The sequence below is a fragment of the Nocardioides jejuensis genome (genome assembly GCF_004337475.1).
Taxonomy (GTDB): Bacteria; Actinomycetota; Actinomycetes; order Propionibacteriales; family Nocardioidaceae; genus Nocardioides; species Nocardioides jejuensis.
In genome coordinates this window covers 1-56086 of the sequence record NZ_SJZJ01000021.1, presented here as the reverse complement: position 1 = coordinate 56086, position 56086 = coordinate 1, and the positions used below count along the sequence as shown (strand labels likewise).

At 69.7% G+C, this 56086-nt stretch carries 57 protein-coding genes (1 of these 57 cut by a window edge); 37 read left to right on the top strand and 20 right to left on the bottom strand.

The features are described from left to right. Positions 1-490, bottom strand: partial view of an aquaporin Z gene (aqpZ, locus tag EPD65_RS12405; protein ID WP_131584584.1) — the 5' portion only. The gene continues 248 nt to the left of window position 1, outside the view; the window shows 490 of its 738 coding nt (coding positions 1-490); its start codon is at positions 488-490; its stop codon lies off the left edge, out of view. 182 nt (positions 491-672) lie between these two features. On the opposite strand from aqpZ, the gene EPD65_RS12400 reads away from it, so the two are divergent. After that, on the top strand, positions 673-1446 hold the full coding sequence (locus tag EPD65_RS12400; protein WP_131584582.1) for a hypothetical protein: 774 nt from the start codon (positions 673-675) through the stop codon (positions 1444-1446). A 96-nt stretch (positions 1447-1542) separates the two neighbouring features. Then, entirely contained in the window at positions 1543-3747 is a 2205-nt protein-coding gene (locus EPD65_RS12395) for an NADP-dependent isocitrate dehydrogenase (RefSeq protein ID WP_243640571.1), read from the top strand. A gap of 59 nt (positions 3748-3806) precedes the next feature. Here the strand turns inward: EPD65_RS12395 and EPD65_RS12390 are convergent, their stop codons facing one another. Beyond that, positions 3807-4469 carry a DUF5995 family protein gene (locus tag EPD65_RS12390; RefSeq protein WP_131584578.1) on the bottom strand — a complete coding sequence of 221 codons (663 nt, stop codon included), beginning with the start codon at positions 4467-4469 and terminating at the stop codon, positions 3807-3809. A 57-nt stretch (positions 4470-4526) separates the two neighbouring features. On the opposite strand from EPD65_RS12390, the gene EPD65_RS12385 reads away from it, so the two are divergent. The 3 genes from EPD65_RS12385 to EPD65_RS12375 all read left to right on the top strand — a co-directional run bounded on the left by EPD65_RS12385 (position 4527) and on the right by EPD65_RS12375 (position 7686). Then, on the top strand, positions 4527-5192 hold the full coding sequence (locus EPD65_RS12385) for a DNA alkylation repair protein (RefSeq protein ID WP_243640570.1): 666 nt from the start codon (positions 4527-4529) through the stop codon (positions 5190-5192). Between the two features lie 80 nt (positions 5193-5272). Continuing rightward, positions 5273-6373 (top strand): calcium/proton exchanger, encoded by a 1101-nt coding sequence (gene cax, locus EPD65_RS12380; RefSeq protein ID WP_131584574.1) that lies wholly within the window; start codon positions 5273-5275, stop codon positions 6371-6373. A gap of 71 nt (positions 6374-6444) precedes the next feature. Further along, complete coding sequence (locus EPD65_RS12375) at positions 6445-7686, top strand: MFS transporter (RefSeq protein ID WP_243640569.1); 1242 nt, start codon at positions 6445-6447, stop codon at positions 7684-7686. A gap of 21 nt (positions 7687-7707) precedes the next feature. Here the strand turns inward: EPD65_RS12375 and EPD65_RS12370 are convergent, their stop codons facing one another. Beyond that, positions 7708-8796 carry a hypothetical protein gene (locus EPD65_RS12370; RefSeq protein WP_131584572.1) on the bottom strand — a complete coding sequence of 363 codons (1089 nt, stop codon included), beginning with the start codon at positions 8794-8796 and terminating at the stop codon, positions 7708-7710. Positions 8797-8875: 79 nt separating this feature from the next. Between EPD65_RS12370 and trpS the strand changes: the two genes are divergently transcribed. Genes trpS through EPD65_RS12350 form a run of 4 tightly spaced genes read left to right on the top strand, consistent with a single transcriptional unit; the run spans position 8876 to position 11630 of the window. After that, positions 8876-9922: a tryptophan--tRNA ligase gene (gene trpS, locus EPD65_RS12365; protein WP_207891535.1), complete on the top strand. Its 1047-nt coding sequence runs from the start codon at positions 8876-8878 to the stop codon at positions 9920-9922. A 9-nt stretch (positions 9923-9931) separates the two neighbouring features. Further along, complete coding sequence (locus EPD65_RS12360; RefSeq protein WP_131584568.1) at positions 9932-10474, top strand: 2'-5' RNA ligase family protein; 543 nt, start codon at positions 9932-9934, stop codon at positions 10472-10474. Position 10475: 1 nt separating this feature from the next. Next, complete coding sequence (locus EPD65_RS12355) at positions 10476-11378, top strand: YihY/virulence factor BrkB family protein (protein ID WP_165872997.1); 903 nt, start codon at positions 10476-10478, stop codon at positions 11376-11378. Between the two features lie 21 nt (positions 11379-11399). Next, positions 11400-11630, top strand: coding sequence for an SCO4848 family membrane protein (locus EPD65_RS12350; protein ID WP_131584564.1), 231 nt, complete (start codon positions 11400-11402; stop codon positions 11628-11630). Between the two features lie 177 nt (positions 11631-11807). Here EPD65_RS12350 and EPD65_RS12345 read toward each other — a convergent pair whose 3' ends face one another. The 5 genes from EPD65_RS12345 to EPD65_RS12325 form a co-directional block, all read right to left on the bottom strand. Next, positions 11808-12551 (bottom strand): succinate dehydrogenase/fumarate reductase iron-sulfur subunit, encoded by a 744-nt coding sequence (locus tag EPD65_RS12345; protein WP_131584604.1) that lies wholly within the window; start codon positions 12549-12551, stop codon positions 11808-11810. Between the two features lie 8 nt (positions 12552-12559). Next, entirely contained in the window at positions 12560-14584 is a 2025-nt protein-coding gene (locus tag EPD65_RS12340) for a fumarate reductase/succinate dehydrogenase flavoprotein subunit (RefSeq protein WP_131584602.1), read from the bottom strand. Positions 14585-14623: 39 nt separating this feature from the next. Beyond that, complete coding sequence (locus tag EPD65_RS12335; RefSeq protein ID WP_207891534.1) at positions 14624-15331, bottom strand: succinate dehydrogenase cytochrome b subunit; 708 nt, start codon at positions 15329-15331, stop codon at positions 14624-14626. Between the two features lie 158 nt (positions 15332-15489). Further along, positions 15490-16557 (bottom strand): glycosyltransferase, encoded by a 1068-nt coding sequence (locus EPD65_RS12330; protein ID WP_131584560.1) that lies wholly within the window; start codon positions 16555-16557, stop codon positions 15490-15492. A gap of 77 nt (positions 16558-16634) precedes the next feature. After that, positions 16635-17096, bottom strand: a complete 462-nt coding sequence (locus tag EPD65_RS12325) for a hypothetical protein (protein WP_131584558.1) — start codon at positions 17094-17096, stop codon at positions 16635-16637. Positions 17097-17178: 82 nt separating this feature from the next. Between EPD65_RS12325 and EPD65_RS12320 the strand changes: the two genes are divergently transcribed. The 7 genes from EPD65_RS12320 to EPD65_RS12290 all read left to right on the top strand — a co-directional run bounded on the left by EPD65_RS12320 (position 17179) and on the right by EPD65_RS12290 (position 24607). Then, positions 17179-18912: a methylmalonyl-CoA mutase family protein gene (locus EPD65_RS12320; RefSeq protein WP_131584556.1), complete on the top strand. Its 1734-nt coding sequence runs from the start codon at positions 17179-17181 to the stop codon at positions 18910-18912. Beyond that, entirely contained in the window at positions 18909-21065 is a 2157-nt protein-coding gene (scpA, locus tag EPD65_RS12315) for a methylmalonyl-CoA mutase (RefSeq protein ID WP_131584554.1), read from the top strand. Before EPD65_RS12320 ends, scpA begins: the two co-directional genes overlap by 4 nt. A 218-nt stretch (positions 21066-21283) precedes the next feature. Further along, positions 21284-21976: a hypothetical protein gene (locus tag EPD65_RS12310; protein ID WP_131584552.1), complete on the top strand. Its 693-nt coding sequence runs from the start codon at positions 21284-21286 to the stop codon at positions 21974-21976. Further along, positions 21973-22821: an alpha/beta fold hydrolase gene (locus EPD65_RS12305; protein ID WP_131584550.1), complete on the top strand. Its 849-nt coding sequence runs from the start codon at positions 21973-21975 to the stop codon at positions 22819-22821. Before EPD65_RS12310 ends, EPD65_RS12305 begins: the two co-directional genes overlap by 4 nt. Before the next feature lie 68 nt (positions 22822-22889). Continuing rightward, positions 22890-23192: a hypothetical protein gene (locus tag EPD65_RS12300; protein WP_131584548.1), complete on the top strand. Its 303-nt coding sequence runs from the start codon at positions 22890-22892 to the stop codon at positions 23190-23192. Positions 23193-23765: 573 nt separating this feature from the next. Further along, positions 23766-24335, top strand: coding sequence for a T6SS immunity protein Tdi1 domain-containing protein (locus tag EPD65_RS12295; RefSeq protein WP_131584546.1), 570 nt, complete (start codon positions 23766-23768; stop codon positions 24333-24335). A 5-nt stretch (positions 24336-24340) separates the two neighbouring features. Continuing rightward, the gene (locus tag EPD65_RS12290; protein WP_131584544.1) at positions 24341-24607 is read left to right on the top strand and encodes a DUF7660 family protein; all 267 of its coding nucleotides are present in this window, start codon (positions 24341-24343) and stop codon (positions 24605-24607) included. 8 nt (positions 24608-24615) lie between these two features. On the opposite strand, the gene EPD65_RS16325 is transcribed toward EPD65_RS12290, so the two are convergent. Next, on the bottom strand, positions 24616-24903 hold the full coding sequence (locus EPD65_RS16325; RefSeq protein ID WP_165872996.1) for a hypothetical protein: 288 nt from the start codon (positions 24901-24903) through the stop codon (positions 24616-24618). A gap of 130 nt (positions 24904-25033) precedes the next feature. Here EPD65_RS16325 and EPD65_RS12285 point away from each other — a divergent pair, with 130 nt between their 5' ends. Together EPD65_RS12285 and EPD65_RS12280 are read left to right on the top strand one after the other, a co-directional pair. Continuing rightward, positions 25034-25801 carry a class I SAM-dependent methyltransferase gene (locus EPD65_RS12285; RefSeq protein ID WP_165872995.1) on the top strand — a complete coding sequence of 256 codons (768 nt, stop codon included), beginning with the start codon at positions 25034-25036 and terminating at the stop codon, positions 25799-25801. A 27-nt stretch (positions 25802-25828) separates the two neighbouring features. Then, on the top strand, positions 25829-26209 hold the full coding sequence (locus tag EPD65_RS12280) for a limonene-1,2-epoxide hydrolase family protein (protein WP_131584540.1): 381 nt from the start codon (positions 25829-25831) through the stop codon (positions 26207-26209). A gap of 19 nt (positions 26210-26228) precedes the next feature. Here EPD65_RS12280 and infA read toward each other — a convergent pair whose 3' ends face one another. After that, on the bottom strand, positions 26229-26459 hold the full coding sequence (gene infA, locus EPD65_RS12275; RefSeq protein WP_131584538.1) for a translation initiation factor IF-1: 231 nt from the start codon (positions 26457-26459) through the stop codon (positions 26229-26231). A gap of 234 nt (positions 26460-26693) precedes the next feature. On the opposite strand from infA, the gene EPD65_RS12270 reads away from it, so the two are divergent. Beyond that, a complete protein-coding gene (locus tag EPD65_RS12270) occupies positions 26694-27176 on the top strand; it encodes a phage tail protein (protein ID WP_131584536.1) in 483 nt (160 codons plus the stop codon). Here EPD65_RS12270 and EPD65_RS12265 read toward each other — a convergent pair. Then, positions 27160-27408, bottom strand: a complete 249-nt coding sequence (locus tag EPD65_RS12265; protein WP_131584534.1) for a hypothetical protein — start codon at positions 27406-27408, stop codon at positions 27160-27162. The two genes, EPD65_RS12270 and EPD65_RS12265, sit on opposite strands and share 17 nt — an antisense overlap. A 56-nt stretch (positions 27409-27464) precedes the next feature. Between EPD65_RS12265 and meaB the strand changes: the two genes are divergently transcribed. From meaB to EPD65_RS12225, 8 genes are all read left to right on the top strand, one after another. Then, on the top strand, positions 27465-28460 hold the full coding sequence (meaB, locus tag EPD65_RS12260) for a methylmalonyl Co-A mutase-associated GTPase MeaB (protein WP_131584532.1): 996 nt from the start codon (positions 27465-27467) through the stop codon (positions 28458-28460). A gap of 119 nt (positions 28461-28579) precedes the next feature. Beyond that, the gene (locus EPD65_RS12255) at positions 28580-29662 is read left to right on the top strand and encodes a BMP family lipoprotein (RefSeq protein ID WP_131584530.1); all 1083 of its coding nucleotides are present in this window, start codon (positions 28580-28582) and stop codon (positions 29660-29662) included. Positions 29663-29775: 113 nt separating this feature from the next. Next, positions 29776-31293: an ABC transporter ATP-binding protein gene (locus EPD65_RS12250; protein WP_243640567.1), complete on the top strand. Its 1518-nt coding sequence runs from the start codon at positions 29776-29778 to the stop codon at positions 31291-31293. A gap of 133 nt (positions 31294-31426) precedes the next feature. Further along, entirely contained in the window at positions 31427-32392 is a 966-nt protein-coding gene (locus EPD65_RS12245) for an ABC transporter permease (protein WP_341539061.1), read from the top strand. Continuing rightward, positions 32389-33651: an ABC transporter permease gene (locus EPD65_RS12240; protein WP_131584528.1), complete on the top strand. Its 1263-nt coding sequence runs from the start codon at positions 32389-32391 to the stop codon at positions 33649-33651. Before EPD65_RS12245 ends, EPD65_RS12240 begins: the two co-directional genes overlap by 4 nt. Continuing rightward, positions 33651-34040, top strand: a complete 390-nt coding sequence (locus EPD65_RS12235; protein WP_131584526.1) for a cytidine deaminase — start codon at positions 33651-33653, stop codon at positions 34038-34040. The genes EPD65_RS12240 and EPD65_RS12235 overlap by 1 nt, the downstream gene beginning before the upstream one ends. Beyond that, positions 34037-35323, top strand: coding sequence for a thymidine phosphorylase (locus EPD65_RS12230; protein ID WP_131584524.1), 1287 nt, complete (start codon positions 34037-34039; stop codon positions 35321-35323). Before EPD65_RS12235 ends, EPD65_RS12230 begins: the two co-directional genes overlap by 4 nt. After that, positions 35323-36405 carry an adenosine deaminase gene (locus EPD65_RS12225; RefSeq protein WP_131584522.1) on the top strand — a complete coding sequence of 361 codons (1083 nt, stop codon included), beginning with the start codon at positions 35323-35325 and terminating at the stop codon, positions 36403-36405. The genes EPD65_RS12230 and EPD65_RS12225 overlap by 1 nt, the downstream gene beginning before the upstream one ends. Positions 36406-36505: 100 nt before the next feature. Here the strand turns inward: EPD65_RS12225 and EPD65_RS12220 are convergent, their stop codons facing one another. The 3 genes from EPD65_RS12220 to deoC form a co-directional block, all read right to left on the bottom strand. After that, entirely contained in the window at positions 36506-37456 is a 951-nt protein-coding gene (locus tag EPD65_RS12220) for an endonuclease domain-containing protein (RefSeq protein WP_131584520.1), read from the bottom strand. Positions 37457-37617: 161 nt separating this feature from the next. After that, positions 37618-38070, bottom strand: a complete 453-nt coding sequence (locus tag EPD65_RS12215) for a MaoC family dehydratase (RefSeq protein ID WP_131584518.1) — start codon at positions 38068-38070, stop codon at positions 37618-37620. A 77-nt stretch (positions 38071-38147) separates the two neighbouring features. Then, a complete protein-coding gene (deoC, locus tag EPD65_RS12210; protein ID WP_131584598.1) occupies positions 38148-38795 on the bottom strand; it encodes a deoxyribose-phosphate aldolase in 648 nt (215 codons plus the stop codon). Between the two features lie 99 nt (positions 38796-38894). Here deoC and EPD65_RS12205 point away from each other — a divergent pair, with 99 nt between their 5' ends. After that, the gene (locus tag EPD65_RS12205) at positions 38895-40574 is read left to right on the top strand and encodes a phosphatidylglycerol lysyltransferase domain-containing protein (protein WP_131584516.1); all 1680 of its coding nucleotides are present in this window, start codon (positions 38895-38897) and stop codon (positions 40572-40574) included. Between the two features lie 6 nt (positions 40575-40580). Here the strand turns inward: EPD65_RS12205 and EPD65_RS12200 are convergent, their stop codons facing one another. The 4 genes from EPD65_RS12200 to EPD65_RS12185 form a co-directional block, all read right to left on the bottom strand. Beyond that, a complete protein-coding gene (locus tag EPD65_RS12200; RefSeq protein ID WP_131584514.1) occupies positions 40581-42272 on the bottom strand; it encodes a phospho-sugar mutase in 1692 nt (563 codons plus the stop codon). Between the two features lie 65 nt (positions 42273-42337). Continuing rightward, positions 42338-42772, bottom strand: coding sequence for an SRPBCC family protein (locus EPD65_RS12195; RefSeq protein WP_131584512.1), 435 nt, complete (start codon positions 42770-42772; stop codon positions 42338-42340). Between the two features lie 92 nt (positions 42773-42864). Continuing rightward, on the bottom strand, positions 42865-43659 hold the full coding sequence (locus tag EPD65_RS12190) for a purine-nucleoside phosphorylase (protein ID WP_131584510.1): 795 nt from the start codon (positions 43657-43659) through the stop codon (positions 42865-42867). Positions 43660-43723: 64 nt separating this feature from the next. Then, positions 43724-44176 (bottom strand): gamma-glutamylcyclotransferase family protein, encoded by a 453-nt coding sequence (locus tag EPD65_RS12185; RefSeq protein ID WP_131584508.1) that lies wholly within the window; start codon positions 44174-44176, stop codon positions 43724-43726. A gap of 59 nt (positions 44177-44235) precedes the next feature. Between EPD65_RS12185 and lpdA the strand changes: the two genes are divergently transcribed. Beyond that, complete coding sequence (gene lpdA, locus EPD65_RS12180) at positions 44236-45636, top strand: dihydrolipoyl dehydrogenase (RefSeq protein ID WP_131584506.1); 1401 nt, start codon at positions 44236-44238, stop codon at positions 45634-45636. Positions 45637-45693: 57 nt separating this feature from the next. Here lpdA and EPD65_RS12175 read toward each other — a convergent pair whose 3' ends face one another. Further along, on the bottom strand, positions 45694-45942 hold the full coding sequence (locus EPD65_RS12175; RefSeq protein ID WP_131584504.1) for a hypothetical protein: 249 nt from the start codon (positions 45940-45942) through the stop codon (positions 45694-45696). Positions 45943-46220: 278 nt separating this feature from the next. Between EPD65_RS12175 and EPD65_RS12170 the strand changes: the two genes are divergently transcribed. Beyond that, positions 46221-47231 carry an AurF N-oxygenase family protein gene (locus EPD65_RS12170; protein WP_243640566.1) on the top strand — a complete coding sequence of 337 codons (1011 nt, stop codon included), beginning with the start codon at positions 46221-46223 and terminating at the stop codon, positions 47229-47231. 49 nt (positions 47232-47280) lie between these two features. Here EPD65_RS12170 and EPD65_RS12165 read toward each other — a convergent pair whose 3' ends face one another. Beyond that, positions 47281-48273 (bottom strand): DMT family transporter, encoded by a 993-nt coding sequence (locus EPD65_RS12165; RefSeq protein ID WP_207891532.1) that lies wholly within the window; start codon positions 48271-48273, stop codon positions 47281-47283. A gap of 142 nt (positions 48274-48415) precedes the next feature. On the opposite strand from EPD65_RS12165, the gene EPD65_RS12160 reads away from it, so the two are divergent. The 7 genes from EPD65_RS12160 (at position 48416) to EPD65_RS12130 (ending at position 56040) form a co-directional block, all read left to right on the top strand. After that, the gene (locus EPD65_RS12160) at positions 48416-49762 is read left to right on the top strand and encodes an LLM class flavin-dependent oxidoreductase (protein ID WP_207891531.1); all 1347 of its coding nucleotides are present in this window, start codon (positions 48416-48418) and stop codon (positions 49760-49762) included. Between the two features lie 61 nt (positions 49763-49823). Next, on the top strand, positions 49824-50858 hold the full coding sequence (locus EPD65_RS12155; RefSeq protein ID WP_131584498.1) for an ABC transporter substrate-binding protein: 1035 nt from the start codon (positions 49824-49826) through the stop codon (positions 50856-50858). A gap of 10 nt (positions 50859-50868) precedes the next feature. After that, positions 50869-51708: an ABC transporter ATP-binding protein gene (locus EPD65_RS12150; RefSeq protein WP_131584496.1), complete on the top strand. Its 840-nt coding sequence runs from the start codon at positions 50869-50871 to the stop codon at positions 51706-51708. Next, the gene (locus EPD65_RS12145; RefSeq protein WP_131584494.1) at positions 51698-52555 is read left to right on the top strand and encodes an ABC transporter permease; all 858 of its coding nucleotides are present in this window, start codon (positions 51698-51700) and stop codon (positions 52553-52555) included. Before EPD65_RS12150 ends, EPD65_RS12145 begins: the two co-directional genes overlap by 11 nt. 212 nt (positions 52556-52767) lie before the next feature. After that, positions 52768-53286 (top strand): hypothetical protein, encoded by a 519-nt coding sequence (locus EPD65_RS12140; protein ID WP_131584492.1) that lies wholly within the window; start codon positions 52768-52770, stop codon positions 53284-53286. Beyond that, the gene (locus tag EPD65_RS12135; RefSeq protein ID WP_131584491.1) at positions 53283-54674 is read left to right on the top strand and encodes an NAD(P)H-quinone dehydrogenase; all 1392 of its coding nucleotides are present in this window, start codon (positions 53283-53285) and stop codon (positions 54672-54674) included. Before EPD65_RS12140 ends, EPD65_RS12135 begins: the two co-directional genes overlap by 4 nt. A 118-nt stretch (positions 54675-54792) precedes the next feature. Continuing rightward, the gene (locus EPD65_RS12130; RefSeq protein ID WP_165872993.1) at positions 54793-56040 is read left to right on the top strand and encodes a SpoIID/LytB domain-containing protein; all 1248 of its coding nucleotides are present in this window, start codon (positions 54793-54795) and stop codon (positions 56038-56040) included. The last annotated feature ends 46 nt before the right edge of the window (positions 56041-56086 follow it).

Here is a 56086-nt window from a genome sequence, read left to right as displayed (position 1 = left end):
CGAAGCCCGGCGTCGCGGCCTTGGCGGACGCGCCGAGGATGACCCGGATGAACACGGCGGTGAGCACGACCTCGCAGATCGCGACGGCCAGCAGGCTGTAGCCGCCGGGGGAGTGGTCGCCGTAGCCGTTGGTGGCGAAGCCGTCCGCCGCGCTGAAGGCGGGGTTGCCGTTGGCGATCAGCCACAGGATGCCCGCGCCGGCAGAGCCGCCGAGCACCTGCGAGAGGACGTACGCCGGGACGTCGGCCCAGCTGAACCGGCCCGCCGTCGCGAGACCCACGGTGACGGCGGGGTTGAAGTGGCCGCCCGAGACGTGGCCGAACGCGTAGGCGCCGGCGACGACCGTGAGGCCGAAGGCCAGGGCGACACCGAGGTAGCCGACCTTGTCGCCGGCGAGGACGGCCGTGCCGCAGCCGCCGAGGACCAGGACGAGGGTGCCGAGGAACTCGGCGGTCCAGCGCGAGGCCGGACTGAAGGTGGGAGCAGGCATGGGGTACCTCCGGGATGTAGGAGTGAGACGGCTCAACGCTAGGGATGACACCGCGGCTCGCCGGTCGACCAGCCGGAGGGCCTGTCCGTGTCGTCCGGGTTGTCCCTCAGCGTCCTGCGGCGTCCAGCGACCTCCTGCCGCGGCCCGTGGCTGTGGTCGGGGGCGCGTGCCATGCTGCTGGTATGCGCTCCTCGCTTGCCGGTCTGGCAGCCGCGGCTGCACTCGTGCTTGTGTCGTGCGGCGGACAGCCGTCGAAGGCTCCGCACGCCGACGCGACGAAGACCGACGCGCCTTCACTCGACCCGGGTGACTTCGTCGCGCAGATCGACAACCCGTGGCTTCCCCTCCGGCCGGGCAACACGTGGGTCTACCGGAGCACCTCCGAGGACGGCGTCCAGCGCAACGTCGTGACGGTGCTCGCCGCCACGCGCGTGGTGGACGGTGTCACGGCGACCGGCGTGCACGACGTCGTCATGGACAGCCGTGGCCGGATCGTCGAGGACACCCACGACTGGTTCGCCCAGGACACCCACGGCAACGTCTGGTACCTCGGCGAGGACACCTCCGAGTACGACCCGCCTGGCGGGAAGACCTTCTCGAAGGAAGGCTCCTGGGAGGCGGGGGTCGACGGTGCGGTCGCCGGCATCGCCATGCTCGCCAACCCGCGGGTCGGCGACGGCTACCGGATGGAATACCTCGCCGGTCACGCCGAGGACCGCGCCACCGTCCGCGACCTCGACGCGTCCCTGCCAGCCGGCCTGCACCTGCCGATCTCGCTGCGTTCGGTCCTGCCGAACCTCGACAACGTCTCGCTGCTGCGGACCGAGGACACCACGCCGCTCGAGCCGGATCTCGTCGAGAACAAGTGGTACGCCGAGGGCGTCGGGGTCGTCGCGGAGAAGACGGTCGCCGGTGGCGACGAGGTGGTCCAGCTGATCCGCTTCACGCGCGGCTGACGCTCGGGCAGGATGGGCCACGGTGCGAGCCCGGTCCCGACCGGTAGCCCGCCTGAGATATCTTGACGTCAAGACTTATCCAGCACGCGAAAGAGGATGCCTCCGGTGACGGACCAGAAGATCATCTACACGCACACCGACGAGGCGCCGCTGCTCGCGACGTACTCGTTCCTCCCGATCGTCCAGGCGTACGCCGCCAAGGCAGGCGTGGAGATCGAGACTCGCGACATCTCGGTCGCCGCGCGCATCCTCGCGCAGTTCGGCCTGGCCGACGACGCGCTGACCGAGCTCGGCGAGCTGGCCAAGACGCCGGCCGCCAACATCGTGAAGCTCCCCAACATCTCGGCCTCCATCCCGCAGCTCAAGGCGGCCATCGCCGAGCTCCAGGCCAAGGGCTACGACATCCCGGACCTCCCCGAGGACGCGCAGTCCGACGAGGACAAGGCGATCGTCGCGAAGTACGACAAGGTCAAGGGCTCCGCGGTCAACCCGGTCCTGCGTGAGGGCAACTCCGACCGTCGCGCGCCGCTGTCGGTCAAGAACTACGCCAAGTCGCACCCGCACGTGAACAAGCCGTTCACCGAGGGCTCGAAGACCAACGTCGCCACCATGGGCGAGCACGACTTCAAGGCCAACGAGAAGTCCGTGACCCTGACCCAGGACGACACCCTGTCGATCGTCCTCGAGACGGCCTCCGGCCAGTCGAAGACGCTGCTCGAGGGCCTCAAGGTCCTCCAGGGCGAGATCGTCGACGCGACGAAGATGTCGGCCGCCAACCTCGACGCGTTCCTCGCCAACGCGATCGCCCGCGCCAAGGCCGAGGACGTCCTCTTCTCGGTGCACCTCAAGGCCACGATGATGAAGGTCTCGGACCCGATCATCTTCGGCCACGTCGTGAAGGCCTACTTCGCCGACGTCTTCGCCCAGTACGGCGACGACCTCGCCGCCGCGGGCCTCTCCGCCAACGACGGCCTGGGCTCGATCCTCGCCGGTCTCGGTGGCCTGTCCAACGGCGACGAGATCAAGGCGGCCTTCGAGGCCGGTCTGGCCAACGGCCCGCGCCTGTCCTACGTCAACTCCGACAAGGGCATCACCAACCTGCACGTCCCGTCCGACGTGATCGTCGACGCGTCGATGCCGGCCCTCTTCCGCAACGGCGGCCGCCTCTGGGGCGTCGACGGCGGCGAGGACGACACCCTCGCGGTCATCCCGGACTCCTCCTACGCCGGCGTCTACCAGGCCGTCATCGAGGACATCAAGGCCCACGGCCCGCTCGACCCGGCCACCATCGGCACCGTCCCGAACGTCGGCCTCATGGCGCAGGCGGCCGAGGAGTACGGCTCGCACAACAAGACCTTCGAGATCGCCGAGGCCGGCACGGTGCGCGTCCTCAACGCGGCCGGCGAGGCCCTGATCGAGCACGACGTCGAGGCCGGCGACATCTGGCGCGCCTGCCAGACCAAGGACATCCCGGTCCAGGACTGGGTCAAGCTGGCCGTCACGCGTGCGCGTGCGTCGCAGACCCCGGCGATCTTCTGGCTCGACGAGGCGCGTGCCCACGACGCCGAGCTGATCAAGAAGGTCAACGCCTACCTGCCCGAGCACGACACCACCGGCCTGGACATCAAGATCCTGTCGCCGGAGCTGGCCTGCTCCTTCTCGCTCGAGCGCATGCGCAAGGGCGAGGACACGATCTCCGTGACCGGCAACGTGCTCCGTGACTACAACACGGACCTCTTCCCGATCCTCGAGCTCGGCACCTCGGCGAAGATGCTCTCCGTCGTTCCGCTGATCCAGGGTGGTGGCCTCTTCGAGACCGGCGCCGGTGGCTCTGCCCCGAAGCACGTCGAGCAGCTCGTCTCGGAGAACTACCTCCGCTGGGACTCGCTCGGTGAGTTCTTCGCTCTGGTCCCGTCGTTCGAGAAGTACGCCGAGCAGGCCGGTGTCGCGGGTGCGCAGGTCCTCGCCGACACCCTCGACGCGGCCACCGGCACGTTCCTCAACGAGGACCGCTCGCCGGGCCGCAAGCTGGGCACCATCGACAACCGTGGTTCGCACTTCTACGTCGCGCTCTACTGGGCCGAGGCGCTCGCCGCGCAGACGGCGGACGCCGCCCTCGCCGCGGTCTTCGCCCCGCTCGCGAAGACGCTGCGTGAGAACGAGGCGACCATCGTCGAGGAGCTCCTCGCGGTCCAGGGCCAGCCGGTCGACATCGGTGGCTACTACTACCCGGACGCCGAGAAGACCGCTGCGGTCATGCGTCCGTCCGCGACGCTCAACGAGGCGCTCGCCGCTCTCTGAGGCTGAACGTCGAAACCCGGGTTTTGGTCCACCGAAACCCGGGTTTCGGCGTTCTCCCGTCAGGTCACCGGGGTGAGGAGGAGGCGCGACCCGAGGCCGACGGTGCGGTCGAGCGCGGTGCGCTGCAGCAGGTCCAGGAACGGATTGTCGCGGAGCTCCCAGAGCAGGCAGACGCTGACCCAGGCCGCCTCCCGCGCCTTGCCGATGTCCCAGGCGGCGATCAGGTGGGCGAGCGGCCCGACCTCGTCGTCCAGTGCCCGGCCGAGGTCGTCGAGGAACGAGCGGCGGATCCCGGACTCGACCTCGGCCAGCAGGTCGTTGACCTTCTCGTAGTCGGCGCGTACGTCGTCGGGTCGCCGCCCGTGGGACAGGCACGTCGCCACCACCGCCAGGGGCAGGTCGTGCTCGATGTGGGCGTTCATGCCGGCCAGCGCGAACTGGATCGGGGCCAGGTCCCGTCGCCGGGACTCGAACAGCGGTGACCAGGCCCGCGAACGCGAGGCCGGGGACGCGTCGTACGCCCGGAACCAGAGCTGCGCGAACCGCACGTCGAGGTCGGCCATGAACGCGTCGTCGGTGAATGCCGTGCCCGCCGCGAGCCGGTCCCGGACCATCGCGGTGACCTCGAGGTAGACCCGGTTGAAGACCGCCGCTCCATCGGTGGGTTCGAGCGCGGAGGCGATGGACTGCATGCGGGCGATGACGTCGTCGACGGAGGTCATCGCCTCAGCATGGACCTGCGCGCGGGAGGCTGTCCGGCGTTCGGGGAGACTGTCGGCGTGAGCCTCGCATCCGCCATCCGCTCCGCTCTCGGCGCCGCTGCCGACCCCACGATCGCGCCCGGCCAGCAGGCGTACATGAAGTCGGCGATGCCGTTCCTCGGCGTGCGCGGGCCGGAGGTCCGTCGGATCACTCGCGAGCTGGTCCGTGAGGTCGGGGTGAAGGACGCGGAGACGCTCGCCGCGACCTCACGCGAGCTGTGGGACGACGCCACCCACCGCGAGGAGCGGTACGCCGCCAGCGAGCTGCTCACCTTCACCGTGCTGCGGGGCGACTGGTCGCTGGTGCCCTACCTCGAACACATCGCGCGAACCGGTCAGTGGTGGGACCACGTCGACGGCATCGCCAAGCGCGTCGCTGCGCTGCACGACGCGCACCCCGGGACCACGGCGGATCTCGTGCGGCGGTGGAGCACCGACGACGACTTCTGGGTCCGCCGCCTGGCGATCATCAGCCAGCTCGGACGCCGCGACCGCACCGACCGCGAACTGCTCGCCGAGGTCATCGAGCCGAGCCGCGAGGACCGCGAGTTCTTCCTGCGCAAGGCGATCGGCTGGTCCTTGCGGGACCTGGCGAAGACCGACCCCGCGTGGGTCCGGGCGTACGTGGAGCGGACCGACCTCAGCCCGCTGAGCCGACGCGAGGCGCTCAAGCACCTCGCGTAACGCCGAAACCCGGGACTCGACCCGCTGAAACCCGGGTCTCGCCGCGCCAAAACCCGGGACTCGACGTTAGGTTGCCGTCCATGAGCACGCAGACGGCCCCGGCGCCGACGTTCGTCCGCAGCGACCTGGTGATGCTCGGCGGTGGTGCCGTCGCGACGGCGCTCGCCGGTGTCGCCCACTACGCCGGCTGGGTCGGCTGGCTGACCTTCGTCCTCGCCGCGGTCGCGGTCGGCCTGATGGCGAGCATCGTCGGCCTCGCGGTCGAGCAGCTCGGCGACCGGTTCGGTCCGGGCGCGACCGGTGTCCTGCAGAGCGCGCTGGGCAACCTGCCGGAGCTCTTCATCTGCCTCTTCGCCCTCAAGGCGGGTCTCGTCGAGGTCGTGCAGGCCGCGATCATCGGATCGATCCTCAGCAACCTGTTGCTGGTGCTGGGCCTGGCCTTCGTCGTGGGCGGTCTCAAGCACGGCTCGCAGAAGATCGACTCCGGTCGTGCCCGGACGATCTCGATCCTGCTCACCGTTGCAGTCGTCGCCCTCGTCCTGCCCTCGCTGACCGCCGTGATGCACACGCCCGCTGCGGGCCACGAGAAGGCGCTGTCGATGATCGCCTCGGTGGTGCTGCTCGCGCTCTTCGCGCTCACGCTCCCGGCGTCCCTCAAGCGGGACAACTCCACCGGCATGGACAAGATGGACGGCGACGAGTCCGCCCACGAGGCGGCGCGCTGGCCGGTGGGCCTGGCCGTCGGCATGCTCGCCGTGGCGGGCGTCGTGGCCGCCTTCGTCTCCGACTGGTTCGTCGGGGCGCTCGAGCCGGCCATGCAGTCGTGGGGTGTCAGCGAGGCGTTCGCCGGTCTGGTCATCGTCGCGATCGCCGGCAACGCGATCGAGAACGTCATCGGCATCCAGCTCGCCGCGCGCAACCAGTCCGAGTACGCCTTCCAGATCGTCATCAACTCGCCGCTGCAGATCGCCCTCGTGCTGGCACCCGTCCTGGTGATCCTGTCGTCGGTCCTCGGCTTCACCGCCCTGACGCTGGTCTTCAGCCCGGTGCTGATCGTGGCGGTCTTCCTCTCCGTGCTGATCGCAGCGCTGATCACGATCGACGGCGAGTCCAACTGGATCGAGGGTGCTGCCCTGATCGGCGTCTACGTCGTCATCGCCGCCTCCTTCTGGTGGGGCTGACGCCCGGCCCTGTGACCCGATCGTGATCCGGGTGCCGGAATGAAGCGGCGCCGTCACCCTGTTGGCCCTTCGTGACTGCCACGAGCGCGACCCCGTCGACCGCCCCGCACCCGGAGACCCCGGACAGCGGGGCGGTCGGCCGTCGCCACGTCGGCCTCGCGATCCTCGCGCTGGCCATGGGCGGCTTCACCATCGGCACCACCGAGTTCCTCACGATGGGTGTCCTGCCCGAGATCGCGCGCGGCGTGGACGTCAGCGTCCCGGCCGCCGGCCGCGTCATCTCGGCGTACGCGCTGGGGGTCGTGGTCGGTGTGCCGATCCTGGCGTTCTTCGGGGCGAAGCTCCCGCGTCGCGCGATGCTGGTCGGCCTGATGACCGCGTACGCCGCGGCGAACGTCGCCTCCGCACTCGCGCCCGGCTACCTCGTGCTCGGTGCAGCTCGTTTCGTCGGTGGCCTGCCGCACGGCGCCTACTTCGGCGTCGCATCGCTCGTCGCTGCAGGACTCGTGGCGCCGGAGCGCCGGGGTCGTGCCGTCGCAAGCGTGATGCTCGGGCTGAGCGTCGCCAACGTGGTCGGCGTACCCGCAGCGACGTGGCTGGGGCAGAACGCCGGCTGGCGCGCGTCGTACCTCCTGGCCGGGGTGCTGGCGCTGGTGACGGTCGGGCTGGTGCTCGCCTTCGTGCCGCACCTTCCCACCGACACGGCGGCCAGTGGCGGTCGTGAGGAGGCGCGGGCCTTCTTCGGCAACCTCCAGGTCTGGCTGACGATGGGCGTCGGTGCGGTGGGCTTCGGCGGCCTCTTCGCGGTCTACTCCTACATCGCCAAGACCGTCACCGAGGTCGGCGGGCTGGGCGAGTCGACCGTGCCGATCTTCGTGCTGGCCATGGGCCTCGGCATGGTCGTCGGCACCTGGCTGGCGGGCGAGCTCGCCGGCTGGTCGGTCTTCCGCTCACTGCTCGCGTCCTCTGCGGCTGGCGCGGTGGTGATGGGTATCTACTGGTTCGCAGCGCCGCACGGCTGGTGGCTGTGGCCGGTGGCGTTCCTGGTCACCGCCGTGGGCTCGGTGCTGGTCGTGAACCTGCAGCTCCGCCTCATGGACGTCGCCGGTGATGCCGTCACGCTGGGGGCCGCGATGAACCACGCCGCGCTCAACATCGCCAACGCGCTCGGTGCCTGGCTCGGCGGCATCGTGATCGCCGCCGGCTACGGCTACCGCTCGCCGGCGCTCGTGGGCGCCGCGCTGTCCGTCGTCGGCCTCGCGATCCTGCTGGTCTCGGCCCGCGTCCATGTGCGCGGCCGCGTCACGGCCTGACCCGAGTCAGTCAGCGCCGGCTCAGTCGGCCGTGCTGAAATCCAGCGGTACGTCGGTCCAGGTCTTCCCGTCGGAGGACTCCGAGACCTTCGGGGACAGGCTGTAGAGCCTGCCGCCACTGGCCCGCAGGGCGTGCCGGTCGACGGTGATCACGTCGGTCGGGTCCGCGAGCGACACGAGGACGCCGCCGTGGGCGTCGCTGCCGTTGCCGACGCGGCCGGTGATCAGCAGCCGGTCGCCGACCAGCCCGATGGCCAGGTCGTCCGACGGCGTCGGCAGCAGGGTGGTCGTCCACCCGGTGTCGCCCGTGCTGCGGCTCAGCCAGCCGGCGAGCCGGAACTTCCGGTCGTGGACCAGCATGATCGTGCGGTCCGCGTTCGCGTAGAGCTCGGCCTGGTCGGTCACGAGCGCGTGCGGCAGGACCACCGTGTCGTGGTCCCAGGTCCGGCCTCCGTTGCCGGACCACGAGAACACCAGCCTCCGCACAGTGCCTCCCAGGGTGGTGACGGCGCCGCTGGGGCTGAGGATCGTCGGAGGCAGGCCACCTCCGTGGTCGATCCCGTCGGGCGGGAGCGGGGCAAAGGAGTCATCCGAGGGCCGGAACGCCGGGTAGCCGTACGAGCCGAGCAGCAGGTCGCCCGCCTTCGCGGTACGCGGCTTGGCCGTGACCCGGGGTGACGTGGTCGCCACACCGGCTTCCGAGACCATCACCGACGTGCCGATGTGAGCCCCGTCCGGGCCCGACATCAGGAAGCCACCGTCGTACGCCAGGGGCAGATCGGTCATCAGGGAGCCGTCCGAGCTCGAGCCCGTCATGCGGCCGGTGGGGGAGAACGTCATCCACGCCGTCGCCTCGCGCTCGCCCTCCATGCCGGCCACGCCCCACGCGAGCATGGTCGCGCCGTCCGGCGTACGGGCGATGGAGCTGGGAGCGCCCGCGACCCTGGCGAGGGCCATCGCCTCGTCGTCGCCGATGCCGTCGACGACGTCGGTGACCTTCTCCTCCGAGGCCCGCATGGTCCACGGGACCGCAGCCTCGTCGTCCGAGCAGGCCGCGAGTGCCGGGGCGAGCAGGCTGAGCAGCAGGACGGGAGTGAGCCGGACACGCATCGGGCCTCCTGGCGACGGGATCCCGCCAGCATCTCAGTCGACCCGACCGCGGGCCAGCAGGCGCGCACCGCCTGACACAATGGCGGGCATGTCAACGCCTGCCGCCACGCCCACGGCCCGCCCGCGGGTCCTCTCCGGGATCCAGCCGACGTCGGACTCGTTCCACTTCGGCAACTACCTGGGTGCGACGCGGCAGTGGCTGGGCTTCCAGGACGAGTTCGAGCCGTTCTTCTTCCTGGCCGACCTGCACGCGATCACCGTCGAGCAGCCCGACCCGAAGGTGCTCCGCAAGCGGTCGCTCGTCTCCGCGGCGCAGCTCTTCGCGATGGGCATCGACCCCGAGCGCAGCGCGGTCTTCATCCAGAGCCAGGTCCCGGAGCACGCCCAGCTCGGCTGGGTGCTCCAGTGCCTGACCGGCTTCGGCGAGGCCCGCCGGATGACCCAGTTCAAGGACAAGTCGGCCAAGGGTGGCGAGGGCGCGTCCAGCGTCGGCCTCTTCACCTACCCGATCCTCCAGGCAGCGGACATCCTGCTCTACCGCCCGCAGTACGTCCCGGTCGGCGAGGACCAGCGCCAGCACCTCGAGCTGACCCGCGACCTCGCGCAGCGCTTCAACACGCGCTACAAGAAGGCGTTCCGCCTCCCGGAGCCGTACATCCTCAAGGAGACGGCGAAGATCAACGACCTGCAGGCGCCCGAGAAGAAGATGTCGAAGTCGTCCTCGACGCCGGGCGGCATCATCTTCCTGCTCGACGAGCCGTCGGTCTCCGCGAAGAAGATCAAGTCCGCGGTCACCGACTCCGAGGCCGAGGTCCGCTTCGACGAGGAGCACAAGCCGGGCGTCTCCAACCTGCTCAGCATCTACTCGGCCCTCACCGGCGACACGATCGAGGACCTCGAGAAGAAGTACGCCGGTCAGGGCTACGGCTCGTTCAAGGGCGACCTCGCCGATGTCGTGGTCGACTTCGTGACCCCGTTCCGGGCGCGGACGCTTGAGCTGCTCGAGGACGAGGCCCACCTGATGGCGCTGCTGGAGTCGGGCGCCGAGCGGGCTCGCGCGGTCGCGTCGAAGACGCTCGCAGATGTCTACGAGCGCGTGGGCTTCGCCGCCCCGTTCACTCGCTAAGGTCCTCCCATGCCCACCATCGGCGTCTCGATCGCACTCCCGGAGCCCTGGGCCACCCAGCTCCAGGAGTACCGGCAGTCGATCGGTGACCTGACCGCAGCGAAGATCCCTACGCACATCACGTTGGTGCCGCCGACGGAGATCGACGACCTCGAGGCGATCGAGCAGCACCTGGCCACCGTGACCGAGGGGTTCCCGGCGTTCCGCATCCACCTCCGTGGCACGGGCACGTTCCGGCCGGTCTCGCCGGTGGTCTTCGTCAACGTCGTGGAGGGCATCGCCGAGTGCGAGCTGCTCTACTCCGCGGTGCGGCGCGGCCCCCTCGCCGGTGACTCGGAGTTCCCGTACCACCCGCACGTGACGATCGGCCACCACCTCGACGACGCCGCGCTTGACCGCGCCTTCGATGAGCTGGCCAGCTTCGACGGCAGCTTCATCGTCAACGACGTCCACCTCTACGTGCACGACGACGAGCTGGGCTGGCGGATCGACCGCTCGTTCCCGCTGGAGCCCGTGCCGCTCCCGAGCCAGCCGGTCGGCGCCGGGGCCTGACGTGCCGTCGCTGAAGGACCGGGTCCTCGCGCCTGTCCGGGCGGCGCGCGAGCGGGTCCCCGTGCTCGACCACATCTTCCGCACGCTCGAGCACTACTCCGCGACCAACGGCAGCCTCTACGCCGCCGGCGTGACGTTCGCGGCGTTCCTCTCGGTCTTCCCGCTGCTGGGCCTGGCGTTCGCCGTCGTGGGGTTCATCGCGCGCATGCTGCCGCCGGGCGTCGACGCCGAGCAGACCCTCGTCGAGGCGATCAACAGCGTCCTCCCGGGCATTGTGCAGGTGCCGGGGGAGACCGCAGTCAAGGGCGCGCTGGAGCTGTCGACGTTCCAGGACGCCGCGCCGGCAATCCTGTCGATCGGCCTGCCCCTGGCGCTCTGGTCGGGGCTGGGCTGGCTCTCCAGCCTGCAGAGCGCCCTGCTGGTCGCCTTCGAGGAGACGGCGGGGGAGCGGCCCAACTGGTTCATCGGCAAGGCGCGTGACCTGGCCGCGCTGGCCGTGCTGGGCACGGTGCTCATGCTGTCCGTGGTCGTCTCGGGCGTCGCTGCCGGCCTTGCGCCGCATGTGATGGGCTGGATCGGTCTCGGGGCCGAGCACGGGTGGGTGCTGCGGGTGTTCGTCCCGGTCATCGGGATCGGCGCCAACGCCGTGCTGTTCGCCGCCATGTTCATCCTGCTCGCGCGGCCTCGGCTGCCGCGTCGGGCGATCTGGTCCGGTGCTGCACTCGGTGCGGTCGGCTTCGAGGTGCTCAAGCAGGCCTCGACGTACCTGCTGAAGGCGACGGCCGGGCAGCCGGCGTTCCAGGCGTTCGGCATCGCACTGATCCTGCTGGTCTGGATCAACTACTTCAGCCGGCTCGTTCTGTACTCCGCGGCGTGGGCGCAGACCTCCCGCGCGCGCGACTGAACCACTCACCCAAGGAGCACGATGAAGTTCGAGAAGAAGCACGCCGCCCTGCTGATGGGCGTCGCGCTGTGGAACGTCTGGACGTGGGGCACGTTCATCAAGAACCTGTCCGCGGCGTACGAGCGGGGCGAGCAGCACCCGACCGGCTACTGGGTGGCGCACACGATCCTGATCATCGTGAACTTCATCATCGCCGGTGTCCTCGGCGCGCTCGGCTGGAAGGCATGGCGTTCCGCCGACCGCGACGCCTGAACCACCCCGTCGCCGAGACGGGCCTCGTGCAATGGCGAGACGGGCCTCGTGCAGTGCCGAGACGGGCCTCGTGCCGGGCACAAGCCCCGTCTCGGCGTTGCACGGGCCCCGTGTCGGCGAAATGCGAAGCGCCCGGCCACCTGACGGTGACCGGGCGCTTCGGCGTTGCTGGTGGGCTCAGTAACCCTGGGCCATCGCGGTGCGAAGGTCCTTGTTGAGCCGGGAGATCACGTCGAGCGGGATCTCCTTCGGGCACGCCGAGGCGCACTCACCGATGTTGGTGCAGCCACCGAAGCCCTCGGCGTCGTGCTGGCCGACCATGGAGACGACACGGGTGTCGCGCTCCGGCTGGCCCTGCGGCAGCGAGCCGAGGTGGGTGATCTTGGCACCGAGGAAGAGCGACGCCGAGCCGTTGGGGCACGCCGCGACGCAGGCGCCACAGCCGATGCAGGTCGCGACGTCGAACGCCAGGTCGGCGAGCTTCTTCTCGACCGGGGCGGCGTGGGCGTCGGGCGCCGAGCCGGTGTTGGCCGAGATGAAGCCACCGTTCTGGATCATCCGGTCGAACGCCGAACGGTCGACCACGAGGTCCTTGACGACCGGGAACGGGTCCGCACGCCACGGCTCGACCGTGATCTCGTCGCCGTCCTTGAAGGAGCGCATGTGCAGCTGGCAGGTGGTGGTGACCTCCGGGCCGTGGGCCTGGCCGTTGATCATCAGGCCACACATGCCGCAGATGCCCTCACGACAGTCGCTGTCGAACGCGACCGGCTCCTCGCCCTTGGCGTTGAGCTGCTCGTTGAGCACGTCGAGCATCTCGAGGAACGACATGTCCTCGGAGACACCCTCGAGCGAGTAGCGGTGCATCGCGCCCTTGGCGTTCGCGTTGGCCTGCCGCCAGATGTTCAGGGTCAGGTTCATGGTGCCGCTCACTTGTAGCTCCGCTGCTTCATCTCGATGGCCGTGTAGATCAGGTCTTCCTTGTGGAGGACCGGGTTGGCGTTCTCGCCACCGAACTCCCACGCGGCGACGTACGCGAACTCGTCGTCGTGACGCAGAGCCTCGCCGTCCTCGGTCTGCGACTCGCCGCGGAAGTGACCACCGCAGGACTCACGACGGTTGAGGGCGTCGATGCACATGAGCTCACCGAGCTCGATGAAGTCGATCGTGCGACCGGCCTTCTCGAGGCTCTGGTTGAGGCTGTCCGCGGTGCCGAGGACCTTGAGGTTGGTCCAGAACTCCGCCTTCAGGTCACGGATCAGGCCGATGGCCTTCGTGAGGCCCTCCTCGGTCCGCTCCATGCCGCAGTACTCCCACATGATCTGGCCGAGCTGCTTGTGGAAGGAGTCCGCCGAGCGCTCGCCCTGGATCGAGAGGAACTTCGCGATGCGCTCCTCGACCTCGGCCTTGGCCTCGACGACCGCCGGGTGCGACTCGTCGATCTTCTCGAACGGGCCGTCGGCGAGGTACTCGCGGATGGTGTTCGGGAGGACGAAGTAGCCGTCCGCCAGACCCTGCATCAGCGCCGAGGCGCCGAGGCGGTTGGCGCCGTGGTCGGAGAAGTTGGCCTCGCCCGAGCAGAAGAGACCGGTGATGTTGGTCTGCAGGTGGTAGTCCACCCACAGGCCGCCCATCACGTAGTGAACCGCGGGGTAGATACGCATCGGCGTCTCGTACGGGTCCTCGCCGGTGATCCGGGCGTACATGTCGAAGAGGTTGCCGTACTTCGTCTCCACGGCGTCGCGGCCCATGCGGGCGATCGCGTCGGCGAAGTCGAGGTAGACACCGCGGCGCATGAGCACCTCGGTGCCGTCCGGCTGGACTTCCTTGACCTGGGGGCCGACACCGCGACCCTCGTCGCACATGTTCTTGGCCTGACGCGACGCGATGTCGCGGGGGACCAGGTTGCCGAACGACGGGTAGATCCGCTCCAGGTAGTAGTCGCGGTCCTCCTCGGCGATCTCGTTGGCCGGCTTGCCGCAGTCCTCGGCGCGCTTCGGGACCCAGATGCGACCGTCGTTGCGGAGGGACTCCGACATCAGGGTCAGCTTCGACTGGTGGTCACCGGTGACCGGGATGCAGGTCGGGTGGATCTGCGTGTAGCAGGGGTTCGCCATGTAGGCGCCCTTGCGGTGCGCACGCCACGCGGCGGTGACGTTGGAGCCCATCGCGTTGGTCGAGAGGAAGTAGACGTTGCCGTAGCCGCCGGAGGCGAGGACGACGACGTCGGCGAGGTGCGTCTCGACCGCGCCGGTGACCATGTCACGGGTGACGATGCCGCGGGCGCGGCCGTCGGCGATGATCACCTCGAGCATCTCGTGGCGGGTGTACTGCGTGACCGTGCCGGCCGCGACCTGGCGCTCCATCGCCTGGTAGGCGCCGATCAGCAGCTGCTGACCGGTCTGGCCACGGGCGTAGAACGTGCGGGAGACCTGCACACCACCGAAGGAGCGGTTGTCGAGGAGGCCGCCGTACTCGCGGGCGAAGGGGACACCCTGCGCGACGCACTGGTCGATGATGTTGGTCGAGACCTCGGCGAGGCGGTAGACGTTCGACTCGCGCGAGCGGTAGTCGCCGCCCTTGACGGTGTCGTAGAAGAGGCGCTCGACCGAGTCGCCGTCCTCCTTGTAGTTCTTGGCGGCGTTGATGCCACCCTGCGCGGCGATCGAGTGCGCACGACGCGGCGAGTCCTGGTAACAGAAGGACTTCACGTTGTAGCCGGCCTCGCCGAGCGTCGCGGCGGCAGCGCCACCCGCGAGGCCCGTGCCGACGATGATCACGTCGAGCTTGCGGCGGTTGGCCGGGTTGACCAGGCGGTTCTCGAACTTGCGGCGCTGCCAGCGGGTGTTGATCGGGCCGGTGGGGGCCGTCTCGTCGATGATCGGCGCGCCCAGCGTGTAGAAGCCGGCGGCGTCGTCGGACTTCTGGACCGACGGCTGGTTGGTCGGGATCATGCCCGACGGGTCAGGGGTACCCATGAGTCAGTGAATCCCTTACTTGGTGACGATGCCGGTGAGCACGGACAGCGGGATGAGCGCGAAGCCGCCCGCGATGACGATGGCGACCACGAGACCGGCGTCCTTGGCGCGGTTGCGCGAGCTCGCGGCGTTCGTGAAGCCGAGCGTCTGGCAGGCGCTCCACACACCGTGGTGCAGGTGGAAGCCGAGCGCGATGAGCGCGAGGAAGTAGACGACGCTGACGTACCAGGCCTCGGGGCTGAACGTGTCGACGAGCAGGTTGTACGGGTCGTTCGTGGCGCCGCCGGTCGGGTTGACCTTGCCGATCGTGAAGTTGAGCAGGTGCCAGATGAGGAACAGGAAGAGCGCGAGACCGCCCCAGCGCATCGTGCGCGAGGAGAGCGAGCTGCCCTTGTTCTTCTTCACGACGTACTTGACGGTGCGCGCCTTGTGCGCGCGACGCGTCAGCGCGATCGCGGAGAACACGTGGACGACCAGCGCGGCGATGAGGCCGACGCGGAGGATCCAGAGCAGTCCGGCGTGCGGAAGCATCGGCTCACCGATGGTCCGCAGGTGCTCGGCGTACGTATTGAACGCCTCGTGGCCTGCGAAGACCTTCAGGTTGCCGTACATGTGGGCGAGGAGGAAGCCGATGAAGATCAGGCCACTCACTGCCATGAGCATCTTGAGCGCAATGGTCGACCGGGTCGACTTGCTGCCACTTACGAGAGTCGGGGTTGCCACGGGGGTCAACCTACCGTCACCCGACGCCGCCGTGCGAAGTGACCGGTGTGACATTTTCGAGAGTGCGGGAACTCCCGGGGCGGCCCGTTCGTCGCAACTGGCCGCGTCTCACAACTTCACGGTCGTACGCCGCCGGGTTGCGCCGGCGGACTGGTCGATCAGGCAGCCGGTTCCGCGGCCTTCGCGGGCTGCGGCAGGTGGAGGTCGACGAGCTCGGTGAGCGCGGAGGTCCAGTCGCGGGCCAGCGCGTCCAGGCGCGCGGCCCGGCCGAGCCGCTCGCGCAGGTCGGCATCGGCGACGACGGCCGCGACTGCACGGCGCAGCGCCGCGGGGTCTGCCGGGTCGTAGAGCAGACCGGTGTCGCCGTCGCGGACGATCTCGGCGGCAGCGCCGGTCGCCGGGGCGATCACCGCGAGGCCGCTCGCCATGCCCGCGCGCAGGAGGTGGCCGCAGGTCTCGATCTCGCTCGGCTGGACGAGGACGTCGAGGCTGGCCAGGGCGGTGGCGAGCTCGGTGTCGGCGAGGTGGCCGGTGAGCTTGGCGTCCGCGACCTGCGTCGCGAGCCATGCCTTCTGCGTGCCTTCGCCGATCACCACGAGGCGGCCGCCGGGGACGCGGGCGGCGTCGACCAGTCGGCGTACTCCGTGCTTGCGCTTGAGCGCCCCGGCGTGGCCGACGACGACGCGGGCGCCGGTCTTGGACCGGGCGCGTGCATAGGAGCCGTGCAGGTAGTCGTCGCGGACCGCGGGTGTGAATCCGCGAGCGTCGACGCCCGGAACCCAGAGGGCGGCTTCGTTCGCGCCGAGCTCGGCGCAGCGGTCCACCATCCAGCTCGCGGTGGCGATCAGTCGGTCGGCGCGCGGCGCGACGGTGCGGCTCCACACCTCGGCGTCGACGGGGCCGACGGGGGAGGCCTGCACCACGAGCGTGCGTACGCCGAGCTTGCGCGCGTGCTTGAGCGCCTTGCGCCCCACCTTGGCCGGGGAGACGGCGATCAGCGCATCCGCCCCGAAGGCGAGGAGGGCCTCGCGCACCTGTGCGCCACGCCCCTCACGGAGGGTGACGCGGGCGACCTGACCGCCGCGGTAGTCGCCCAGACCAGGCGCCGGGGCCAGCACCAGGACGTCGTGGCCGGTGTCGATCAGGTGGTCCACCAGCGCCTTGACGGTGCGGGTGTCAGCATCGGTCGCGGGGTAGAAGGCCTCCGCGGAGACAGCGATCCTCATGCTTCGAGGGTGGCGGGGGAGTGTGTCCGGATTGCCGCGGTCGGGTGGACTCGTCGTGAACAGCGTTGTGGCGGTCCTCACCTGTGGTCGTCGACGAGTCGACCCCACCGGACTGCCGGGATGGTGCGCGGCGGAAGGTCGCCTTGTCGAATCGCGTCTGCTGCCCGGTGGATCGCCATGCGCGACTCCGCCCAGTCGCCGGTCTCCCGCTCGGCCCACGGCGTGAATCCGCGGCGTACCTCGATGGTCCAGCTCATCCCGAACATCACGCGCAGCAGGATGACAAGGGGGAGCAGGGCGAGCAGCAACAGCAGCTCGAAGGCTGCGAAGAAGACCACGAGCAGGATCGGGGCGAGGACCAGCAGCACCAGCACGACGATGAGTACGACGAGTCCGATGACCAGATCATCGACGTCCGCGGCCCTCGTCGGGTCAAGCCAGCCCAGCGGAATGTCGTCGTCCGAGCGGAACCGGCGCCGCCACGGAACCCACCGGCGACTCACCCGCCACGTCTGCCCCGAGGGGTCGGTCACCTTCACGCGCTGAGCGTACGGCGTACCGACTGACGGGAAATGTCACACGTTGTGGCAGGTGAGCGCGTTGCTGCCTATTGTTCGCAGCATGACTGGCCCCATTGAGGACCGTCTTGCGCTTGCGTCCGAGCAGGACCAGCACTCAGCAGCTGATTGGGAGAAGATCACTGCTGCTGTGCTGCGCAAGTCGGGTCGACTGACCGACGAAGACGCCGATGCCGCTGTCTGGACGAAGCTGGCACGCACCACCCTCGACGGCATCTCCGTCGCCCCGATCGGCACCCCTGCCGACCTCGAGGGCCTCGTGACCGCCGGACGCCCGACGCGTGAGGGCGCCTGGGACATCCGTTCCCTCGTCGCCGACCCTGACGCGAAGGCCGCCAACGAGGCGGTGCTCGCGGACCTCAACGGTGGCGTCACCTCCATCTGGCTCTCCGCAGGTGCGGACACCGACGTCGCGGCCACGCTGGCCGGCGTCGACCTGAGCATCGCGCCGGTCGTCCTGGACGCGCCGTCTGCTCCGCTCCAGGCCGCGCAGGCGTTCGCCGCGCTGGCCGAGGGCAAGGCCGTCCACGCCGACAGCAACCTCGGCGCCGACCCGCTGGGTGCGTTCGCCCGCGGTGCCGCGACCGAGGCCGACCCGGCCGCCGCCGTCGAGGCCGCGAAGATCGCGCAGGGCCTCGGCATCCGCGGCATCGTCGTCGACGCGACGGTCGCCCACGACCTCGGTGCCTCCGACGCACAGGAGCTCGGCTACGGCCTGGGCATCGGCGTCGCCTACCTCCGCGCGCTGACCGAGGCGGGCTTCTCCGTCGAGGACGCAGCCGCGCAGATCGAGTTCCGCTTCGCGGCCACCGACGAGCAGTTCCCGACGATCGCGAAGTTCCGCGCGGCACGCCGCCTCTGGGCTCGCGTACTGGAGCTCTCCGGTGCTGCCGAGGACGCCCGCACCATGCGGATCCACGGCGTGACCTCGCGTCCGATGTTCTCCAAGTACGACCCGTACGTGAACATGCTGCGCGGCACCGTCGCGGCGTTCGCGGCCGGTGTCGGTGGTGCCGAGTCCGTCACGGTCCTGCCGTTCGACTCGGCCAACGGCCGCCCGGACGCGTTCGGCCGCCGCATCGCGCGCAACACCTCGCACCTGCTCATCGACGAGTCGCACGTCGCGAAGGTCGCTGACCCGGCCGGCGGTTCGTACGCCGTCGAGAAGCTGACCGACGACCTGGCCATCAAGGCGTGGGACGAGCTGGGTCGCTTCGAGACCGACGGCCTCGCCGGTCTCAGCGAGCGCGTCGGCGCGGTCATCGCGAACCGCGAGTCGCTCATCGCCAAGCGCCGTCGCCCGCTGACCGGTGTCTCGGAGTTCCCGAACCTCGCCGAGGAGCTCCCGCAGCGCGCCGCCGACCCGCTCAACGACCGGGTCCGTCGCTACGCCGCGTCCTTCGAGGCGCTGCGCGACGAGCCGGCGACGTCGCCGGTCTTCCTGGCCACGCTCGGCCCGGTGGCCCAGCACACGGCGCGCGCCACCTTCATCTCGAACCTGTTCGCCGCCGGTGGCGTCGCGGTCGACGTGGCCGGCGCCACGGCGTCGGCTGACGACCTGGTCAAGGCCTACGCCGGCCAGAAGGTCGTCGCGCTCGCCGGCACCGACGCGACGTACGCCGAGTGGGGCGCTGCCGCGATCGAGGCGCTGCGTGGCGCCGGTGCGTCGTACGTGATCCTCGCCGGCAAGCCGGGCGACCTGGCTGTCGACGATTCCGCCGCGATGGGCCTCGACGCCCTCGCGTTCCTCAACCGCACGCGGGAGGCACTCGCATGAGCATCCCTTCGTCCTTCTCCGGTCTGCCGCTCGGCGGCGGTGCCCCGGCTCCTGGCCCCGTCGCGGGCGCCGAGGCCTGGCAGAGCCCCGAGGGCATCCCGGTGCTCCCGGTCTACGGCCCCGAGCACCTCGAGGGTCTCGACGCGCTCGACACCTGGCCCGGCCTCTCGCCGTTCCTGCGTGGTCCGTACCCGACGATGTACACGACCCAGCCGTGGACCATCCGTCAGTACGCCGGCTTCTCGACCGCCGAGGAGTCCAACGCCTTCTACCGCCGCAACCTGGCCGCCGGCCAGAAGGGTCTCTCGGTCGCCTTCGACCTCGCAACCCACCGTGGCTACGACTCCGACCACCCCCGCGTCCGCGGTGACGTCGGCATGGCCGGTGTTGCGATCGACTCGATCTACGACACCCGTGTGCTGTTCGAGGGCATCCCGCTCGACCAGATGTCCGTCTCCATGACGATGAACGGCGCCGTTCTCCCGGTGCTCGCGCTCTACATCGTGGCCGCGGAGGAGCAGGGCGTGAAGCCCGAGCAGCTCTCCGGCACGATCCAGAACGACATCCTCAAGGAGTTCATGGTCCGCAACACCTACATCTACCCGCCCGCCGGGTCGATGCGGATCATCTCCGACATCTTCGCGTTCACCTCGCAGAAGATGCCGCGCTTCAACTCGATCTCGATCTCCGGCTATCACATGCAGGAGGCCGGCGCGACGAACGACCTCGAGCTCGCCTACACGCTGGCCGACGGCGTCGAGTACATCCGCGCGGGCCTCGCGGCCGGCATGGACATCGACGCGTTCGCTCCCCGCCTGTCGTTCTTCTGGGCGATCGGCATGAACTTCTACATGGAGATCGCCAAGATGCGCGCCGCCCGCGCGCTCTGGTCGCGACTCGTGCGTGAGTTCAACCCGAAGAACCCGAAGTCGCTGTCGCTGCGTACCCACTCGCAGACCTCCGGCTGGTCGCTCACCGCGCAGGACGTCTTCAACAACGTCGGCCGTACGGCGATCGAGGCCATGGCGTCGACCCAGGGCCACACGCAGTCGCTGCACACCAACGCCCTCGACGAGGCGATCGCGCTGCCGACCGACTTCTCGGCCCGTATCGCCCGCAACACCCAGCTGCTGCTGCAGCAGGAGTCGGGCACGACGGAGATCATCGACCCGTGGGCCGGCTCGTACTACGTCGAGAAGCTCACGCACGACATCGCCGAGCGCGCCTGGAAGCACATCCAGGAGGCCGAGGCGGCCGGCGGCATGGCGAAGGCCATCGAGCAGGGCATCCCGAAGATGCGCATCGAGGAGGCGGCCGCCCGCACTCAGGCGCGCATCGACTCGGGCCAGCAGAAGGTCATCGGCGTCAACACGTTCCGCCTGCCGCAGGAGGACAAGCTCGACGTCCTCAAGGTCGACAACGCGGCGGTGTACGCCTCGCAGGTCGCCAAGCTCGAGCGTCTCCGCGCCGAGCGCGACCAGGCCGAGGTCGACCGCACCCTCGCCGCGCTCACCGCGGCCGCGGAGCGGGGCTCCTCGACCGACATCGAGAACAACCTGCTCAAGCTCGCCGTCGACGCGGCCCGCGCCAAGGCGACGGTCGGCGAGATCTCGGACGCGGTGGAGAAGGTCTACGGCCGCCACCAGGCCGTGATCCGTACGATCTCCGGCGTGTACAAGAACGAGGTCGGCAACGACTCCGCCGCTGCCGCCGTGCTCAAGGCGACCGAGAAGTTCGAGGAGGACGAGGGCCGTCGCCCCCGCATCCTCGTCGCCAAGATGGGCCAGGACGGCCACGACCGTGGCCAGAAGGTCGTCGTCTCGGCGTTCGCGGACCTTGGCTTCAACGTGGACGTGGGCCCGCTCTTCTCCACCCCGGAGGAGGTCGCCCAGCAGGCGGTCGACGCGGACGTCCACATCGTCGGTGTCTCGTCGCTGGCCGCAGGTCACCTGACCCTCCTGCCCGCCCTCAAGCAGGCGCTCGCGGACCAGGGTCGCGGCGACATCATGGTCGTCATCGGCGGCGTCATCCCGCCGGACGACGTCCCGACGCTGAAGGAGATGGGCGCTGCCGCGGTCTTCCTCCCCGGCACGGTCATCGCGGAGTCGGCCATCGACATCCTCGCGCAGCTCTCGGAGCAGCTCGGCCACTGAGCCTCGTGCTCGTACGACGGGCGGTCACCCTGGTGGGTGGCCGCCCGTCGCTGCATTTCGCGGTGGGTGATCCGTTCAGTTCTGCCGATGTCCGGTTGTTTGACGCACGCGCCGGTCGGCGCCGAGGCCCGAGCGCGATGTGGGAGACGAGTCCTTTGGACCATGGCGACATTTCGGTAGCCATGGCATGAAACGCGCGGACCGGTTAACTTCGCTGAATGACTGCTGAGCTGGCGTCCCACATGACGGTGCGACTGGCCCACTTTGGTCAGCCGCGAAGCATCGACGAGGTCGATGCAGCGCCCCCAGCCGCCGCGCACGTGTACGCCTCCGTCGGGGTGAATGACCCGATGGCGAGCATTGGAGCAGCGAAAGAGTTCACTCACGTAGCGCGGATATCGCTCCATGCAGATCTGGCATCCGCGGCTGCCGCCATGCATGACCCGTGGGGACCGGCATCGTGGGAGTCAGGGACCCAGTGGTCCGCCGTCCTGGAGCCATTCCGTCACAGAGGGACGGTCCAGTGGCTCAATCCGAAGGAGCCCGGGCCAGTCTTCTCCGTCACCGATCACCATCGTCCCGAGGGGCGCTGCGTCGTGATGACGACCGCCGGTTGGGAGATGGGGGCCGACTTCGACTGGTCGCGAGCTATCGAGTTCACGCGCCGCATCGACGAGGTGGTCAGCCAGTTGGACACGGTCCCGGGACTCCACTACTGGCGCAACCTGACCTTCCCGATGCCGAGCGCCGGCATGACACTGTCGGTCTGGGAGGACGTCAAGGCAATGCAGACGTTCGCCTATCAACCAGGGTTCCACAAGCCCCACATGGAGTACCACTGGGCGAACCCGCTGGGTGACTACGACTCCTACACCCGGTTCAGGATCGTCGACGAAGTCGGAACGCCTTGACCACGGCATCACGCCTGAGCATCAACGGACTCTCCATCCCGGTGGCTCAGGCGGGGTCGACCGACGGCGCCGAGGCCGTCGTCTTCATCCACGGCAACTCGGGCGCCATCGCAGACTGGTTGCCCTTCCTGGAACCAGTCGGTACCTTCACGCGGGCTGTGGCATTCGACCTACCGGGCTACGGCGGGGCTGACAAGCCGAGCGGATTCGACTACACCGCTGGCGGCTATGCGGAGTTCATCGACGCGACGCTCAAGGCTCTGGGCATCAGAAGCGCGCACATCGTCGCTCACGATCTCGGCGGCGGATGGGCCATGCGATGGGCCGCTGACCATCCCGAGCAATTCGCCAGCGCGACCTTGATCAACACCGGCGTCCTCCTCGACTACGAGTGGCACGACGCAGCGAAGCTGTGGCGGCAGCCAGAAGTGGGTGAGGCAATCCAGGCAGGCATGACCCGCGATCTCTTCCTTGAGGTCGTCTCGGCACAGAACCCGCGCCTGGGCCCGGCGGCACTGGAGGCGCTCTGGCAGCAGACGGACAACCCCGGGACTAATCACGCCGTCCTGCAGTTCTACCGCGCTACCTCCGAAGCAACGCTCGCCGAGCCGCAAGCTGTCTTGCGTGGACTGGATCGCCCCGCATTGGTCATCTGGGGCGAAGACGACGCCTACATCCCGGTGAGCCAGGCGCTACTCCAACGGGAGTCGTTCCCCAGCGCGCAGGTGATGGTGCTTCCGGATGCCGGGCACTGGGTGACCCTCGAGGACCCCGACACGGTCCGCGAACTTATCGTTCCGTTCCTCAGGCAGCACGTCGGGTTCACCGGGCCCAGTTCTGAATAGCGCCCGGAACTGCCGCGAGTAGGTCGGTTCCGGTGATGTCCACCGGCGGTCGGCACTAGCGTCCATGCATGGCAACCGAATCGTCGACCTTGATCAAGGGTTCGAGTGGGGCGCGGTTTGTCGCTGGCCTGGTCTCGAGCCTGTTGGCCGCGACCGGCGCCAACTACCTCTGGCTTAGCTCTGGACCCGACGGGGATGCGTTCTTCAAGCCGACACTGCTCGTGGCGGCGGTGACCGGTGTGGTCGGGTTGGCCATGCGCGCAACGTCTGGGTTGAGAAGTTTCGGCCTTGGTTGCGTCGTCGGAGCCGCATTGAGTCTTCCGGTCACGCTTGCAGCCATGTGGGGGCTGTTCCTGACCGTGGGCAGTTGAGATCCGCCAACCCGTCAGCCGCGATCCGTGCACATCGAAGGCCCCGGCGGGTGGGGTCTTAGGGGCTCAGAGGATTCGGGTGCCGTGGGTGTGACGAGGAAGCGGTGGCCGTTGGGGGGAGCGCCAGAGGCAGTGGCCGGCGTCGAGCATGATGTAGCTCCAGCCGGTGTGGGCCGCCTGATCCGTCTGGCCCGGTGTCGTAGGGCGCGATGTGGTCAATGTCGCGGGCGCGGGCGCGGGCGCGGGCGGGGTGGTTGCGGTGGGGGAAGCTGATCCGACGTCGGGCCGCTGGAGCCAGGCGCGGAGGGTGTCGAGGGTGATGAAGGCGCCGTTGCCGCCGGTGCCTTCGACCCGCGCGAGACCAGTGCCGGTATCGGTGAGGTCGTCGACGCTGAAGGAGATGGGCGCTGCCGCGGTCTTCCTCCCCGGCACGGTCATCGCGGAGTCGGCCATCGACATCCTCGCGCAGCTCTCGGAGCAGCTCGGCCACTGAGCCTCGTGCTCGTACGACGGGCGGTCACCCTGGTGGGTGGCCGCCCGTCGGTGCATTGATGGCGGCTCTAGGTTGTTCCTGTGCTCGAACGCCTCGTGTCCTTGATTCCGCCGTCCCCCGTCGAGGGGCCCGCTGACGCCGGGTCGCCGCCTTCCGGTGTCCGTGGCGCGGTGGGCAGGCTGGCCGGGACGACCTTGGGCCAGGGCCTCTACCGGCTCCACAGCCGCTCCAGCGCCGCGGCGGCCGACGCGCTCGTCGCGCGCGCCTATCCCGACTTCGAGGGCCGGATCGCCTGCTTCGGCATGGACTGGCTGGGCCGGCAGTTCTCCCTGGACCCGACTCGTGGAACGCCCGGCGACCCCGAGGTTCTCCTGTACGACGTGGGCGCCGGGGAGGCCCTGGAGATCTCGTCGCCCTTCTCCCTGTTCCACGACTCCGAGCTGATCGACTACACCGATGCGGCACTCGCCTCGGAGTTCTTCGAGGCGTGGTTGCGCGGCAATCCGGACCCGATCCGGTTCGACCGGTGCGTGGGTTACCAGGTTCCGCTCTTCCTCGGCGGAGCCGACGAGCTGCGCAACCTGAGCGTCACCGACCTCGACGTCTACTGGACGCTGACGGGCGAACTGCGCGCGTCAGCGCTGGGGTGACCGGCATGGCCGCGCATCACGGATCCGGTCGCCCGACCGGCGAGGTCCCGTCGGGCATCGCGACGCGCGACGATCTGGGCGAGTTCATCCTGCGTGTTCTCGATGACCTGCGGGGTGGTGGCTCGGCGGAGTGGGAGAACAACACCCTCGAGCGATTCCTCGATGGCATGTCCGCGTTCACGCTGGCGCGGGTCGTGGAGAGGGCCGGGCAGGACGAGCCCTCGTGGCAGCTGTTCGCCGAGATCATTGCCGCGGCCACGGGCTACGAATAGGCAGCAGCTCAGGCGATCCCGATCTCGATCTCCATGACGTCAAGTGCCGCGTCGAGGTCGAGCCGCGTCGCGAGGTTGTAGTGGGCAGCGCCTGTCGTCTCGCCGTCTCCCCAGTCGAGTTCGGCCTCGCCGGACGTCCAGACAGTCAGTTGCGCGAGTGCCGGACCATTCATGAGTGCGACCCACGAGGCGGGCTTCGACGTGACGTCGCCGCGTACCAGTTCCCAGGTTGCGCCTGCAGAACGCCAACGCTCCGCGCGCGCCGTCACGAGCTCAGTCAGCGCCTCGAGATCCACGGAGCCACTATGCCGCGGGGTGGAACTGGCCGGTGGCAGAACGGGCTGCCGCGCCGAGTGGGGGCTCAGTCGGTTTCGGCCCGGGCGGTTGAACGGTTCGTGCGCTGGCGCCGCCTGCTTGGATGACGACATGGACGCCGCCAGCGAGGAGATGCACAAGGATCGCGGTCGCGCGGAGTCCTTCGGCGCCGTGGCGGAGCAGTACGAGCGGTACCGACCGGCGTACCCGGCGGATCTCGTCGCTGACCTGCTCGCGACGGACCCGCGCAGCGTTCTCGACATCGGGGCCGGCACCGGCAAGGCGAGCCGTCTGCTCGTCGGACCCGGGCGCTCGCTTCTGGCGGTCGAGCCGGATCCCGCGATGGCCGCCGTCGCACGAAGCCTCGGCATCGACGTGGAGGTGTCCGCGTTCGAGACCTGGTCGCCGCACGGCCGCACGTTCGACCTCGTTGTCTGCGCACAGGCGTGGCACTGGGTCGACCCGGTCGCCGGTGCCGCGAAGGTCGCCGAGGTGCTCGCCCCCGGTGGCGTGTTCGCCTGTTTCTGGAACTACCCGATGCCCCACCTCGCCCACGACCTGACCGACGACGTGCAGCGGCGCATCGCCCCGGCCTGCGACTTCGGCGTCGTGGACGTCCGGTCGAGCGACGATCCCTATGCAGCGCAGCTCCGGGACTCCGGGCAGTTCGCCGAGGTCACGACGCGGCGCTACGAGTGGACCGAGACGCTCACTGCCGCCGACTGGGTCGGGCGCATCGCGACGCGCAGCGACTACCTGCGCCTTCCTCCAGAGCAGCGCCGTGACCTGCTCGACGGGGTCCTCGCCGCGGTGGCGCCGTACGAACCTCTCGTCCTGCCGTTCGGCACCTACGCGATCGTCGCCACGGCACGCGCGTGAGCGGCCCATCCAGCCTAGGATCACCCCATGCCCCACAACGAGAACATCCACGTCGTCAAGGAGCTCTTCGCAGCGCTCACCGACGGTGACGTCGCGGCCGCCAATGCGCTGCTCACCGACGACGTCGCGTGGCTCAACACCGGCCTGCCGACCGTGCATGGCAAGGGCGTACGCCGGATCCTCACCGCCATGCCGAAGGCGCGCATGCGTTTCAGCGCCACGGACTACGACTTCGCTGACCTCGGCAACGGCAGCGTGCGCTTCGACCGCAAGGACACCCTGGCCTGGGGACCGCTCAGCTCCACCTTCACTGTGAGCGGCACGTTCCAGGTCCGCGACGGCAAGGTCGCCCGCTGGGACGACGCGTACAAGATGGGCGAGGTCCTCGGCGGCGTCTTCCGCCGCTGACCCCGCCCATCCGGGCACCTCAGCTCCGGTAGCGGAAGACGATCCGTCCGCGGCTCAGGTCGTAGGGACTGAGCTCGACGAGCACGCGGTCCTCGAGCACGATCTTGATGTAGTTCTTGCGGATCTTGCCGCTGATGTGGGCCAGCACGGTGTGGCCGTTGTCCAGCTCGACGCGGAACGTCGCGGCGCGCAGGCAGTCGACGACGCGTCCCTCGGCCTCGATGCCGTGCGTGGTGGGGTGAAGGGTCATGGCAGTGCCTCTCGCGTTGCTGCGGGCACTCCGGCGACACTGCGTCAGCCGGCCTCACGTGACCTGAGGGGGAGCACCCACGTGTGGTCTGGGGTCACTGGGCTCACCTCCTCGGCAACGTCACGGAACGCCACGACGGTACGGCGCTGCGGCATCCCGGCTCAACGGGTTTTCCCGCGCCCCCGGTCGCTAGGCTCGGCAACGTCACGCCGGCGCCGTACCGAGGGAGCACCCATGCCGCACGTCATCGATTTCGTGAACGTCTCGACCGAGGGCCTCGAGTCCAGCCCGGTCGCGGCCGCGCTCGCCGGGCTGCGGGCCAACGAGGCGCGCTACTTCTCGACGAAGTACAAGCACGTCTACGAGACGGTGCCGGCGTCGGAGAAGGCCGACCTCGTCGCGTGGCTGCAGCGGATCCTCACGGAGGAGCGCGGGCTCGAGTTCGCCTCGCCGCTCCTCGAGGTCGCCGACGTGACGGTCGAGGACGAGAAGGCCGGCACGATCAAGTGGCCGGAGTTCTACTTCGAGTCGGGCCTGGTCATCAACGTGCTCTGGACCGTCGCGGACGGTGGCAAGCGCGCCGTCGGCTTCAAGCTCTCCGAGGGCATGGAGGTCCCCGAGGAGCTGACCGCGGCGGGCTTCAAGTTCGCGCGTCAGAAGTCGAAGCTCGCGGGCGAGATCCGCGGTTCGTTCTTCGTGATCAAGGGCGACTACTGAGCCGATCCACGGCCGTACGCCGTGCCAGCACCAGCCAGCACAGGATCGCCAGTCCGGAGAACGTCGCCGGCACGACGTGGTCGAGCATCAGCGAGGCCGCGGTGGCGGACGCGAAGGCCGCCAGGTTGAGCACCACGTCGTAGACCGGCGCGACGAAGCGCCGGTTGACGACGTGCGCGAAGGCGATGACGACGCCGCAGGCGAAGGTCACGGACAGCAGGAAGCTCACCACGTCCGCCATTCTCCCCGGTCGATCCCGTGCGCCCGACCCCGACTAACCTGAGCCGCGTGAACGACACGGACCTGGTGCAGCAGCTCGTCGACGGCGTACTCGCCGGCAACCGGGCACAGATGAGCCGCGCGATCACCATGGTCGAGTCCCGCAAGCCGGCCCACCGCGTGCTTGCGCGCGAGCTGCTGAGCAAGCTCACGCCGCACTCGGGCAACGCGATCCGCGTCGGCATCTCCGGCGTTCCGGGCGTGGGCAAGTCGACGACGATCGAGGCCCTCGGCACCCACCTGACAGCGCAGGGCCACAAGGTCGCGGTCCTCGCGGTCGACCCCAGCTCCGTCCGCACAGGTGGATCCGTGCTGGGCGACAAGACCCGCATGATGCGCCTCAGCGTCGACCCGAACGCGTACATCCGCCCGAGCCCGAGCGAGGGCACCCTCGGCGGCGTCGCCCGTACGACGGCCCAGGCGATGACCATCGTGGAGGCAGCGGGCTACGACGTCGTGCTCGTCGAGACCGTCGGCGTCGGCCAGTCCGAGGTGACGGTGGCCGGCATGGTCGACACGTTCCTCTTCCTGACGATCGCGCGCACCGGCGACCAGCTGCAGGGCATCAAGAAGGGCATCCTCGAGATCGCCGACGTCATCGGCGTCAACAAGGCCGACGACGGCGAGCAGGAGATCGCCGCGAAGGCGGCCGCGCGCGAGCTCGGCGGTGCGCTCCGCCTCGTCCGCGGTGCCAACGGCGCCCCGCCGGTGGTCACCTACTCGGGCCTCCACGACAAGGGCCTCGACGTTGTCTGGGGCGAGATCGAGAAGCACCAGGAGAAGCTCGGCGTCGAGGGCCTCGCTGCCAAGCGTGCCGACCAGCAGCTCGAGTTCACCTGGGCGCTGGTCCGCGACGAGCTCGAGCAGCGGCTGCGCCACAACGAGAACGTCAAGGTCGCCCGCGAGGAGATCAGCAAGGCCGTGAAGGCGGGGGAGATCAACGCCCCCGAGGCCGCCGACCGGATCCTCGCTGCGTACGACTCAGGGGTCCTCGAGCAGCGCTGAGGCGTCCGGTTTGCTGCGACTTGGTAACGACTTGGCGCAGCGCAGGTCCGCTGTCGTGGCCGCTGGCTAGGGTGCGGACCATGCGCCGATCCGCGGCGCCCAAAACAGGAGGAGCCGTCTTGCGAAACATCAGCAAGATCGCTGCGGTGGGCCTTGTTGCGTCCCTCGCGCTGACCGGTTGTGGCAAGAAGCACGACGACACCTCGGCGTCGGGCTCCAAGGACGTCTGCAAGGGGTTCACCGACAGCAGTCCGGTCAAGCTCGCCATCGCCTTCGACGTCGGCGGCCGTGGTGACCACTCCTTCAACGACGCTGCCTACACGGGCGCGGAGAAGGCTGTCAGCGACCTCGGAGCGAGCTGTATCGACGCCCAGGCGACGGTCGGCGAGACCGACGCGCAGCGTGCGGACCGCCTCAAGCAGCTCGCGGACAAGGGCGCCAACGCCATCGTCGGTGTCGGCTACCTCTACTCCAACGCGGTCAACGAGGTCGCGCAGCAGTACCCCAAGGTCAACTTCCTCGTCGTCGACGGTTTCGACCCCGACAAGAACGCCAACGCCAACGTCGCGTACGACGCGTTCGCGCCGCAGGAGTCGTCGTACCTCGCGGGTGTGGCTGCTGCCCTCAAGACCAAGACGAAGAACGTCGGCGTCATCGGCGCCGTGCCGGGCGCGGTCATCGACCCGTTCATGGCCGGCTACAAGGCGGGCGTCCACGCGGTCGACCCGATGATCAAGGTCCAGTCGAAGTACATCGTCCAGAGCGGTGACAAGGGCTTCAACGACCCGACCGACGCCAAGCAGATCGCCCAGCAGATGCTCGACGGCGGCGCCGACGTCATCTTCCACGCGGCCGGTCTCTCGGGTGCGGGCCTCTTCGAGGCCGTTGCCGCGGCTGGCGACGGCAAGTGGGCCATCGGCGTCGACGGCGACCAGTACGGCTCCGCGACGAAGGAGGAGCAGCCGCACATCCTGACCTCCGCCCTCAAGCGGGTCGACACGGGCGTCTTCGACTTCGCCTCCTCGGTCAAGGACGGCAAGCCGCAGACGAGCTACGTCTCCTACAACCTCAAGAACGAGGGCGTCGGCCTCTCCTACAGCGGTGGCTTCATCGACGACATCAAGGCGAAGCTCGACGGCTACGCCACGAAGATCGAGAACGGCCAGATCAAGGTCCCGACGGACCCGAAGACGGTCAAGTGACCCCTCGGTCCGACGCCCGCGCGGGCGCCTGAACGAGTAGTACCCCCGGCGGGGCCCGGGAGATAGGTTCGTCTCCCGGGCCCCGTTCCCGCGTGACGTGGAGGAGAGAGATCTTGGTCGCGACCCAGGCGCCCACTGCCCCCCTGATCGAGCTGCGGGGCATCGGCAAGCGATTCCCCGGCGTGATCGCCAACCACGACGTCGACGTCACGATCCGCCCGGGCAGCGTGCACGCGCTGGTGGGGGAGAACGGCGCCGGCAAGTCGACGCTGATGAAGATCCTGTACGGCGTGCAGCGACCCGATGACGGCGCCATCGTCGTGGACGGTGCCGAGAAGGTCTTCCGCTCGCCGAGCGACGCGATCGCGGTCGGCATCGGCATGGTCTTCCAGCACTTCATGCTCGCCGACAACCTCACCGTCCTCGAGAACTGCGTGCTCGGCGCCGAGAAGCTCCACGGCATCGGCGGCAAGGCCCGGCGCGCGTTTGTCGACCTCTGCGCGCGGTTCGGCTTCGACCTCGACCCCGACGTGCTCGTCGAGGAGCTCGGCGTCGCGGCCCGGCAGCGCCTCGAGATCGTCAAGGTCCTCTACCGCGGCGCGAAGGTGATCATCCTCGACGAGCCGACCGCCGTCCTCGTCCCGCACGAGGTCGACGCGCTCTTCGAGAACCTGCGCGACCTCCGCGAGAGCGGCCATTCGCTCCTCTTCATCTCCCACAAGCTCGACGAGGTGCTCGCGATCTCCGACGACATCACGGTCATGCGACGCGGCACGACGGTTGGTCATGCCGACCCGGCCGCGGTGACCAAGCGCCAGCTGGCCGAGCTCATGGTCGGCAGCGAGCTGCCCTCGCCCGAGACCGCCGAGTCGACCGTCCAGGAGACGGTGATGCTGCGCCTCGACGGCGTCAGCCTCCTCGAGGGGGAGCGCGCGGTCCTGGACAGCATCGACCTGGCGATCCGCAAGGGCGAGGTGCTCGGCATCGCAGGTGTCGAGGGCAACGGGCAGACCGAGCTGGTCGAGGTGATCATGGGCCTCGCGCACGCCACCGGCGGCACGATCACGCTCGACGACACCGGCATCACGTCGTACAGCACGCGGGCGCGGCGTGAGGCCGGCATCGGCTACGTCCCCGAGGACCGCCACCGCCACGGGCTGCTGCTCGACGCACCCCTCTGGGAGAACCGGATCCTCGGCCACCAGACCCGCCGTCCCAGCGCGCGCGGCCCCTGGATCGACCGGGCCGGAGCGCGCAAGGACACCGAGCGGATCGTCGAGCAGTACGACGTGCGCACACCGTCGATCGACACCAACTCCCGCGCCCTCTCCGGCGGCAACCAGCAGAAGCTGATCGTCGGCCGCGAGATGTCCGGTGATCCGGTCCTGCTGATTGCCTCCCACCCGACCCGCGGCGTCGACGTCGGCGCGCAGGCAGCGATCTGGGACCACATCCGCGACGCCCGCCGGGCGGGCCTGGCGGTGCTGCTCATCTCGGCCGACCTCGACGAGCTGATCGGCCTCTCGGACACCATCGAGGTGATCCTGCGTGGTCGTCTCGTCGGCACCTTCGATCCGTCCTCGGTGACCCCTGCCGAGCTCGGATCCGCGATGACCGGAGGTCACGACTGATGGAGCTCTCCGTGCGTTTCCTCAAGAAGGTCGGCCTGGCGTTGCTGGCGCCGGCGGTGGCCGTCGCCGTGGCCGTCGTCGCGACGTCGCTCGTCATCCTGATCTCCGGCAGTGACTCCGGCATCGGCGACTTCTGGAGCGTCATGCTCTCGGCGCCCAGCACCAGACGATCGTCAACATCGTCAACCTCAGCGTCGAGCTCTACATCGCGGCCGTCGCGGCCGCGATCGGCTTCCGGATGGGCCTGTTCAACATCGGCGTCGAGGGGCAGTACGGCCTGGCGGCGTACGTCGCGGCCGTCTTTGCCGGCGGCATGTTCCTGCCCGGTCCGCTCAACATCGTCGTGGCGACCCTGCTGGCGATGGTCGTCGGTGCGGCGTGGGCGGGCATCGCGGCGTTGCTGAAGGTCTATCGCGGCGTGAGCGAGGTGATCACCACCCTGATGCTCAACGCGATCGCGCCGATCATCGTCACCCACTTCCACAACAAGTACGGCGAGCAGACCGGCTACGACATCCGCACGACGCCGCTGACCGGGTCCAACACCGTGTCCGGCTGGGCGCCGTACGGCGTCAACGGTGGCGAGATCTGGACCCTCGGTCTGCTCGCCGTGGCCGTGGGCGTCGGGTTCTGGCTGCTGCTCAACCGCACCCGCCTCGGCTTCGACCTGCGGGCCAGCGGCCTGTCCCCGTCCGCTGCGTCCGCCAGCGGCGTGAGCGCGAAGAAGATGGTGATCGTCGCGATGCTGCTCTCGGGTGCGGTTGCCGGACTGGTCTGGATCCCCGACCTCTTCGGCCACGCCCACACATACTCCGACGCGAGCTTTGCCGGAGGCCTCGGCTTCACCGGCCTCGCGGTCGCCCTGCTGGGTCGCAACCGCGCCGGCGGGATGGCGTTCGGCGCCCTGCTCTTCGCCTGGTTGACCTCGCAGTCGGACGCGCTCCAGATCGACACCGACATCGCCCCGCAGATCGTCGAGATCACCCAGGGCATCTGCGTCCTCGCGGTGGTGGTGGCGTACGAGCTGGTCCAGCGCTACCGGGCCAGGTCCGAGCAGAAGGCGGTCGCTGCGGCCGTCCCCGAGGCGGTGGCGGCATGACCACGACGAGTCCCACCAAGGTCCTGCAGGCCGCCGCCGGTGGCCGACGGGTCCTCGGTCTGTCGCCCCTGATGTGGGTGCTGATCGTGTCCGGCCTGGTGGTCGTGCCGTTCGTGCGGCTGGTGACCGACTCGGCGCCGCTGACGGCCACCACGACCTTCACCGCCGCCATCCTGTCGACCTGTCCGATCGCCCTGGCGGCGCTCGGCGGCGTCTGGTCCGAGCGGGCCGGTGTGGTCAACATCGGGCTCGAGGGCCAGATGCTGCTCGGCACCTGGGGCGCGGCGTACTTCAACTGGTACTACGGCCCGTGGGCGGGCCTCGCCGGCGGCATCCTGCTCGGCATGATCGGCGGCCTGCTGCACGCGGTCGCGACGATCACCTTCGGGGTCGACCAGATCGTCTCCGGTGTCGCGGTCAACATCATTGCGGCGGGCGCCGTGGAGTTCCTGTCCAAGACGTTCTTCAGCAACATCACGCCCAACGGCGGCCCCCGCAACCTGTCCGGCCTGTACTCGCTACCGACCCTCAACATCGGGGGACTCGACGGCTGGCTCAGCGATCTCAACGCGAAGCACTGGTTCCTGCTGTCGGATCTCGCCGGCCTGCTGGGCTCGCTGGTCAGCCACATCTCGTACGTGTCGCTGATGGTGATCGGGCTGGCCGCGCTGAGCTGGTGGCTGCTGCGGCGTACGACGTTCGGGCTGCGGCTGCGCTCCTGCGGCGAGAACCCTGCGGCTGCCGAGTCCCTCGGCGTCAGCGTCCTGCGCTACAAGTACATCGCCGTGCTGGTCTCCGGCGGCCTGGCTGGTCTCGGCGGTGCGTACCTGTCGACCGTCGCGTCGTCGACGTTCACGGTGGGACAGACGCAGGGGCGCGGCTACATCGGTCTCGCGGCGATGATCTTCGGCAACTGGAACCCCTTCGGTGCGCTCGGCGCCTCCGCCCTCTTCGGGTACGCCGACGCCCTCCGCCTGCGCAGTGCCTCCTCGCTGCACGCGCTGCTGTTGCTGCTCGCCATCGGCCTCGTGCTGCTGACGTTGTGGCGGCTGTGGCAGCGCAACATCCGCGGTGCGATCACCAACGGCGTGATCGGTCTGGCGTTCCTGCTGTGGTTCCTGCTGACTGACACGATCCCGGACGACCTCGGCGGCATGACGCCGTACCTCGTCACGCTGCTGGTGCTCTCCGTCGCGTCGCAGAGCCTGCGGATGCCGGCGGCTGACGGTCAGCCGTATCGCAAGGGATCGGCGGGCTGATGGCGGACTGGGATGCCCTGACCGCCGCTGCGACCGAGGTGATGGCGCGCGCCTACGCGCCGTACTCGAACTTCGCGGTGGGTGCTGCTGCGCTCGTCGACGACGGCCGCGTCGTGACCGGCTGCAACGTCGAGAACGCCTCGTACGGCGTGACGCTCTGCGCGGAGTGCGGGCTCGTCTCGGCGCTGCACGCGAGCGGTGGCGGGCGGCTCACGCACTTCGTCTGTGTCGACCGCAGCGGCGCGTTGCTGATGCCGTGCGGCCGGTGCCGCCAGCTTCTCTTCGAGCACGGCGGCGCGACGCTGCAGGTGCTCACCACCTCCGGCGTACGACGGATGGATGACCTGTTGCCGGACGCGTTCGGCCCGATTGACCTGGAGACCCGATGACCGCCCATGACGCCGTCGAGGTGATCATCGCCAAGCGCGGCGGTGGCGTCCTCAGTGACAGCCAGATCGACTGGGTGATCGACGCCTACACGCGCGGCGAGGTCGCCGACGAGCAGATGTCGTCGCTCGCGATGGCGATCTTGCTCAACGGCATGACCCGTCCCGAGATCTCCCGGTGGACCGCCGCGATGATCGCGTCGGGGGAGCGGATGTCCTTCTCCGCGCTCCCGGTGCCGACGGCCGACAAGCACTCGACCGGCGGCGTCGGTGACAAGATCACGCTGCCCCTCGCGCCGCTGGTCGCCGCGTGCGGGGTCGCCGTCCCGCAGCTCTCTGGTCGGGGCCTCGGCCACACCGGCGGCACCCTCGACAAGCTCGAGGCGATCCCGGGGTGGCGCGCGGCGTTGTCCAACGAGGAGATGTTCGCGCAGCTCCGCGACGTCGGAGCCGTGATCTGTGCGGCCGGTGACGGTCTCGCGCCGGCCGACAAGAAGCTCTACGCGCTGCGCGACGTCACCGGCACCGTCGAGGCGATCCCGCTCATCGCCTCCTCGATCATGAGCAAGAAGATCGCCGAGGGCACCGGCTCGCTGGTGCTCGACGTGAAGGTCGGCACGGGTGCCTTCATGAAGTCGCTGCCTGACGCCCAGGAGCTGGCCCGCACGATGGTCGACCTGGGCACCGACGCCGGCGTCCACACCGTCGCGCTGCTCACCGACATGTCCACGCCGCTCGGCCTCACCGCGGGCAACGCGATCGAGGTGACCGAGTCGGTCGAGGTGCTCGCCGGCGGCGGTCCTGCGGACGTCGTATCGCTCACGGTCGAGCTCGCCCGGGAGATGCTGCGCGGGGCCGGGCGCGACGACGTTGATCCCGCCGACGTACTGGCCTCGGGCAAGGCGATGGACGCCTGGCGCCGGATGATCGCGGCGCAGGGTGGAGACCCGGACGCGGCGCTCCCGGTGGCCCGGGAGTCGCACGTCGTCGCTGCTCCCTCGAGTGGCGTGCTGACCCGGCTCGATGCGATGGCCGTCGGCCTCGCGGCCTGGCGCCTCGGCGCGGGCCGGGCCCGCAAGGAGGACCCGGTGCAGGCTGGCGCCGGCGTCGTCTGGCACGCGCGGCCAGGCGACACGGTCACCGCCGGCCAGCCCCTTTTCACGCTGCTGACCGACGAGCCGGACCGCTTCGACCGCGCGCTGGCCTCGCTCGACGGTGGCTACGACATCGCCCCCGCGGGTACGCCGTTCACGGCGACGCCGCTTCTCCTGGACAGGATCAGCTGATGGCCCCTTCTGCCGCCGCGCTCACCGCCGAGGAGATCCGCACCCTGCCGAAGGTGGTCCTGCACGACCACCTCGATGGCGGTCTGCGCCCGGCCACGATCGTCGAGATCGCCGCCGAGATCGGGCACGCGCTGCCGACGACCGACCCGGTCGCGCTGGGTGAGTGGTTCCGCGACAACGCGACGTCGGGCTCGCTGGTCCGTTACCTCGAGGGCTTCGTCCACACGATCGCGGTGATGCAGACCCCGGAGCACCTGCGCCGCATCGCCCGCGAGGCGGTCGAGGACCTCGTCGCTGACGGCGTCGTCTACGCCGAGCTGCGCTATGCCTGCGAGCTCTTCGTCGAGCGCGGGCTGACGATGGACCAGGTCGTCGCCGCTGTGCAGGAGGGGATCGACGAGGCGGTCGCGGCTGCGGCTGCTGCCGGTCGCCCGATCGTCGTACGCCAGCTGCTGACCGCGATGCGGCAGGCCGCCCGCGGCATCGAGGTCGCGAAGCTGGCCGTCGCCTGGCGCGACCGCGGCGTCTGTGGCTTCGACATCGCGGGCCCGGAGGACGGCTTCCCGCCGACCCGGTTCCTCGACGCCTTCGAGTACCTCGCCGAGCAGAACATGCGGATCTCGATCCACGCGGGCGAGGCGTTCGGCCCGCCGTCGATCTGGGAGGCCGTGCACCCGTGCGGCGCCGACCGGCTGGGCCACGGCGTCCGGATCGTCGAGGACATTTCCTTCGAGGGTGACAGCGCCCACTTGGGCACGCTCGCGGCGTACGTCCGCGACCGTCGGATCCCGCTCGAGATCTGCCCGACCTCCAACGTGCAGACCGGCGCGGCCGCGTCGATCGCCGAGCACCCCTTCGGCCGGCTGGCCGAGCTCGGGTTCCGGGTCACGATCAACACCGACAACCGGCTGATGTCGGCCACCTCGATGACGCAGGAGATGGCGCTGTTGGTCGAGGCGTTCGGCTACACGCGCGCCGACCTCGGCAAGTTCACCGTCAACGCGATGAAGTCGGCGTTCCTGCCGTTCGACGAGCGGCTCGCGCTCATCAACAACGTGATCAAGCCGGGCTACGCCGGCTGATCAGGAGAGCCTGAGCAGGTGTTCACCGCGGTGAAGAGTTGTGCGGCCCTTTGAGCGATGCGGGCGAGCAGATTTTCGCCCGGGTGAAGACCTGTGCGCTTCACAGTGTCGCCTTGGCCGGGAAGTGGGCGCGCCAGGTCGGCTTCGGACGCGGCGGCGTGCCGGGCATGCGTCGGCGACGAAGCTGCGCGTGGATGCGAGCGACGGTCTCCTCCGGCACGTCGAAGATTCCCGCGGAGGTCACCACGAGGATGCGCCAGTCGTCGTCCTCGATCGCCTCGCGGCGAGCCAGGTCCTTCTCCCATTGCTCGATCCGCTCCACGTGGTGCTTCCCGTCGTACTCGACGATCAGCCGGATGCTCGGCCAGCTCAGGTCGTACTTGCGCACCGGCGTGCCATCGACGTCGCGGATGGTCAGGTTCACCACAGGTTCGGGCAGGCCGGCCAGGACGATGAGCATGCGCAGCCGGGTCTCCATCGGCGAGTCGACACCGCTCCGGACGTACGCCGCAGCAAGCCGAGCCGCTCTGGCGTTGGGGGACCGTGACTCAGCGCAGTGCGTCCGCAGCGCGTCCAGATCGACGTGCCGCTTGCGGACCAGCCAGTCGCCGACGATGACGAGGTCGACCAGAGCCAGCTGCGAGGCCAGGTCGACGAAGGTCTGCGCTGCGGTGGCGACGTGTCCGATGGCGGCCTTGTGGAAGGTCTCGCCGCCGCGAGCCACATGGCAACGGACGCCGGAACGCCGGAACCGCGCGGAGCGGGTCGGGACCGTGATGTGCTCGTCAGGGAGCGCTGGCAACGGGCACCCAAGCCAGCGCGCTGCGCTCGCGTGGCTGGCGAAGGCGCCGGCGGGCGCGATGAGGTGAAGAGCCTGAATCATGACGGCGGCGGACAGTGCAACGCTTGCGTCGACGTAGATGCCATCAAGGATCCGCGCGAAACGAGACGACCTCAGCTGACGGTCGGACAGGCCCGCCTTCAGCCCCGCCGCGCGCGTGAAGGGGACTCGTGTGTCGAGCACATCCTCGTGCGCGTCGTCCGTTGCCATGGAGGGAGCGTCGCGCACCCGAGGCGCCCGCGCCTCCGCTCATCCACAGGGCTCGGGCCGCCCGGCCCGTCCAGATCTTCACCGGGGCGAGGACATGCACGGTCCGGATGCGGTGGGGGCGTCCAGGCCCTCACCTGGGTGAAGATCTGGACGCGCGGGCGTCACGCCATCAGCAGGACAACGGTCTCCGCGACGCAGGCGGGCTTGTCGCCGCCCTCGATCTCGATCGTGTGCTGGAACGTCGCACGCAGGCCGGTGCCCGTCGTCTCGACGTCGCCGAGCTTCACGCTGAGACGGATCTCGGAGCCAACCGGCACGGGCGCGGCGAAGCGCACCTTGTTGAGGCCGTAGTTGAGCTTGGCGCCGGGGGTGGCGAGCTTGAAGATCTGGGAGCCGAGCCACGGGATCAGCGAGAGCGTCAGGTAGCCGTGCGCGATCGTGCCGCCGAACGGGCCGGTCTTGGCACGGTCGACGTCGACATGGATCCACTGGTGGTCTCCGGTCGCGTCGGCGAACTTGTTGACGCGCTCCTGGTCGATCGTGACCCACTCGCTCGTGCCGAGCTCGCTGCCGGCGGCAGCGGCCACCTCGTCCAGGGTGCTGAAGACGCGCATGGGACCTCCTCGTCGCTGCGGCGCGGTCTCCACCGCGCCCTCGCTCCGAACCTAGCGGCTCGACACCGGGCAGGGAATCAGTACGAGCCGCTCGGCGTGGTGCCCTCGAGAAGTGCGCGGCTGCCGGAGACACCGAGGCGCGTGGCACCGGCGGCGATCATCGCCTCGGCCTGCTCGAACGTGCGGACGCCGCCGGAGGCCTTCACCTCGGCGCGGTCGCCGACGGTCTCCTTCATCAGCCGCACGGCCTCGACCGTGGCGCCACCTGCGGGGTGGAATCCGGTGGACGTCTTGACGAAGTCGGCACCCGCGTCGACGGCGGCGATGCAGCAGGCGACGATCTCGTCGTCGTTGAGCGCGGCCGACTCGATGATCACCTTGAGCACGGCCGGCGACGGGGCGGCTGCGCGGACGGCGGCGATGTCGGACTGCACGTAGTCGTAGCGGCCCTCCTTCGCGGCACCGATGTCGATGACCATGTCGATCTCGTCCGCTCCGTCACGGATCGCCTGCGCGGCTTCGACGGCCTTGACGGTGGAATCGTGCTTGCCGCTGGGGAAGCCACAGACAGCGGCGACCTTGAGGTCGGCGTTGTCCGGGACGGGGATCGGCAGCATCGACGGCGACACGCACACGGAGTAGGTGCCGAGGTCGAGGGCCTCGGTGATGAGCGCCTCGATGTCGGCCCTCGTGGTCTCCGGCTTCAGCAGCGTGTGGTCGATCATCTTGGCTACGGCGCGCGCGTCGAGGTTGCTCACCGGGCCAGCATAGGCTGCCCGCCGGTTGCCCCTTTCGTCCGATGGGGCTCGCTCCTGGAGGTCGCTATGTGGCAGACCCTGCGCCAGCCCCGTTGGGTGGCACGCGTGGTCTGGGTGATCGGTGTCGTCACGCTGGCGAGCGCCCTGCTCCCGTCGATGCGCGACCGCCTCCACCTGATCGACGAGGTCGTCCCCGACGCGTTCCCCGCGGCCGCCACGACAGGCGCTGCGGCGATCGGCATGTTGCTGATCCTCCTGGCCGGCGCCCTGCGGCGCGGCAAGCACCGCGCGTGGATCGTCGCGCTCGTCTCGGCCGTCCTGGCCGTCGGCGCACACGTGGTCAAGGGCCTCGACGTCGAGGAGGCGCTGATGTGCCTCCTCCTCGCGGGCTACCTGGTCGCCGTGCGCGGCGAGTTCACGGCGAAGCCCGACCCGCGCTCCGGCGGACGCCTGGTCCGCGTCATCCTGCTCGGACCTGTCGTCGCGACGGTGCTGGGCTTCCTCTGGCTCACCGTCGACAACGACGGCCACGCAGCCGGTACGACGTGGGTCGACCGCCTCGTGCAGGCGGCGCTCGGCCTGGTCGGCATCGCCGGCCCCATGCAGTTCACCAGCTCCGCTGACGCCGACCACGCCGCGGTCGGTCTCGTGGTGCTCGGCGCCGCGGTCCTGATCGTCGCGCTCCTGGTCGCGCTCGAGCCCGCTGGTGGTCCGCACACCGCCGACGCCGAGGAGACCGCACGGCTGCGCGCCCTGCTCGACCGCTGGGGCGGCGACGACTCGCTCGGCTACTTCGCGACCCGTGACGACCGCTGCGTGATCTTCTCCGCGAGCGGCAAGGCGGCACTGACCTACCGCGTCATCGGCACGGTCTCGCTCGCCGCCGGGGACCCCGTCGGTGACCCCGAGGCCTGGCCCGGCGCGATCGAGGCCTGGCTGGCCGAGGCGAAGGCCTACGGCTGGGCTCCCGCGGTGCTCGGTGCGTCGGAGCCGGGCGGCACGGCGTTCCACCGCGCGGGGCTCGACGTGCTCGAGCTCGGCGACGAGGCGATCGTCAACGCCACGACCTTCACGCTCGACGGTCGCTCGATGCGCGGCGTACGGCAGGCGGTGTCGCGGTGCACCCGCGGCGGCATCTCCGTCACCGCCCACCGCGTCGCGGACCTGACGGCCACCGAGATCGACGACATCCGCCACCGCGCCGATGCCTGGCGCGACGGCGAGGTCGAGCGCGGCTTCTCCATGGCGCTCGGCCGGTTCGGTCAGGAGCGCGACCCCGAGACGGTCGTCGTGCTCGCGCGCGACGGCGAGGGCGAGCTGGTCGGCCTGCTGCACTTCGTGCCGTGGGGCCGCGACGGTCTGTCGCTCGACCTGATGCGCCGCGACCGGGCCAGCGAGAACGGCGTCATCGAGGCGATGGTCGCGGGCCTGATGGCGTCCGCCGCCGACCTCGGCGTACGTCGGGTGTCGCTCAACTTCGCCGTCTTCCGCTCGGTCTTCGCGCGCGGTGAGCGGCTCGGAGCGGGGCCGGTGCTCCGGCTGTGGCGCTCGGTGCTGCTGGCGGCGTCGAAGTTCTGGCAGATCGAGTCGCTCTACCGTGCCAACGCGAAGTACCACCCGGACTGGGAGCCGCGGTACCTCTGCTACCGCTCGTCCTCGGACCTGCCGCGCGTGGGTGTGGCGGCGCTGCGGGCCGAGGCGTTCCTGGTCGCTCCGGCCTGGTGCAAGAAGCTGCGTCGCGCCTGACCCGGCTCAGAGGCCGAGCGCCGCGCTCAGGTCCTCGCGTACGGCGTCGAGCCGCCCGGCCGCAGCGATCCGCGCAGCGCCGACCGCTTCGGTGACGGGCTGGTCGGTTGCGACCGGCACGACGACCTCGAGGTAACACTTGAGCTTCGGCTCCGTGCCGCTCGGGCGGACGATCACCCGGCCGCCCTCTGCGAGGCGGTAGCGCAGCCCGTCCGTCGGCGGCAGCCCGTCGACGCCCTCGGCGAGGTCCTGCGCCGACTCCACCGCGAACCCGCCGAGCGCGGTCGGGGGAGTGGTCCGCAGCCGCGCCATCGCCTCGCCGATGATCGCGAGGTCGGTGACGCGCACCGACAGCTGGTCGGTGGCGTGCAGGCCGTGAGCGGCGGCGATGTCGTCGAGACGGTCGAGCAGGGAGCGCCCGGCGGCCTTCTCCAGGGCGGCCAGCTCGACCAGACGGATCAGTGCCGAGACACCGTCCTTGTCCTTCACGCGGGTCGGGTCGACGCAGTAGCCGAGCGCCTCCTCGTAGCCGAAGGCCAGCCCCTCGACGCGGGCGATCCACTTGAAGCCCGTCAGCGTCTCCTCGAACGGCTGCCCGTACGCCGCAGCGATCCGGCCGACGAGCGACGAGCTGACGATCGAGTTGGCGTAGGTGCCCTTCACACCGCGACGCAGCAGGAAGTCCGCAAGCAGTGCGCCCACCTCGTCGCCCCGCAGCATCCGCCAGCCGAGGCTGTGCTGGTCCGAGGGAGGGCAGGGCACGGCGACCGCGCACCGGTCCGCGTCGGGATCGTTGGCGACGACCAGGTCCGCGCCGACCTCGGCGGCGAGGGCCATGGCGGCGTCCATCGCGCCGGGCTCCTCGGGGTTGGGGAAGGCGACCGTCGGGAAGGTGCCGTCGGGCTCGAACTGGGTCGCGACCACGCGCGGCTCGGGGAAGCCCGCGAGCCGCAGCACCCGGCGTACCGAGTCACCGCCGACGCCGTGGAGCGGCGTGTAGACGGTGGTGATCGCCCGCGGTCCACAGGTGTCGACGAGGCTGCTGGTGGCCGCGAGCCACGCGGTGTAGACCGAGTCGTCGAGCAGCTCGCCGGCGTCACCGCGCGCGACGTCGCCGAGAGCACCCACCGCGGCGATATGGGCGGCGATCTGCGCGTCCGCCGGCGGCACGATCTGGCTGCCGTCGCCGAGGTAGACCTTGTAGCCGTTGTCCTGGGGCGGGTTGTGGCTCGCGGTGACCATCACGCCGGCAACCGCGCCGAGCTTGCGGATCGCGAACGCCAGCACGGGCGTGGGCAGCGCGCGGGGCAGCACGAGGGCACGGAGGCCGGCCCCGGTCATCACCTCGGCGGTGTCGCGGGCGAAGACGTCGGAGTTGCGGCGGGCGTCGTAGCCGATCACCACGGCGTCGGAGGCAGTCGCCCCCTGCTCGATCAGGTACGCCGCCAGGCCGGCGGCAGCGCGGGTCACCACGACCCGGTTCATCCGGTTGGGGCCGGCCCCGAGCGCTCCGCGCAGCCCAGCCGTGCCGAACTCCAGCGTCCCGCTGAATGCGTCGGCCAGCTCGGCGGGATCCGCGCCGCCAGCGACCGCGTCGACGGCGGCCAGCAGCTCGGCGCGGGTCTCGTCGTCGGGGTCCTCCGCGGCCCAGGCGCGGGCCTGCTCGAGGAGGTCGGACAGCGTCGGGTCGGCAGCCATGTCGTGCACGCTAGCCGTCGAAACCCGGGTTTTGACGCGTCGAGTCCCGGGTTGTGGCGTGATCGTTAGGAGGCAAGCCTTCGGGCGAGGCCCAGGCGCGCGCCGCGCATCATGCGTGCATGGTTCCACCGGAGCACAGGGCGCCCGGCGACGTACGACGCGATGCTGAGGGGGAGGCTGCGCGTGACCACCTCCTGCTCGAAGTGCACGCGGCAGCCTCCGTCTTCGGGCACGGTCCGCCAGCGGACCCAGCCGTCCAGATCACCGTCGAGGCTCGACTCCAGGACCTCCGGCGTACGACGGAGCAGCGCGACGCGGAGCTCGAGCGTGTAGGGGAGCGCCGAGCGGCACAGCACGACGCCTTCGTCCTCGCCGAGCTTGAGGCAGCCGACGACCTGCGGCCACCAGGAGGGATAGTGCTCGACGTCGGCGAGCACGGCATGCACCCGTTCGGGCGCGTGGGGGAGCCACCACGTCGAAGCGAAGGCGTAGGCGCGCACGCGCTGATCCTCGCACGTGCTTCGCGCGTCGAAACCCGAGAGTCAACGCGCCAAAACCCGGGTCTCGACGTGCCAAAACCCGGGTCTCGGGGTCAAAGACCGGGGACGATGCGGGCGAGCAGCTCGCCCATGCGGGTGGCCGCGGCCCGTCCGGCGTCGAGCACCTCGCTGTGGTCCAGCGGCTCTCCGGTCATGCCGGCGGCGTGGTTGGTGACCAGCGAGAGGCCGAGGATCTCGAGCCCGACGTGGCGGGCGGCGACGGCCTCGATGGTGGTGCTCATGCCGACCAGATCGCCACCGATCGCGGCGACCATCCGGATCTCCGCCGGCGTCTCGTACTGCGGGCCGGGGAACTGGACGTAGACGCCCTCGTCGAGCGTCGGGTCGAGCTCGCGGCACATCGCGCGCAGGCGGGTGGAGTAGAGGTCGGTGACGTCGACGAACGTCGGACCCTCGAGCGCCGTGGCGGCGGTCAGGTTGATGTGGTCGCTGATCAGGACCGGGGTGCCCGGCTTCCACTCCGGACGCAGGCCGCCGCAGCCGTTGGTCAGCACGACCGTGCTGCATCCCGCAGCCGCTGCGGCGCGGACGGGGTGGGCCACCGCCGCGGCGCCGTGTCCTTCGTAGAGGTGCGTGCGACCGCGGAACAGCAGGACGTTGCGCCCGCCGACCTCGACACTCGCGACCGAGCCGGCATGCCCCGCGACCGCCGAGGCGTGGAAACCCGGGATGTCCGTCGTCGGGATCTCGATGCGCGGCGTGCCGAGCGCCTCGGCGGCCGGGCCCCAGCCCGAGCCGAGCACCAGGGCCACGTCGTGGGTGGCCACGCCGGTCAGCTCCGCGATGCGGTCAGCGGCCTGCTGGGCGAGGTCGAAGGGGTCGGTCACGAGCCCGAGGGTAGTGAGGATCAGGGGCGGTGCGGGACCAGGTGACCAGACCGTGATGCAACCGTCACAGTCCGGTTGATCGACACGCGCGGCGGCGCAGCGCCCGCACGTAGTCGTCCGGTGCGTCCGCAGCCTCCGCCGCGTCCGCCAGCACCCCGATGTACGACGCGGACGGCAGCCCGCCCTCGTGCGCGTCGAGGACATAGACCCAGACCAGCTCGTCGCCGGTGAGCGTGTTGACCCGGACCTTGGTCTTGCGGAAGAGGCCGGTGTCGGCGGACTCCCAGCCGTCGAGGCTCTTCTCGTCCTCGGGCGTCACGTCGTAGAGCGCCACGAAGACCTGCTCGAACGGGTCCTGGACGATCGTGGCGAGTGCGCCGTCCCAGCCGTGCTCCTCGCCACCGAACGTCAGACGCCAGCCCTGGAGCCATCCCGTCGTACGCAGCGGGGAGTGCGGACACCGCTCGGCCATGCGGAGCGGATCGAGGTTCGTCCCGTAGGCGGCGTACAGGGTCACGGGCTGAGACTATCCGCCTACTTGCCGGTAGCCGGGGACCCCTCACTAGGCTGGCTCCCGTGACCCACTTCGATGTCCTCGTCCTCGGTGCCGGCCCCGGTGGCTACGTCGCCGCCATCCGCGCCGCCCAGCTCGGCAAGACCGTTGCCGTGGTGGAAGAGAAGTACTGGGGCGGTGTCTGCCTCAACGTCGGCTGCATCCCGTCCAAGGCCCTGCTGAAGAACGCCGAGCTGTCGCACACGCTGACGCACGAGAAGGCGAAGTACGGCATCGAGGGCGACGCCACGATGTCGTTCGGCCCGACCCACGCGCGCTCGCGCCAGGTGTCGGCCGGCATCGTCAAGGGCGTTCACTTCCTCATGAAGAAGAACAAGATCACCGAGATCGACGGCTGGGGCACGCTCACCGGCCCGAAGGCGATCTCCGTCAAGGCCGCCGACGGCACCACCACGGCGTACACCTGCGACAACCTGATCATCGCCGCCGGTGCGAAGGTCCGCTCGGTCCCGGGCGTCGACCCCAACGGCCAGAACATCGTCACGTACGAGGAGCAGATCCTCGACGCGAACCTCCCGAAGTCGATCATCATCGGCGGCTCCGGCGCGATCGGTGTCGAGTTCGCCTACGTGCTGAAGAACTTCGGTGTCGACGTGACGATCGTGGAGTACCTGGACCGGATCGTCCCGACCGAGGACGCCGACGTCTCCAAGGAGCTCCTCAAGCACTACAAGAAGCTCGGCGTCACCATCCTCACCTCGACTGCGGTCAAGAAGGCCGTCGACACCGGTGACGGCGTCGAGGTCACCATCGCCCCCGCCGCGGGTGGCGAGGAGACCGTGCTCAAGGCCGACAAGATGCTGGCCGCCTTCGGCTTCGCCCCGCGCATCGACGGCTACGGCCTCGAGGCCGCCGGCGTCGCCACCACCGAGCGCGGCGCGATCGCCGTCGACGAGTTCGGCCGGACGAACGTCGAGGGCGTCTACGCCATCGGTGACGTCACCGGCAAGATGATGCTCGCCCACGTCGCCGAGGCCATGGGCATCGTCGCCGCGGAGACCATCGCCGGCGTCGAGACCATGCCGATCAACTTCGACATGATCCCGCGCGCGACGTACTGCCAGCCACAGATCGGCTCGTTCGGCTACTCCGAGCAGCAGGCCAAGGACAAGGGCTACAACGTCAAGACCTCGACGTTCCCGTTCGCTGCCAACGGCAAGGCCCAGGGCCTCGGCGAGGCCATCGGCTTCGTCAAGGTGATCGCTGACGCCGAGCACAACGAGATCCTCGGCGCCGCGATGATCGGCCCCGACGTCACCGAGCTGCTCCCGGTCCTCACCCTCGCGCAGCAGTGGGACCTCACAGCCGACGAGGTCGGGCGCAACGTCTTCGCGCACCCGACGCTCGGCGAGTCGGTCAAGGAAGCGATCCACGGCATCGCGGGGCACATGATCAACCTCTGATCCAGCACGTACGACGGCCGGTCACCCTTCGCGGGTGACCGGCCGTTCGTGCATTTCTCAGGCCGCGTCGAGCCCCTTGGTGTGCTTGCCGACCGACTGCAGCTGAGCCGCGAGGTGGAGCCGCGCGGTCTCCCGGCTCGCCCGCGTGCGGGCGAGGGCCGCCTCGATGGCGGCCTCGACCGGGCTCGGCTTCGCCGGCGCGAAGCGGTCGATCAGCGCGCCCACCGTGATCGCCACCAGCGGGATCAGGACGGGAATCAGCATCACGAGGGCGAGGGGGGCAAAGACGCCGATCGCTTCGCGCATGGAGGCTCCTCCGGGTCGGGGTTCGGATCTGCTCCGACGATCCCGGAGAGCGTGGTCCGGTTCCATGTCTCTGGGTGCCAACGCGGGCGCTTCTCGTTGTGGGCTTACACAAACGGCGCCCGTGGGGGAGTGACCCGGGGCTCACGTGTCGCCGCTCACAAAAGGTAGATCGGGCGGTCTACGGCGGCCTAACGTTTCTGCTACACGGTGTAGCAGTTACCTCGCTGCATCCCTCAACGAGCGGCCGACACCGGCCGCAGATGCTTCAAGGAGTCGATGTGGACGCCACGGTCACTTCCCTCGAGTCGCGCACGCGCCGCACTGCTGCGCCGGCTGACGCCACCGCCGAGTACCACGCGCTGCTCCAGCGCCTCTCCGAGGCGTCGGTCGACAAGCACTTCCAGGCGTTCAAGGACATCCCGTGGGACTCGCCGGAGTTCGCCGTCGACCCGGATGACACGTGCTTCGTGCTGGGTGAGGTCGACGAGATCGGCGCCCACCCCTGGTACCAGAGCCTGCCGCTGGAGCGTCAGATCGAGATCGGTCGTTACCGCTACGCGCAGGTCGCCAAGGTCGGCCTGCAGTTCGAGCAGCTGCTGATCGCCGGCGTCATGAACCATCTCGTCTGGGCCCGCAACGGCGACCCGGCGTTCCGGTACGCGATGCACGAGGTGACCGAGGAGACGCACCACATCCAGATGTTCCAGGAGGGCGTGAACCGCCTCGGTGCGGACGCAGCGGGCGCTCCGGCGTACTTCAAGGTCCTCTTCCCGGTGCTCTCCTCGGCTGGTGCGTGGTGGCCGGCTCTCTTCTTCACGGGCATCCTCGCCGGTGAGGAGCCGATCGATCACCTCCAGAAGTCGATCATGCGCCACGGTGGCAGCCACCCGATGGTGGACCGGATCATGCAGATCCACATCGCCGAGGAGGCCCGCCACATCAGCTTCGCCCACGAGTGGCTCAAGCACGAGCTGCCGAAGATGGGCCCGATCCAGCGGACGGCGTTCGCGGCGCTCTTCCCGGTCGTGATGCGCGTCCTGTGCGACGTGATCATGGTCCCGAGCCGTCAGGCACGTCGTGACATGGGCATCCCGCGCAGCGTCGCCCGCGAGATCTGGTGGAGCTCCGAGCCGTCGGGCCGCCTCCTGCGCGAGATGTTCGGCGACGTACGCATGCTCGCCGACGAGCTCGCCATCCGCGGTCCCGTGATGAAGCGTCTGTGGCGCCTGATGGGCATCGACGGTCGCCCGTCGCGGTTCCGCGCCGAGCCCTCGCGGCTCAGCGCCTGAGTTCATCCCGTACGACGGCCGGTCACCCGCAGGGGTGGCCGGCCGTTCGTCATCCTCGACTGCGTCGCAGTCCCAGGGCGATCACGACGCCGACGACGGTCAGGCCGCTGGCGGCGTAGCCCGCTGTGTCGACAGCCTCGTGGTCGACGACGGCCTGGATCAGCTGCGCGCCGATCACCTGGCCGGCGATCATCGACAGGCCCAGGATGAGGACGCCGTGCACGCGGACCAGCACCGCGGCGAGCCAGATGAACGTGATGCCGATCGCGCCGCCGAGGTAGAGCCACCACGTGTGCGGCAGTCCGCGCAGGTGGCCGTGCGCGAGCAGGCTGAGCGCGAACGCGACGAGCAGCCCGAACCAGCCGACGACGAAGTTGTTGAGCGTGGTCACCCAAGGGCCGACGTGTGCAGAGACGCGGCCGTTGAGCGCCTGCTGGACCGCGGACCCGGCACCGGCGAGGAAGGCGAGGGCGGCAAACGCGATCAGCTGGACCGAGACGTCGTCCGCCAGTCGTGAGCCGGTCCCGAGCAGGACCGCCGCGACGGCGAACGCTGCCGCGACCGCGCGGGATGCCGACAGCGGCTGGTGGCCGGCGGGGCCGAAGCCGAGGTGGTCGACCGCCAGGGCGCTGACGGACTGCCCGGCGGTGAGGGCGACGCTGAAGAGGGCGACGCCGATGGTGCCCACGGTGAGCCCCTGCGTGGCGACGAGAAAAGCGCCCATCAGTCCGCCGATCACCTCGACGGGGCGGAGCGTCCTTGCGCGGACGGCTGCCACGAGCGCCCCGGCACTCGAGCGCAGCGCGGGGGAGTTGGTCGTGGCGATCGCAAGGATCAGCAGTCCGGTGCCGAAGCTGATCACCGCGGCGCCGATGCCCGCCCGCGGTCCGTCGCCGAGGGCAGTCGCGAGGCGTCCGTTGACCTGCGACTGGACCGCCACCATCGCGCCGGCCACGAGCATCAGTGGCACGGCGGCGATCCGCAGGGCTCGGGGCGCCGGCGAGGCGGAGGCGGTCGAGGGAGCGGCCTGAGGTGACGTCACTGATCGATCCTAGGGGCCTCCGCGGAGGCGCGATCCTGAGACGGCGTCCCACATTCCGGTCACCGGATTTGCTGGAGGTGACGACCCTTCGATTAAAGTCAAGTAATCCACTAGGAATACATGAATTCGAAGGATGCGAACCATGGGACGACAGCTCAGCCTCAACGCCTTCCTCCACGACACCGGCCACCACGAGGCCTCGTGGCGACACCCGGAGAGCGGGGCGGAGCGCGTCGGCGACATCACCTGGTACCAGGACCTCGCCCGCCGCGCTGAGGCCGCGAAGCTCGACGCCGTCTTCCTGGCCGACGGTCCGGTCTGGTGGGGGACCGGTCACCGGCCGAGCAACCAGTTCGAGCCGATCACGCTGCTCACCGCGCTCGCCACCGCCACCGAGAAGATCGGCCTGATCGCGACGGCGTCCACGAGCTACTACGCGCCGTACAACCTGGCCCGGCTCTTCGGCAGCCTCGACCGGATCTCCGGCGGTCGCGCCGGCTGGAACATCGTCACCACGCAGGGCGACGAGGCTGCCGCCAACTTCGGCCAGGACCGCGCCGCCGACCCGGCGACGCGCTACGAGCGGGCCCAGGAGTTCGTCGACGTGATCACGAAGCTCTGGGACAGCTGGGAGGACGACGCGGAGGTCGTCGACCGCACGAGCGGCGTCTTCGTCGACACCGCGAAGGTGCACGCGATCAACCACGTCGGCAAGCACCTGTCGGTCAAGGGCCCCTTCAACGCCCCGCGTACGCCGCAGGGTCGCCCGGTCTATGTCCAGGCCGGCTCATCCAACGACGGGCGCAACTTCGCCGGCCGCAACGCCGAGGCGATCTTCACCGCGCACCAGACGCTTGCCGACGCCCAGGCGTTCTACGCCGACATCAAGGCCAAGGCGGTCGGGTTCGGTCGCGACCCCGAGTCGGTCAAGGTGCTGCCCGGCATCAGCCCATTCATCGGCGACACCGAGGCCGAAGCGCGTGAGCTCTACGAGGAGTTCAACCGGCTGACCGTGCCGGCGTACGGACTCAAGCAGCTCGAGGGCATCGCCGGGATCTCGCTGTCGCACCTCGAGCTCGACGAGCCCGTGCCCGCCGACATCTTCGGCGGCGCCGGCAACGTCCTCGACAACAACCGCAGCCGCCTGCAGGTGGTCGCGAACATCGTGGAGCGCGACCGTCCGACGGTCCGCCAGCTCCTCCACCGCCTGGCCGGCGGCCGTGGTCACAACGTCGTGCACGGTACGCCGGTCCAGATCGCCGACACGATCCAGGAGTGGTTCGAGGGCGGGGCGGCCGACGGCTTCAACGTGCTGCCGCCGCTCTACCCGCAGCACCTCGACGCCTTCACCTCGAAGGTCGTGCCGATCCTGCAGGAGCGCGGCCTCTTCCGCACCGAGTACACCGGCTCGACGCTCCGCGAGCACTACGGCCTGGACCGCCCCGTCAGCCAGTACGCCGAGCAGTCGGCCGCTGCCGACGCCTCCTGATCTGTTCCACCCGCTCCATCAGCGTCACCCCACACCCGAGAAACCCCGAGAGGAACCACCCATGAGCACCACCACGACCGCCTCCGCCCGACGCCTGCTGGCCGGTTCTGCCGCCGCAGCCGCGCTGCTCGGTGGGCTCACGGCCTGCGGTGCGGCTGATGCGACCACCGCCGATGGCAAGACCGTCGTCCGCTACCAGAGCGCGCCCGGATCCGTGGACCCGCTGCAGCTCGCCGACGCCCTGGGCAAGCTGCCCGGCATCCAGCTGAAGAAGGTCGGCGACGTCCAGGGCGGCCCCGAGTCGCTGCGGGCGCTGGCCAGCAACCAGGTCGACATCTCGGCATCGGCGTTCTACGGCGCGATCGCCCAGACGGTGGCGACCGGCGTGCCGATCAAGGCGGTCGTCTCCTCCTACGGCACCAACGCGAAGACCGGAGCGGCGATCGTCGCCAAGAAGGGCTCGGGCCTGACCAAGGACCCGCACTCGTTCATCGGCAAGAAGGTCGCGGTCAACACCCTCGGTGCCAACGCCGAGGCCGTGCTCGACACCTGGTTCGCCAAGGGCGGTCTGACCCAGGCCCAGATCAAGAAGGTCACCCTCGTCCCGCTGCCGCCGCTCAACACCGCCCAGGCCCTCAAGAACGGCCAGGTCGACGCGGCGTACGTCGGAGTGGGGCAGCTGAAGCCGATCGGCGAGGCCGTCCCGATCGACACGATCGTCAAGGACAGCGACGTCGTCGGCTACTACAACGGCGGCGGCCTGTCCCTGCGCACCGACTGGATCAAGAAGGAGAAGAAGGCCGACAAGACCCTCGTTGCCGGTGTCGCCTACGCGATCGACTACATCGAGTCGCACGACCGGGCCGACGTCCTGAAGATCTACGACACGTGGCTCACCGACAACGGCTACGGCGACCAGGTCGAGGCCGTCGACAAGAACTGGAACGGCAGCACCGGCGTCTCCAGCAAGGGCGGCGTGATCGCGGACAAGGACATCTCGATCTGGCTCGACTGGCTCGGCACGCGCGGTGACGTGGACCCGTCGAAGATCAAGCCGTCCGACGTGTTCACCAACGAGTTCAACCCGAACGCGTGAGGGGCCGGCCATGAGTTCCCGTATCGAGCTGCGTGGCGTGGGCCAGACCTTCCTGGTCCGCGGCAACGACGACCGGCAGCTGCGCGAGTTCGTCGCCCTGGAGGGGCTCGACCTCGACATCGCGGCGGGGGAGTTCCTCACCGTCGTGGGTCCGTCCGGGTGCGGCAAGTCCACGGTGCTCGACCTGATCGCGGGGCTCGCGAAGCCCACCTCGGGCAGCATCACGATCGACGGCACCCCGATCACGGGCCCCGGTCTCGACCGGTCCGTGGTCTTCCAGCAGTACACGCTGCTCCCGTGGCGGACCGCCCAGGCCAACATCGAGTTCGCGCTCGAGGCGAAGGGCGGCCTGTCGAAGGCGCAGCGCCAGGAGCGGGCGAGGACGTACCTCGAGCTGGTCGGGCTGACGGAGTTCGCGGGGCGCTATCCGCACGAGCTCTCCGGCGGCATGAAGCAGCGCGTCGCGATCGCGCGCAGCCTCTCCTACCAGCCGGAGGTGCTGTTGATGGACGAGCCGTACGGCGCCCTCGACGCCCAGACCCGGGAGCGCCTCCAGGAGGAGCTCGTCACGATCTGGCAGCGCACGGGCACCACGGTCGTCTTCATCACCCACGACATCGACGAGGCCGTCTTCCTCGGCCAGCGCGTCGCGGTGATGAGCAACCGGCCTGGCCGGATCAAGGCGATCGTCGACATCGATCTCGACCGTTCCGGCGCAGGGGACCGGGACGTGCGCGCGACGGCCGAGTTCGCGGCGTACCGGCACGAGGTGTGGACGCTGCTGCGCGAGGAGCATGCCCCTGGACGGCCCAGCCCGGCGCACCGGAAGGAGGACGCGCATGTCGCCTAGCTTCAGGACGACCAGCCTGCTCGACGAACGCACCGAGGCGCGGCCCAACCCGCGCCAGGAGGCGGCCCTCCGGGCGCGCGGCGTCTCACCCGGTCGCAAGCGTGCGGTGACGCTCGCCCGCGGTGTCGCCGGAGTGCTGACGGTGGCCTTGTTGTGGGAGGTGCTGCCGCAGCTCGGCCTGCTCGACGCCTACTTCATCCCGCCGCTGCACGTGGTGCTCGGCGCGTGGTGGGACCTGATCGCGAGCGGTGAGCTCTGGCGGCACCTGCAGGCCAGCCTGGTCCGGTCCGGCGTCGGCTTCGTCCTCGCGACTGTCCTGGCGATCCCGATCGGTGCGGCCATCGCCTGGTACCGCCCCGTGCGCGAGTTCTTCCAGCCGGTCCTGGAGGTCTTCCGCAACACCGCGGCCCTCGCGCTCCTCCCGGTCTTCACGCTGCTGCTCGGCATCGGCGAGGCGTCGAAGATCGCGATCATCACCTACGCCTGCTTCTTCCCGATCCTGCTCAGCACGATCTCCGGCGTGGCGACGGTCGACCCCCAGCTGTTGCGATCGGCGAAGGTGCTGGGCCTTTCGCCGATCGCAACATTCCGCAAGGTGGTCTTCCCGGCCGCGGTGCCGACGATCTTCACCGGCATCCGGATCTCCGGAGCGGCGGCGATCCTGGTGCTGATCGCGGCCGAGCTGGTCGGTGCCAATGCGGGCCTCGGCTTCCTGATCACCTACTCCAACAACAACATGCTGATCCCGAAGATGTACGCCGCGATCCTCACGACGTCCGTCCTCGGTCTGGCGGTGAACTACGGCCTGGTGGCCCTGGAGCGCCGCTTCTCCCGCTGGCGGCCCTGACCGGGGGCGCGGGTCCGCGTCGGCGGTGGGGGACCGTTCCTGGTCTGCTGTGTTTATGAGGTCACCAACTGACCTCATAAACACAGCACAGGGGGATACCCTCGCTCAGTGGTGGCCTGGCCCGCGCGCAACGCGTCACCGATCTCGCCGGGCGTCCACAGGCGACAGCCACCCCGGATGCGCGGTCCGGCAGATCAGGACAGGCTCACCGCATGTCTCCTGCAGCCGACGGACACGACCTCAACCCCGCGACCGGGCCCTTGCTCTCGGGTCGTGCGGCGGCGGCCGTCCTGGCTTCGGTCGGCATCGCCCCGGCGCAGGGCCGACGCGGGATGCTCATACTCCGCGTCGGCCGAGGGCTGGATCCGAGGGCGTCGTGGAGCCCGCAGGAGCTGCTGTCCCGCAGCTGGCCCATCGCGCCGCTGGCTCGCTGGGAGCTGAAGGCACGGAGCCAACGAGAGCCAATTCCCTGTGTGATCACAGCGGCAGGCTTCGTGGCGGCAGGCGCCGACATCGTCGGGGCAGAGGTCGACGGCGACGGCCGCACGGTGCTGCGTACGACGGCTCCGTCGCACTGGTGGGCCGCGCTCGAAGGACGGCGGTTGCCGACGGGTCCGGGCACGAGCTGGATGTGGTGGCCACGGCCGTCGGCTGACGGGCGGATCCGTCTCGAGCGCCGGCAGTCCCGCCTGCGGCGCCACCGGCCCGGGGCTGGCAGGATGCACCCATGACGCGCGTGGTGATCATCGGTGGCGGTCCGGGTGGATACGAGTCGGCGCTGGTCGCCGCCCAGCTGGGCGCAGAGGTGACCGTCGTCGACAGCGACGGCATCGGTGGCTCTGCGGTGCTCACCGACTGCGTGCCCTCGAAGACCCTCATTGCCACCGCCGACGTGATGAACCAGGTCGAGGTCGCCGGCGAGCTCGGCATCTTCCTCAAGGACCACCAGGGCGACGCCGCCGCGGCGATTGGCGTGGACCTGGCCCGCGTCAACGCGCGCGTGAAGCAGCTCGCCGCCGACCAGTCGGCCGACATCGCCGCCGGGCTGGCGAAGGCCGGCATCACGGTGGTCAAGGGTCACGGTCGCCTCGACGGTCCGTCCCGTGTCATCGCGACAGCACCGGACGGCACCGAGACGTCGTACGACGCGGACGCGGTGCTGATCGCGACCGGCGCTGCCCCGCGCACCCTGGCGAGCGCGCAGCCCGACGGCGAGCGCATCCTCACCTGGGAGCAGGTCTACGACCTCGACGAGATCCCGACGAAGTTGATCGTGGTCGGCTCGGGCGTGACCGGTGCGGAGTTCGCCAGCGCCTACAACGGCATCGGAGTGGACGTCACGCTCGTCTCCAGCCGCGACCGCGTGCTGCCCGGCGAGGACGCCGACGCCGCGCAGGTGCTCGAGGACGTCTTCAAGCGACGGGGCATGGAGGTCCTCGGCCGGTCCCGGATGAAGTCCGTGACCCGCGACGGCGACACCGTCACGGTCGAGCTCGAGGACGGCCGCACGGTCACCGGCTCGCACTGCCTCCTGGCCCTCGGGTCGATCCCCAACACCCGCGACCTCGGCCTGACCGAGGCCGGCGTGGAGCTCGACGAGGGCGGCTTCATCAAGGTCGACCGGGTCTCGCGCACCACCGCTCGCGGTGTGTACGCCGCGGGCGACTGCACCGGTGTCTTCATGCTCGCCTCCGTGGCCGCGATGCAGGGCCGGATCGCGATGTGGCACGTGCTTGGTGACGCGGTGAGCCCGCTCGACCTCGGCGTCGTCGCGTCCAACGTCTTCACCTCGCCCGAGATCGCCACGGTCGGCGTCAGCCAGCAGACCGTCGACGACGGCAAGGCCTACGCCGAGGTCGTGCTCCAGCCGCTCGCGAGCAACTCCCGCGCCAAGATGCAGGAGGTCAAGGAGGGCTTCGTGAAGCTGCTGATCAGCCCCGGCTCGGGCCGTGTGCTCGGGGGAGTGGTGGTCGGTCCGCACGCGAGCGAGCTGATCCACCCGATCGCGGTGGCCGTCACCGAGCGGATCACCGCCGACCAGCTGGCGCACGTCTTCACGGTCTACCCGTCGCTGTCGGGTTCGGTCGCCGAGGCGGCGCGCAGGCTGCACCGCGCCTGAGCGCAACGTGGTGAATTCCATATCTGTAGTTCGCCGGTAGACCTTGAATCGGGCGTTTCGCCTGCGCATGCTGGGACCTCATGCTTCCCAACAGTCACACGAGTCACGGAGTTTCCCCATGCGCCGCGGTGCCTTCGGTCTGACCACGGCCATCCTCTCCAGCGTCCTCGTCCTCTCCGGGCTGGAAGCGTCTCCTGCCTCCGCGAGTACGACGACGTACACGATGCCGGCGACCGGCAAGGTGACCCTGTCCGGTCACGGCTACGGCCACGGCCACGGCATGTCGCAGTACGGCGCGCAGGGTGCCGCCACGGGCAACTGGGGGACGCGCGGCAAGACGCCGCTCACCTGGCAGCAGATCGTGGCCTTCTACTACCCGGGGACGAAGCAGGCGACGTTCGCGCAGACGATCCGCGTGAAGATCTCCGCCGATACCTCCGCCGACGTCGTGATCGAGGCTCGCTCCAAGCTCCAGGTCCTCGACGTCGCCACCGGCACGTTCCGCAGCCTCCCGCGCAACGGCGCGACCCGGTGGCGGCTGACGCCCGCCGCGGGTGGGCAGACGGCCGTGGCCTACCTGATCGGCACGACCTGGACCACCTGGCTCACGTTGGCCGGGGACGCCGCGTTCACCGCCCAGGGCGAGCCGATGCGGCTCTTCTACGACGCGGGCAGCCGCCAGTACCGCGGCCGGCTCTACTCATCGCGCCCGAGCGCGACCTCGACGGACCGCGACACCATCAACCAGCTGAGCCTCGAGGACTACCTGCGCGGCGTCGTGCCCTCGGAGATGCCGGCGTCGTGGAACGTCAACGCGGTCAGCGCACAGGCCGTCGCGGCGCGCACCTATGCGGCGTACGAGCTGCAGCACCCGCTGGCCGCCTACTACGACATCTGCGACACCAGCTCGTGCCAGGTCTACGGCGGCTACGACGCCGAGTGGCCCAACAGCAACAACGCGATCGACGCGACCAAGGGCGTCATCCTGTCGTATGGCGGCAAGCCAGCCTTCACCCAGTTCTCCGCGAGCAGCGGCGGATGGACCAGTGCCGGGGACGCCTCGATGCCCTACCTGTCCTCGAAGTCCGACCCGTACGACGACGTGCGCTACCCCGACGGCACGTCGGCCAACAGCCACCACTCGTGGACCGTGGCCGTCAACGTCGCGGACATCGAGAAGAAGACCGGCATCGGCGACATCGCCAAGGCGACGGTGCTGATGAATGACAACCACCACGTCTCGAAGATCACCTTCATCGGCACGAAGGGCCGGACCTACACGGTCTACGGCGACACCTTCCGCAGCTGGTTCGGCCTGAAGTCGACCTACTTCGCGATCACGGGCCGGCCCACCACGACCGCCTGATCGCCCCCTGACAAGCGCGAAGGGCGCCCACCGCGAAACGGTGGGC

Excerpts from the sequence above, each read along its gene's own strand:
- EPD65_RS12140 (WP_131584492.1), top strand. The coding sequence starts at position 52,768 with ATGTCTCCTGCAGCCGACGGACACGACCTCAACCCCGCGACCGGGCCC.
- scpA (WP_131584554.1), top strand. The coding sequence starts at position 18,909 with ATGAGCATCCCTTCGTCCTTCTCCGGTCTGCCGCTCGGCGGCGGTGCC.
- trpS (WP_207891535.1), top strand. The coding sequence starts at position 8,876 with ATGGCGGGCATGTCAACGCCTGCCGCCACGCCCACGGCCCGCCCGCGG.
- EPD65_RS12360 (WP_131584568.1), top strand. The coding sequence starts at position 9,932 with ATGCCCACCATCGGCGTCTCGATCGCACTCCCGGAGCCCTGGGCCACC.
- EPD65_RS12205 (WP_131584516.1), top strand. The coding sequence starts at position 38,895 with ATGTGGCAGACCCTGCGCCAGCCCCGTTGGGTGGCACGCGTGGTCTGG.
- EPD65_RS12395 (WP_243640571.1), top strand. The coding sequence starts at position 1,543 with ATGCCTCCGGTGACGGACCAGAAGATCATCTACACGCACACCGACGAG.
- EPD65_RS12160 (WP_207891531.1), top strand. The coding sequence starts at position 48,416 with ATGGGACGACAGCTCAGCCTCAACGCCTTCCTCCACGACACCGGCCAC.
- EPD65_RS12390 (WP_131584578.1), bottom strand. The coding sequence starts at position 4,469 with ATGACCTCCGTCGACGACGTCATCGCCCGCATGCAGTCCATCGCCTCC.
- EPD65_RS12285 (WP_165872995.1), top strand. The coding sequence starts at position 25,034 with ATGGACGCCGCCAGCGAGGAGATGCACAAGGATCGCGGTCGCGCGGAG.
- EPD65_RS12155 (WP_131584498.1), top strand. The coding sequence starts at position 49,824 with ATGAGCACCACCACGACCGCCTCCGCCCGACGCCTGCTGGCCGGTTCT.
- EPD65_RS12220 (WP_131584520.1), bottom strand. The coding sequence starts at position 37,456 with ATGGCAACGGACGACGCGCACGAGGATGTGCTCGACACACGAGTCCCC.
- EPD65_RS12350 (WP_131584564.1), top strand. The coding sequence starts at position 11,400 with ATGAAGTTCGAGAAGAAGCACGCCGCCCTGCTGATGGGCGTCGCGCTG.
- EPD65_RS12280 (WP_131584540.1), top strand. The coding sequence starts at position 25,829 with ATGCCCCACAACGAGAACATCCACGTCGTCAAGGAGCTCTTCGCAGCG.
- infA (WP_131584538.1), bottom strand. The coding sequence starts at position 26,459 with ATGACCCTTCACCCCACCACGCACGGCATCGAGGCCGAGGGACGCGTC.
- EPD65_RS12400 (WP_131584582.1), top strand. The coding sequence starts at position 673 with ATGCGCTCCTCGCTTGCCGGTCTGGCAGCCGCGGCTGCACTCGTGCTT.
- EPD65_RS12150 (WP_131584496.1), top strand. The coding sequence starts at position 50,869 with ATGAGTTCCCGTATCGAGCTGCGTGGCGTGGGCCAGACCTTCCTGGTC.
- EPD65_RS12200 (WP_131584514.1), bottom strand. The coding sequence starts at position 42,272 with ATGGCTGCCGACCCGACGCTGTCCGACCTCCTCGAGCAGGCCCGCGCC.
- EPD65_RS12130 (WP_165872993.1), top strand. The coding sequence starts at position 54,793 with ATGCGCCGCGGTGCCTTCGGTCTGACCACGGCCATCCTCTCCAGCGTC.
- EPD65_RS12340 (WP_131584602.1), bottom strand. The coding sequence starts at position 14,584 with ATGATCCCGACCAACCAGCCGTCGGTCCAGAAGTCCGACGACGCCGCC.
- cax (WP_131584574.1), top strand. The coding sequence starts at position 5,273 with ATGAGCACGCAGACGGCCCCGGCGCCGACGTTCGTCCGCAGCGACCTG.
- EPD65_RS12300 (WP_131584548.1), top strand. The coding sequence starts at position 22,890 with ATGGCAACCGAATCGTCGACCTTGATCAAGGGTTCGAGTGGGGCGCGG.
- EPD65_RS12235 (WP_131584526.1), top strand. The coding sequence starts at position 33,651 with ATGGCGGACTGGGATGCCCTGACCGCCGCTGCGACCGAGGTGATGGCG.
- EPD65_RS12270 (WP_131584536.1), top strand. The coding sequence starts at position 26,694 with ATGCCGCACGTCATCGATTTCGTGAACGTCTCGACCGAGGGCCTCGAG.
- EPD65_RS12320 (WP_131584556.1), top strand. The coding sequence starts at position 17,179 with ATGACTGGCCCCATTGAGGACCGTCTTGCGCTTGCGTCCGAGCAGGAC.
- EPD65_RS12290 (WP_131584544.1), top strand. The coding sequence starts at position 24,341 with ATGGCCGCGCATCACGGATCCGGTCGCCCGACCGGCGAGGTCCCGTCG.
- EPD65_RS12215 (WP_131584518.1), bottom strand. The coding sequence starts at position 38,070 with ATGCGCGTCTTCAGCACCCTGGACGAGGTGGCCGCTGCCGCCGGCAGC.
- EPD65_RS12175 (WP_131584504.1), bottom strand. The coding sequence starts at position 45,942 with ATGCGCGAAGCGATCGGCGTCTTTGCCCCCCTCGCCCTCGTGATGCTG.
- EPD65_RS12225 (WP_131584522.1), top strand. The coding sequence starts at position 35,323 with ATGGCCCCTTCTGCCGCCGCGCTCACCGCCGAGGAGATCCGCACCCTG.
- EPD65_RS12135 (WP_131584491.1), top strand. The coding sequence starts at position 53,283 with ATGACGCGCGTGGTGATCATCGGTGGCGGTCCGGGTGGATACGAGTCG.
- EPD65_RS12240 (WP_131584528.1), top strand. The coding sequence starts at position 32,389 with ATGACCACGACGAGTCCCACCAAGGTCCTGCAGGCCGCCGCCGGTGGC.
- EPD65_RS12345 (WP_131584604.1), bottom strand. The coding sequence starts at position 12,551 with ATGAACCTGACCCTGAACATCTGGCGGCAGGCCAACGCGAACGCCAAG.
- deoC (WP_131584598.1), bottom strand. The coding sequence starts at position 38,795 with ATGATCGACCACACGCTGCTGAAGCCGGAGACCACGAGGGCCGACATC.
- EPD65_RS12370 (WP_131584572.1), bottom strand. The coding sequence starts at position 8,796 with ATGCGTGTCCGGCTCACTCCCGTCCTGCTGCTCAGCCTGCTCGCCCCG.
- EPD65_RS12230 (WP_131584524.1), top strand. The coding sequence starts at position 34,037 with ATGACCGCCCATGACGCCGTCGAGGTGATCATCGCCAAGCGCGGCGGT.
- EPD65_RS12330 (WP_131584560.1), bottom strand. The coding sequence starts at position 16,557 with ATGAGGATCGCTGTCTCCGCGGAGGCCTTCTACCCCGCGACCGATGCT.
- EPD65_RS12145 (WP_131584494.1), top strand. The coding sequence starts at position 51,698 with ATGTCGCCTAGCTTCAGGACGACCAGCCTGCTCGACGAACGCACCGAG.
- EPD65_RS12310 (WP_131584552.1), top strand. The coding sequence starts at position 21,284 with ATGACTGCTGAGCTGGCGTCCCACATGACGGTGCGACTGGCCCACTTT.